At 71.7% G+C, this 56608-nt stretch carries 52 protein-coding genes (2 of these 52 only partly in view); 40 read left to right on the forward strand and 12 right to left on the reverse strand.

All coding sequences use genetic code 11. The features are described 5' to 3' along the window. From DEJ24_RS04480 to DEJ24_RS04515, 8 genes are all read left to right on the forward strand, one after another. Positions 1-1256: the 3' portion of a lipopolysaccharide biosynthesis protein gene (locus tag DEJ24_RS04480; protein ID WP_181432823.1), read on the forward strand. It extends 61 nt beyond the left edge of the window; the window shows 1256 of its 1317 coding nt (coding positions 62-1317); its start codon lies beyond the left edge, outside the window; the stop codon is at positions 1254-1256. Next, complete coding sequence (locus DEJ24_RS04485) at positions 1238-1687, forward strand: DUF3060 domain-containing protein (protein ID WP_146242555.1); 450 nt, start codon at positions 1238-1240, stop codon at positions 1685-1687. Before DEJ24_RS04480 ends, DEJ24_RS04485 begins: the two co-directional genes overlap by 19 nt. Before the next feature lie 101 nt (positions 1688-1788). Continuing rightward, positions 1789-3201, forward strand: coding sequence for a polysaccharide biosynthesis tyrosine autokinase (locus DEJ24_RS04490; protein WP_111077462.1), 1413 nt, complete (start codon positions 1789-1791; stop codon positions 3199-3201). Next, entirely contained in the window at positions 3198-3854 is a 657-nt protein-coding gene (locus DEJ24_RS04495) for a sugar transferase (protein ID WP_220034457.1), read from the forward strand. The genes DEJ24_RS04490 and DEJ24_RS04495 overlap by 4 nt, the downstream gene beginning before the upstream one ends. After that, a complete protein-coding gene (locus DEJ24_RS04500) occupies positions 3851-5134 on the forward strand; it encodes a glycosyltransferase (RefSeq protein ID WP_111077463.1) in 1284 nt (427 codons plus the stop codon). The genes DEJ24_RS04495 and DEJ24_RS04500 overlap by 4 nt, the downstream gene beginning before the upstream one ends. 5 nt (positions 5135-5139) lie before the next feature. Continuing rightward, positions 5140-6201 carry a non-hydrolyzing UDP-N-acetylglucosamine 2-epimerase gene (gene wecB / locus DEJ24_RS04505; RefSeq protein WP_309147005.1) on the forward strand — a complete coding sequence of 354 codons (1062 nt, stop codon included), beginning with the start codon at positions 5140-5142 and terminating at the stop codon, positions 6199-6201. Next, positions 6198-7310 (forward strand): glycosyltransferase family 4 protein, encoded by a 1113-nt coding sequence (locus DEJ24_RS04510; RefSeq protein WP_111077465.1) that lies wholly within the window; start codon positions 6198-6200, stop codon positions 7308-7310. The genes wecB and DEJ24_RS04510 overlap by 4 nt, the downstream gene beginning before the upstream one ends. Beyond that, complete coding sequence (locus DEJ24_RS04515) at positions 7307-8779, forward strand: hypothetical protein (RefSeq protein ID WP_146242556.1); 1473 nt, start codon at positions 7307-7309, stop codon at positions 8777-8779. The genes DEJ24_RS04510 and DEJ24_RS04515 overlap by 4 nt, the downstream gene beginning before the upstream one ends. 10 nt (positions 8780-8789) lie before the next feature. Here DEJ24_RS04515 and DEJ24_RS16785 read toward each other — a convergent pair whose 3' ends face one another. Both DEJ24_RS16785 and DEJ24_RS04525 read right to left on the reverse strand, forming a co-directional pair. After that, positions 8790-11018: a hypothetical protein gene (locus tag DEJ24_RS16785; protein WP_181432822.1), complete on the reverse strand. Its 2229-nt coding sequence runs from the start codon at positions 11016-11018 to the stop codon at positions 8790-8792. 129 nt (positions 11019-11147) lie between these two features. Next, positions 11148-12647: a hypothetical protein gene (locus DEJ24_RS04525; protein ID WP_146245924.1), complete on the reverse strand. Its 1500-nt coding sequence runs from the start codon at positions 12645-12647 to the stop codon at positions 11148-11150. Here DEJ24_RS04525 and DEJ24_RS16525 point away from each other — a divergent pair. From DEJ24_RS16525 to DEJ24_RS04550, 7 genes are all read left to right on the forward strand, one after another. Beyond that, positions 12610-12873 carry a hypothetical protein gene (locus DEJ24_RS16525; protein ID WP_146245925.1) on the forward strand — a complete coding sequence of 88 codons (264 nt, stop codon included), beginning with the start codon at positions 12610-12612 and terminating at the stop codon, positions 12871-12873. The two genes, DEJ24_RS04525 and DEJ24_RS16525, sit on opposite strands and share 38 nt — an antisense overlap. Before the next feature lie 116 nt (positions 12874-12989). Then, entirely contained in the window at positions 12990-13367 is a 378-nt protein-coding gene (locus tag DEJ24_RS16530; RefSeq protein ID WP_146245926.1) for a hypothetical protein, read from the forward strand. Positions 13368-13568: 201 nt separating this feature from the next. Next, positions 13569-15434, forward strand: a complete 1866-nt coding sequence (dnaK, locus tag DEJ24_RS04530) for a molecular chaperone DnaK (protein WP_110903752.1) — start codon at positions 13569-13571, stop codon at positions 15432-15434. Between the two features lie 3 nt (positions 15435-15437). Then, on the forward strand, positions 15438-16130 hold the full coding sequence (locus tag DEJ24_RS17165) for a nucleotide exchange factor GrpE (RefSeq protein WP_258374538.1): 693 nt from the start codon (positions 15438-15440) through the stop codon (positions 16128-16130). Between the two features lie 30 nt (positions 16131-16160). Then, complete coding sequence (locus DEJ24_RS04540; RefSeq protein WP_111077468.1) at positions 16161-17168, forward strand: DnaJ C-terminal domain-containing protein; 1008 nt, start codon at positions 16161-16163, stop codon at positions 17166-17168. Positions 17169-17278: 110 nt separating this feature from the next. Next, positions 17279-17689: a heat shock protein transcriptional repressor HspR gene (locus DEJ24_RS04545; RefSeq protein ID WP_110903820.1), complete on the forward strand. Its 411-nt coding sequence runs from the start codon at positions 17279-17281 to the stop codon at positions 17687-17689. A gap of 84 nt (positions 17690-17773) precedes the next feature. Next, a complete protein-coding gene (locus DEJ24_RS04550) occupies positions 17774-19666 on the forward strand; it encodes a hypothetical protein (protein ID WP_111077469.1) in 1893 nt (630 codons plus the stop codon). A gap of 263 nt (positions 19667-19929) precedes the next feature. On the opposite strand, the gene DEJ24_RS04555 is transcribed toward DEJ24_RS04550, so the two are convergent. After that, entirely contained in the window at positions 19930-20634 is a 705-nt protein-coding gene (locus tag DEJ24_RS04555; protein WP_111077470.1) for a GntR family transcriptional regulator, read from the reverse strand. A 162-nt stretch (positions 20635-20796) separates the two neighbouring features. On the opposite strand from DEJ24_RS04555, the gene DEJ24_RS04560 reads away from it, so the two are divergent. Then, entirely contained in the window at positions 20797-21948 is a 1152-nt protein-coding gene (locus DEJ24_RS04560; RefSeq protein ID WP_111077471.1) for a class I SAM-dependent methyltransferase, read from the forward strand. 121 nt (positions 21949-22069) lie between these two features. On the opposite strand, the gene DEJ24_RS04565 is transcribed toward DEJ24_RS04560, so the two are convergent. The 3 genes from DEJ24_RS04565 to DEJ24_RS04575 all read right to left on the reverse strand — a co-directional run bounded on the left by DEJ24_RS04565 (position 22070) and on the right by DEJ24_RS04575 (position 25484). After that, positions 22070-24007 carry an Ig-like domain-containing protein gene (locus tag DEJ24_RS04565; RefSeq protein ID WP_111077472.1) on the reverse strand — a complete coding sequence of 646 codons (1938 nt, stop codon included), beginning with the start codon at positions 24005-24007 and terminating at the stop codon, positions 22070-22072. Positions 24008-24161: 154 nt separating this feature from the next. Further along, on the reverse strand, positions 24162-24992 hold the full coding sequence (locus DEJ24_RS04570; protein ID WP_110903746.1) for an aldo/keto reductase: 831 nt from the start codon (positions 24990-24992) through the stop codon (positions 24162-24164). A gap of 69 nt (positions 24993-25061) precedes the next feature. Next, positions 25062-25484 (reverse strand): pilus assembly protein CpaE, encoded by a 423-nt coding sequence (locus DEJ24_RS04575; RefSeq protein ID WP_111077473.1) that lies wholly within the window; start codon positions 25482-25484, stop codon positions 25062-25064. Between the two features lie 296 nt (positions 25485-25780). Here DEJ24_RS04575 and DEJ24_RS04580 point away from each other — a divergent pair, with 296 nt between their 5' ends. The 3 genes from DEJ24_RS04580 to DEJ24_RS04590 all read left to right on the forward strand — a co-directional run bounded on the left by DEJ24_RS04580 (position 25781) and on the right by DEJ24_RS04590 (position 30494). Continuing rightward, the gene (locus DEJ24_RS04580) at positions 25781-28408 is read left to right on the forward strand and encodes a glycoside hydrolase family 2 protein (protein WP_111077474.1); all 2628 of its coding nucleotides are present in this window, start codon (positions 25781-25783) and stop codon (positions 28406-28408) included. A gap of 195 nt (positions 28409-28603) precedes the next feature. Beyond that, the gene (locus tag DEJ24_RS04585; protein WP_111077475.1) at positions 28604-28927 is read left to right on the forward strand and encodes a twin-arginine translocase TatA/TatE family subunit; all 324 of its coding nucleotides are present in this window, start codon (positions 28604-28606) and stop codon (positions 28925-28927) included. A 139-nt stretch (positions 28928-29066) separates the two neighbouring features. Further along, positions 29067-30494: an MFS transporter gene (locus tag DEJ24_RS04590; RefSeq protein WP_111077476.1), complete on the forward strand. Its 1428-nt coding sequence runs from the start codon at positions 29067-29069 to the stop codon at positions 30492-30494. On the opposite strand, the gene DEJ24_RS04595 is transcribed toward DEJ24_RS04590, so the two are convergent. Continuing rightward, positions 30439-31737 carry a heparan-alpha-glucosaminide N-acetyltransferase domain-containing protein gene (locus DEJ24_RS04595; RefSeq protein ID WP_181436520.1) on the reverse strand — a complete coding sequence of 433 codons (1299 nt, stop codon included), beginning with the start codon at positions 31735-31737 and terminating at the stop codon, positions 30439-30441. The genes DEJ24_RS04590 and DEJ24_RS04595 overlap by 56 nt on opposite strands. 199 nt (positions 31738-31936) lie before the next feature. On the opposite strand from DEJ24_RS04595, the gene DEJ24_RS04600 reads away from it, so the two are divergent. The 11 genes from DEJ24_RS04600 to DEJ24_RS04650 all read left to right on the forward strand — a co-directional run bounded on the left by DEJ24_RS04600 (position 31937) and on the right by DEJ24_RS04650 (position 44675). Beyond that, complete coding sequence (locus DEJ24_RS04600) at positions 31937-34114, forward strand: ATP-dependent Clp protease ATP-binding subunit (protein ID WP_111077478.1); 2178 nt, start codon at positions 31937-31939, stop codon at positions 34112-34114. Positions 34115-34173: 59 nt separating this feature from the next. Beyond that, complete coding sequence (locus tag DEJ24_RS04605) at positions 34174-34749, forward strand: DUF2231 domain-containing protein (protein WP_111077479.1); 576 nt, start codon at positions 34174-34176, stop codon at positions 34747-34749. A 55-nt stretch (positions 34750-34804) separates the two neighbouring features. Continuing rightward, positions 34805-35458: a response regulator transcription factor gene (locus DEJ24_RS04610; RefSeq protein WP_111077480.1), complete on the forward strand. Its 654-nt coding sequence runs from the start codon at positions 34805-34807 to the stop codon at positions 35456-35458. Further along, positions 35455-36702, forward strand: coding sequence for a HAMP domain-containing sensor histidine kinase (locus tag DEJ24_RS04615; RefSeq protein ID WP_111077481.1), 1248 nt, complete (start codon positions 35455-35457; stop codon positions 36700-36702). Before DEJ24_RS04610 ends, DEJ24_RS04615 begins: the two co-directional genes overlap by 4 nt. Positions 36703-36731: 29 nt before the next feature. Next, the gene (locus tag DEJ24_RS04620) at positions 36732-37241 is read left to right on the forward strand and encodes a hypothetical protein (RefSeq protein WP_111077482.1); all 510 of its coding nucleotides are present in this window, start codon (positions 36732-36734) and stop codon (positions 37239-37241) included. Beyond that, entirely contained in the window at positions 37238-38296 is a 1059-nt protein-coding gene (locus DEJ24_RS04625) for a peptidoglycan-binding protein (protein ID WP_111077483.1), read from the forward strand. Before DEJ24_RS04620 ends, DEJ24_RS04625 begins: the two co-directional genes overlap by 4 nt. 8 nt (positions 38297-38304) lie before the next feature. Beyond that, positions 38305-39150: an ABC transporter ATP-binding protein gene (locus tag DEJ24_RS04630; protein WP_309147004.1), complete on the forward strand. Its 846-nt coding sequence runs from the start codon at positions 38305-38307 to the stop codon at positions 39148-39150. Next, a complete protein-coding gene (locus tag DEJ24_RS04635; protein WP_111077484.1) occupies positions 39147-40352 on the forward strand; it encodes an ABC transporter permease in 1206 nt (401 codons plus the stop codon). The genes DEJ24_RS04630 and DEJ24_RS04635 overlap by 4 nt, the downstream gene beginning before the upstream one ends. Before the next feature lie 181 nt (positions 40353-40533). Then, positions 40534-41322 (forward strand): DeoR/GlpR family DNA-binding transcription regulator, encoded by a 789-nt coding sequence (locus DEJ24_RS04640; protein ID WP_111077485.1) that lies wholly within the window; start codon positions 40534-40536, stop codon positions 41320-41322. Then, entirely contained in the window at positions 41319-42344 is a 1026-nt protein-coding gene (locus DEJ24_RS04645; RefSeq protein WP_111077486.1) for a 1-phosphofructokinase family hexose kinase, read from the forward strand. The genes DEJ24_RS04640 and DEJ24_RS04645 overlap by 4 nt, the downstream gene beginning before the upstream one ends. A gap of 129 nt (positions 42345-42473) precedes the next feature. Then, complete coding sequence (locus DEJ24_RS04650) at positions 42474-44675, forward strand: fructose-specific PTS transporter subunit EIIC (RefSeq protein ID WP_111077487.1); 2202 nt, start codon at positions 42474-42476, stop codon at positions 44673-44675. Between the two features lie 217 nt (positions 44676-44892). Here DEJ24_RS04650 and DEJ24_RS04655 read toward each other — a convergent pair whose 3' ends face one another. Then, complete coding sequence (locus DEJ24_RS04655; protein ID WP_111077488.1) at positions 44893-46578, reverse strand: beta-N-acetylhexosaminidase; 1686 nt, start codon at positions 46576-46578, stop codon at positions 44893-44895. 62 nt (positions 46579-46640) lie between these two features. Between DEJ24_RS04655 and DEJ24_RS04660 the strand changes: the two genes are divergently transcribed. Continuing rightward, positions 46641-47852 carry an ROK family protein gene (locus DEJ24_RS04660; RefSeq protein WP_181432819.1) on the forward strand — a complete coding sequence of 404 codons (1212 nt, stop codon included), beginning with the start codon at positions 46641-46643 and terminating at the stop codon, positions 47850-47852. A 157-nt stretch (positions 47853-48009) separates the two neighbouring features. Then, positions 48010-48723, forward strand: a complete 714-nt coding sequence (locus DEJ24_RS04665; RefSeq protein ID WP_111077490.1) for a DedA family protein — start codon at positions 48010-48012, stop codon at positions 48721-48723. A 19-nt stretch (positions 48724-48742) separates the two neighbouring features. Here DEJ24_RS04665 and DEJ24_RS04670 read toward each other — a convergent pair whose 3' ends face one another. Further along, positions 48743-48940: a DUF2945 domain-containing protein gene (locus DEJ24_RS04670; protein WP_111077491.1), complete on the reverse strand. Its 198-nt coding sequence runs from the start codon at positions 48938-48940 to the stop codon at positions 48743-48745. Positions 48941-49160: 220 nt separating this feature from the next. On the opposite strand from DEJ24_RS04670, the gene DEJ24_RS04675 reads away from it, so the two are divergent. Further along, positions 49161-50216, forward strand: coding sequence for a serine/threonine-protein kinase (locus DEJ24_RS04675; RefSeq protein ID WP_111077492.1), 1056 nt, complete (start codon positions 49161-49163; stop codon positions 50214-50216). 61 nt (positions 50217-50277) lie between these two features. Then, positions 50278-50901 (forward strand): phosphoribosylanthranilate isomerase, encoded by a 624-nt coding sequence (locus tag DEJ24_RS04680; protein WP_111077493.1) that lies wholly within the window; start codon positions 50278-50280, stop codon positions 50899-50901. Positions 50902-50975: 74 nt separating this feature from the next. On the opposite strand, the gene DEJ24_RS04685 is transcribed toward DEJ24_RS04680, so the two are convergent. Both DEJ24_RS04685 and DEJ24_RS04690 read right to left on the reverse strand, forming a co-directional pair. After that, positions 50976-51737, reverse strand: coding sequence for an HAD-IIB family hydrolase (locus tag DEJ24_RS04685; protein ID WP_111077575.1), 762 nt, complete (start codon positions 51735-51737; stop codon positions 50976-50978). A gap of 21 nt (positions 51738-51758) precedes the next feature. Further along, on the reverse strand, positions 51759-52349 hold the full coding sequence (locus tag DEJ24_RS04690) for a nitroreductase family protein (RefSeq protein WP_111077494.1): 591 nt from the start codon (positions 52347-52349) through the stop codon (positions 51759-51761). A gap of 61 nt (positions 52350-52410) precedes the next feature. On the opposite strand from DEJ24_RS04690, the gene DEJ24_RS04695 reads away from it, so the two are divergent. Next, positions 52411-53334, forward strand: a complete 924-nt coding sequence (locus DEJ24_RS04695; RefSeq protein ID WP_111077495.1) for an AEC family transporter — start codon at positions 52411-52413, stop codon at positions 53332-53334. A gap of 188 nt (positions 53335-53522) precedes the next feature. On the opposite strand, the gene DEJ24_RS04700 is transcribed toward DEJ24_RS04695, so the two are convergent. Beyond that, the gene (locus DEJ24_RS04700) at positions 53523-54359 is read right to left on the reverse strand and encodes an exodeoxyribonuclease III (protein WP_110903723.1); all 837 of its coding nucleotides are present in this window, start codon (positions 54357-54359) and stop codon (positions 53523-53525) included. Positions 54360-54477: 118 nt separating this feature from the next. Here DEJ24_RS04700 and DEJ24_RS04705 point away from each other — a divergent pair, with 118 nt between their 5' ends. The 5 genes in view from DEJ24_RS04705 to DEJ24_RS04725 are tightly spaced (each overlapping or abutting the next) and all read left to right on the forward strand, a layout consistent with a single transcriptional unit that may run on beyond the window. After that, a complete protein-coding gene (locus DEJ24_RS04705; RefSeq protein WP_111077496.1) occupies positions 54478-54927 on the forward strand; it encodes an Asp23/Gls24 family envelope stress response protein in 450 nt (149 codons plus the stop codon). Then, a complete protein-coding gene (locus DEJ24_RS04710) occupies positions 54924-55115 on the forward strand; it encodes a DUF2273 domain-containing protein (protein WP_111077497.1) in 192 nt (63 codons plus the stop codon). The genes DEJ24_RS04705 and DEJ24_RS04710 overlap by 4 nt, the downstream gene beginning before the upstream one ends. Then, positions 55112-55453, forward strand: coding sequence for a hypothetical protein (locus DEJ24_RS04715; RefSeq protein WP_111077498.1), 342 nt, complete (start codon positions 55112-55114; stop codon positions 55451-55453). The genes DEJ24_RS04710 and DEJ24_RS04715 overlap by 4 nt, the downstream gene beginning before the upstream one ends. Continuing rightward, positions 55450-56064 (forward strand): hypothetical protein, encoded by a 615-nt coding sequence (locus DEJ24_RS04720; RefSeq protein ID WP_111077499.1) that lies wholly within the window; start codon positions 55450-55452, stop codon positions 56062-56064. Before DEJ24_RS04715 ends, DEJ24_RS04720 begins: the two co-directional genes overlap by 4 nt. Next, a protein-coding gene (locus DEJ24_RS04725; protein ID WP_111077500.1) for a hypothetical protein crosses the window boundary here: on the forward strand, positions 56061-56608 show its 5' portion. It continues 34 nt past the right edge of the window; only the first 548 of its 582 coding nucleotides appear in the window; its start codon is at positions 56061-56063; its stop codon lies off the right edge, out of view. The genes DEJ24_RS04720 and DEJ24_RS04725 overlap by 4 nt, the downstream gene beginning before the upstream one ends.

Raw genomic sequence — 56608 nt, forward strand, 5'->3', positions numbered from 1 at the left:
TCTCCGGCAGTGTCATCGGGCAGGGCGCGGTGCTCGCTGTCTCGCCGCTCCTGACGCGGCTCTACCAGCCGGCCGCCTTCGGTCTGCTCGCAGTGGTGACGGGCGTCAGCGCCGTCGTCGGCGCAGTGGCCACGCTCGGACTCGAGCGCGCGGTCCCGCTCCCGCGCAGTGGGACCGCGGCCCGGGTGCTGGTGACCTCGGCATGCATCGCCGTCGCTGTGTCAGGTGTGGTGACGACGCTCCTCACGTTCGGGTACCGGCGCGAACTGGGGACCGCCCTCTCGGCCCCGGCGCTGGTCGGCCTCTGGTGGATGATCCCCGTCGCGGTCGTCGCGATCGCGCTCCAGCGCATCGTCGCGGCGGTCCTGACCCGACGACGAGACCACGGTGCACTCGGCGCGCGCAACGCCCTGCAGGGCGTCGTGCAGGTCGTGGCGAGTGTCGCTCTGGCACCGGCGGGCGTCATCGGCTTGGTCATCGCACCGTCGGCCGGCCGGATCGCCGCGAGCATCGGTGGCCTCGGGTGGATGAGGCGTCCAACGTTCCGGCTCGTGTCGTGCCGCGTCGGACGACTCGTGCTCGGGCGCTTCCGCCGCTTCATCTGGGCGGCCCCGCTGTCCGCGCTCCTCAACGTGTCCGGTCAGCAGCTCCCCACACTGATGATCGCGTCCAGCGAGGGCGTGGTGGTGGCCGGGTTCGTCGGCCTCGCCGTCCGGGTCCTGGCCGCACCGGTCGGGGTCCTGACCGACGCGGTGGGCCAGTGGTTCACCGGCTCGTTCAGCGCCGTGCTCCGGACGGGGCGCGGAGACGTCCTGGCACTCGTCCTCCGGACCTCGGCCCGGACGGCGGTGCCGGCCGTGTGCGCTGCCGTCGTGATCGCGGTCGTCGCACCCACGGCCTTCGTCGTCGTGTTCGGCGACGAGTGGCTCCGTGCCGGCGAGATCGCGCGACTCCTCGTCGTCCTCTTCGCAGTACAGCTCTCGGTCTCACCGGTCTCACAGGCGCTGCCGCTCCTCGAACGTCAAGTAGCGCAGCTCGCCTGGGACGGCGGCCGATTCGTCCTCGTCGTCGGGGGCGTCGCCCTCGCGATCGCCCTCGACCTCGGGACCCTCGCACTCATCACCACGTACGTGGCGCTCTCGGTCACCGCGTACGCGGTGCTGTGGGTGCTCGTCGCAACGGCGGCGCGTCGCCACGACGCAGTCGCCACTCATCCACGACCCCGGAAGGAACTTCCATGCTCCCTCGAACGATGACCCCCCGCACCGCCGCCATCCTCGGTGTCACCTGCGGCGCACTGCTCCTCACCTCCTGCTCGACCGGCGGCGGCGAGCACCGGAGCGAGGGCACCGCGAAACCGTCCGCATCCGCATCCGCATCCGCGACGGCGCAGGCCACGACGTACAACGAATGCGTCGACGGAGCCGCTCAGGTGTCCGTCGAGAAGTCGTCCGGTCCCGTCACGGTCAGCGATTGCGACGGCATCAACATCATCACGTCCGGGCAGGCGTACCTGCTCGGTTCGGTGAAGGTGCTCACGGTGGAGGCGAGCAACGCGACCGTCGAGATCGGCCAGGCCGGTGTCCAGGAGATCGCCGTGCTCGGCTCCGGGAACACGATCACCTACACCGGTGACGCCCCGGAGATCACCGACGAGGGCGACGACAACACGGTGGACGCAGCCTGACCGAGGAAGCCCCGGCGTGTGCGCGCCGGGGCTTCCTTCCCAAGCACGTGTTATGCTGACATCTAAAGTATCAACTGCTCGACCAACCCGGAAGGTTCGTGGTGACCCCCCTCACTCGTGCGCTCGTCTTGCGCTGGTACTTCGCCGTCGGCGGAGCCCTCCTCGGATTCGTGGTGGCGATCGCGCTCTCATCCACGGTGACGCCCCAGTTCCGGGCGACGTCGAAGATCTGGATCTCGATCAGCGGTGATGCCGAGTCCTCGGCCCTCGACCTCGCGCAGGGCACGAACGCAGCGCAACAGCGGATCCACTCCTACCTGGACCTCGTCCCACAGCCCATCGTGTTGCAGCCGGTTATCGACGAGCTCCACCTCGACGTGAAGGCCTCGGAACTGGCCCGGTCCGTCTCTGCCACGTCGCCGACGGGGAGCGTCGTCATGCAGATCGCGGTGACCTCTCCGGACCGCCAGCGGGTGGCAGAGATCACCGACAGCATCGTGCGGAGCTTCTCGTCCGTCGTCCAGGACCGGCTCGACGCGAACGCGTCGGGTGTCGGTGTGACGGTCACCCAGACCTCGCCGGCGGCCCGTCCGACGACGCCCGTCGCACCGAGGACCCGTGCGAACGCTGCTCTCGGGGGAGCAGCCGGTGCCGGACTCGGTGTCCTCGCTGCCTTCCTGCGCTGGGCCCTCGACACCAAGGTCCGCGGGCGTGACGAGGTCCAGGAGCTCTGGGACCTCCCCGTCCTCGGCGACATCGGGTTCGACCCCGAGGCGTCGAAGCAGCCCCTCGTCCTCCGCGACGCGCGTGCCAGCGCGCGTGCAGAGGCGTTCCGGAGCCTCCGGACCAACGTGCAGTTCCTCGCGTCGCGGCCAGAGGGTGCGCGCACGCTCGCCATCACGAGTTCCCGGCCGTCCGAGGGCAAGACCACCACCGCCGCCAACCTGGCGGTCGCGTTGGCCGAGAGCGGCCTCCGTACCGTGGTCATCGATGCCGATCTCCGTCGGCCGAACCTGGCGAACGTCTTCGGCATCGAAGGGTCGGCAGGTCTCTCCGACATCCTGGTCGGGCGGGTCGAACTCGCCGACGTCCTGCAGCCCTGGGGTCGCGCCGGACTGAGCGTGATCCCCTCCGGGACGGTGCCGCCGAACCCGAGTGAACTCGTCGGGTCTCCAGCGTTCACCGCGCTGATCGAGGACGTCGCGGCGCTGTTCGACGTCGTCATCGTCGACACCCCACCGCTCGGGTCGGTGACGGACGCGGCACTCGTGTCGCGGGCCGTGCAGAACATGCTCCTGGTCGTGGCCTCCGGGCGAGTCCGACGAGCGGAGGTGTCCTCGTCGATCGAGTCACTCGCGACCGTGGGAGCTTCCGTCCAGGGCGTCGTGGTCACGATGGCGCGGAGTCGCGGCGCGCGAGACGCGTACGCCGTCTATGGGGCAGACGTGCCCCCGGAGACGCAGCGATCGCACCGCTCCGCTGTGCCGGGAAGCACGTCCGAGGTGACGCCGTGACCCGCCGCGCGGAACGACGACGCTGGTCCGCGACCGGCGGACGCGTCTTCGACATCGTGATCGCGACCGTGATCCTGATCGTCACCGCCTTCCCCCTGGCGGTCGCAACATTGGTGGTCGCCACCTGTCTCGGGCGGCCGGTGCTCTTCCGGCAGGAACGCATCGGGCTCCACGGGGCGCCGTTCACCATCGTCAAGCTCCGAACGATGCGACCGTTCGACCCCGCTCGCGGCCTCAGCACCGACGCGAGTCGACTGACGAGGTTCGGAGTGTTCCTGCGGGCTACCAGCATCGACGAGCTGCCGAGCCTCGTGAACGTCCTCCGCGGAGAGATGAGCATCGTCGGGCCGCGGCCGCTGCCGGTCACGTACGGTCCTCGCTTCACCGGGTCCGAGAAGCGGCGACACGAGGTCCGCCCCGGGCTGACCGGACTCGCGCAGGTGCACGGTCGCAACGCCTTGTCCTGGGAGGACCGCTTCCGACTCGACGTCGAGTACGTCGACCGCTGCTCGGTCCTCCTCGACTTCCGCATCCTGCTCCGGACGGCGGGTGTCGTCCTCCGTGCGCGCGGCATCACCGCGGCGGGCTGCGCCACGATGCACGAGCTCCGTCCCGAGCACGGCCCCGTCCCGGGCCCGGCGGTCCGCACGTGACGCGCCGCGTGGTGTGGATCCTCAACCACTACGTCGCGGAAGCGGCACGGGACGGCCGGACGTCCCGGCACGAGCAGTTCGCGCGGACCCTCGGCCAGCACGGTTGGCACTGCGTGCTGATCGGTGCCAGCACGGTCCACCCGTCGGGAGGGCAGACCTTCCCCCGGCTGCGGTTCCGCGAACACCGGCGGGAGGGGACGCACGAGGTCCTGCGGCTGCGGGGTGTGCGGTACCGGGGCCCGATCCGGCGCGTCCTCGACATGCTGCTCGTCACCCTCATCGCGCTCGCCCCGGGGACGACTCGCGGTCTCCCGCAGCCGGACGTCGTCGTCGGGAGCTCGTTCCACCCGCTCGCCGCCTGGGCCGCCGCACGGCTGGCCCGTCGGCGGGGTGCTCGGTTCGTCTTCGAGCCGCGCGACCTGTGGCCGGAGACGCTCGTCGCGTTCACCGACCTGTCCCAGCGGTCGCTCGTGGTGCGTGCCCTGCGGGCGATCGAAGCCGACGTGGTGCGACGGGCGGATGCGCTGGTGTCACCGCTCGCCCGGGCCGGGGACTACTACGCGGCCAGAGGACGACACCTGCCGTTCTCCTGGGTGTCCAACGGCACCGAGCCCTGGGACGAAGCCGAGCCCTGGGACGAAGCCGAACCCGTCCACCGCGAGCAGTTCGTCGTCACCTACCTCGGGAGCGTCGGCCGCGCCAACGCGCTCGATGCGGTCGTCGACGCCCTGGCGCACCCGACCGTCGCGACCCTCCCCACCCGGGTCGTGCTGCGGATCGTCGGTGACGGACCCGCCGTCGAGGGCCTCCGTCGACGGGCAGCCGACGGTCCGGCCTCCGAGCGCATCGAGTTCCTGGGCCGGCGGTCGCAACCAGCGGCGCGGGCGATCGGCCGCTCGTCCGACTGTCTGATCGCCAACATGGCGGACCTGCCGCTCTACCAGTGGGGCGTGTCCTTCAACAAGCTCTTCGAGTACGCCCGCATCGGCCGTCCCGTCGTCCTGGGCGCAGCCGGCCCGGTGCCCGTCTTCGACGACGGAAACGCCGTGCTCACCACCGCCGACGATGCGACCGCGCTCGCCGCAGGCATCGCCCGCACCGTCGAGATGGGGCCGACCAGGCGAGCCACCCTCGCCCGTCTCGCATCCGAACGGGCACGCGAGGCGTTCACGTACCCGGCCCTCACGGCGCGGTTCGCGGCTGCGCTCGATCGAGCGTGCTCGGTACGACCCGATGCCCTGCTCTCACATCCTCCGACAAGCAAGGAGAACGCACCGTGAAGGTCATGAGCGTCGTCGGCGCCCGCCCCCAGTTCGTCAAGCTCGCCGCCGTGGCCGATGCACTCGCAGGTCGCTGCGAGCACGTGATCGTCCACACCGGACAGCACTACGACGCCTCGATGTCGGACGTGTTCTTCGAGGACCTGGCGATCCCGGCCCCCGACCACCACCTCGCAGTCGGATCTGCTGCGCACGGCGCGCAGACCGGACGAATGCTCGAACACATCGAACAGGTGTGCCGCAGCGAACGACCGGACGCCGTCCTGGTCTACGGCGACACCAACTCGACGCTGGCGGGCGTGCTCGCCGCCGTGAAACTGCGCATCCCCACGGTGCACCTCGAGGCGGGGCTCCGCTCGTTCGCGCGGGACATGCCGGAGGAGATCAACCGGATCGCCACCGACCACACGGCCGACCTGTGCCTCGCACCGACCGCCACCGCGATGCGCCACCTCGAACGTGAGGGCCTCGCGGCGAGGAGCCGAATCGTCGGCGACGTGATGACGGACGTGCTCTTCGCGGTCCGCGACGCCGTCGCAGGGACCGCGCCGCGCCTCCCGGCCGGGATGGCATCGGACCCGTACGTCGTGGCGACCCTCCATCGCCCGTCGAACACGGACGACCCCGACCGACTCCGGAGCGTGCTCGACGGCCTCACCGACGTGGGGCGGCCCGTCCTGCTCCTGGCACACCCACGCCTGCGTGCCAGCGCAGAGCGATTCCGCGTCCGGCTCGACCGGCCGGGGATCATCGTCTCCGACCCGGTGAGTTACCCGGAGTTGGTCCGCACCGTGCGTGACAGCAGCGGAGTGGTGACGGACTCGGGTGGCTTGCAGAAGGAAGCCTTCCTGCTGCAGCGTCCGACGGTGACCGTTCGCGAGGAGACCGAATGGGTCGAGACGGTCGAGCTCGGATGGAACGCGCTCGTCGGGCACGATCCGTCGGCCATCGGCGCAGCCCTCGCCGGGCTCCCGGCACCGGAGGTCGACGCCGAACCCTACGGTGACGGCCGGAGCGCCGAGCGCGTCGCCGACGCGGTGCTCGAGCTCGCGGGGGGCGTCCGGTGACCCGCTTCGACATCGCGCACGTCTCGAGCGCGCATCCGTGGACGGACAACCGTGTCCACCTGCGGGAGGCGGCCGGGCTGGTCGCAGCGGGGTGGCGGGTGCTCCTCGTGGCCGTCGAGAGCGATCTCGAGGTCCCGGACACCGGAGTCGTCGTCCACACGATCCGCCGCCGTCGACGGTCGACCCGCGTGCTCCTCGGATCGGTCGAGGCGGTGTGGACCGGCTACCGGAGTGGTGCCGCGGTGCTGCACTTCCACGACCCGGAGCTCGTGTGGGCCGTACCATTGCTGCGGGCACTCGGGCGCCGCGTCGTCTTCGACGCCCACGAGGACCTGCCGAACCAGGTACTGAACAAGTCGTACCTCAGTCGTTCGGGCCGCCTGGTGGCGAAGGTGGCGGCGCACGCCGTCGTCCGGTGCGCTCGCTCCGCCGACCGCATCGTGGCCGCGACGGAGACCATCGCCAACCGCTTCCCGACACGGAAGACGGTCCTGGTGCGGAACTTCCCACGCCTCCGGGCGGAGGACGACCTGGTCACGGTTCGGGACCCGGCCGTCGCCTTCGTCGGCGCACTCGACGTCGACCGCGGGGCGCGGACGCTGGCCCGGGCCGTGCTCGACCCCGCCTTCCCGGACGGCTGGTTCCTCCGCCTCGCCGGTCCGGTGCGCCCGGCGGCCCTGCTCGAGGGGTTCCGCGAGGGCGTCGACAGTGGTCGGGTCGAACTGCACGGGCACGTGTCGCCCGGTCGCGCCCGCGACCTGTTGGCTCGATCCAGCATCGGCGTCGTGACCCTCCTGCCCACGCCGGCGCACCTCGACTGTCTCCCGACCAAGCTGTTCGAGAACATGGCCGCGGGCCTGGCCCTGGTCGTCTCGGACTTCCCGCTCTGGAGGCGCCTCCTGCGCGGGTACGACTGCGTCACCTTCGTGGACCCGTCCGACCCGGCTGCGATCGCGCGGGCGATCGCCTCGTACGCCTCGGACCCGGAGCGCTTGTCCGCCCACTCGGCGGTGGCTGCCCGCGCGGCTCGGGAGCAGTTCCACTGGGACGCGGAGGAAGCGGTCCTCGTGGCGATGTACCGGGGGCTGCTCGGGGCCCGGCCGCGGTGAGCGCGCTGTCCGTTCCGGTGGCCTCGCACATCACCGATGACGGTGGTCGCCGTGCAGCCGCCCGGTCGTGCGTGCGCGCGGTGCTGCTCGTCGTGCTGGTGGTCGCCTACTCGCTCGTCCTGCGGGTCGTGTACACGGGCCTCATCTCCGGACCGTTCGCGTACGCCGGGTACACCTCCGTCCCCCAGGCCTGGCAGGACGGAGTGGCCTCAACGATGCTCACCGCGATCGTCGCCCTCCTGCTGCCGCGCCGGATCACGTGCGCGTCGGACGTCGTGCTCTGGATGATGCTGGGGGTCTGCGTCGGGCCCGCCATCCTCATGTCCGGCTACACCGGGTACCTCGACCCGGCCGGTGCCGCCGCGTTCTCGATGCTGCTGGCAGTGGTGTTCTCCGCGGCGGCGCTGGCCGTCCGGTGGCGCCGCGACACCGGGAGTGCGCTGTCGACCGCTCCGGCGACGGCAGCGGACAGCATGCTCGTCGGGTCACGGGTGGTCCGACGGGAGACGCTCGCCTGGGTGCTGTGCGGGCTCTACTCACTCGGGACGTACGGTCTGATGGCGGTGACGACGGGCTTCCAGTTCCGCCTGGTCGCCCTCGACGAGGTGTACGACGTGCGTGCCGCCTACGCCGACGACCTCGCTGCCGGTGGGGGCCTCGGGTACCTCCTCAGCGGCCAGGCGTACGTGGTCAACGCCTACGTGATGATCCGGGCACTCGCGAAGCGGGCCTGGCCGCTGTTCGCCCTCGGGGTCGTCGGGCAGTACCTGCTCTACTCGACGACGGGGTTCAAGACCGTGCTGTTCTCGATCCCGGCGATGGTCGTGATCGCAGTCGTGCTGCGGCGCCGCCGTCCCCGGTCCGGCTTCCCGCTGCTGTTCGGACCCGTCGTGCTCATGGTCGGATCGGCCATCGTCGACGAGGCGCAGGGCGGCATCACCTGGACGTCGCTCTTCTCGCGACGGTTCATCGTCACCCCGGGACTGCTCACCTCGGTCTACGCCGACTACTTCTCGGAACACCCTGTCGCACTGTGGGCGAGGTCGTTCACACGGTTCTGGGTGACGTCGCCGTACGACACCACGCCGACGAAGACCATCGGGCAGTACATGTTGCCGGGGTCGAACGTCAACGCGAATGCGAACCTCTTCGCGGACGGGTACGCGAACCTCGGGGCGGTCGGGGTGGTCGTCATCGCTGCTGTCCTGGCGGCCTGGCTGCGTGTCCTCGACCGATGGAGCCGCGGACTCCCCGTGCCGGTCGTGGGGGTGCTCTTCGTGATGAGCGCGGTGACGCTGTCGAACACGTCGATCCTGACCGCGATGCTCTCCCACGGTCTGCTGGTCGCGACGCTCCTGGTGGCGGTGATGCCCCGCGGCGGTTGGGGTGTCCTGTCGCCGGGCGAGGCAAGTGCGCTGGGGAAGCCGGAACGCGGTCAGGCGCGGCGCTCGTTCCAGCGCCGCGCCTGACCGGCACCGTCTACCGTTCGGCGGCCGGCACCACGAAGAGGTCAGAGAGGAGCGTGACCGCTCCGCGGCGCTGTTCGATCCGGAACCGGAAGTCGTGCGCTCGGTAGTCGACGACGCGACGGAACGACCATCGCCCGTCTCCGTCCACCTGGCGGGTACCGGAGACGAGTTCCGTCCCCCAGTCGTTGACGACCCGGTAGCTGGCGTTCGCGCTCCCGGTGCCTTCGAAGAGGTTCTCCGTGCCGGGGACGACCGACTTCGTGAGCACGGTGACCGGCTCGAGTGACGTCGACCCGGTGACGAAGACCGGAGTCCGGGCTTCCCAACCGTCGGTGGCGAGCTGGAGGCGGAACTCGAACGACGTCGCTCCGTTCGAGACGACGCGATCGAATCGCCACCTGCCGTCGGAGTCGACCGTCGACGTGCCCGAGACGAGATCAGTTCCCCAGCGGTTGACGACGCGGTAGGCCGCTCCGCCCGGACCTGTCCCCTCGAACCGGTTCAGCAGGCCCGGCACCATGGTCGTGGTGCTGGTCGTGACGGACGGCGGGGAGACGACGGGCAATGAGACGGCACCGGAGGCCTCGGTGACGTCACCGGACGTCTGCACGAAGTGGAGCTCGAGTTCGGCGGCGTTGACCGGGACGGGGAGCACGGCCTGCCAGGAGCCGTCGGCGTGGACCACCGCGGCTGCCAGTCGGTTGCCGAAGTGGTCGTCGACCTCGAGTCCAGCGCCGGGGTGCCCCGATCCGCGCAGGATGTTGTCCCACCCCGCCACGAGTCGCTCGTTCCGGAGCGACACGGGGGTGAGCGTGGGGGCCGCCGCGATGGTGGTGGCGGTCGTGGCGGACGCCGCGAAGGTCCCCTGGTCGGTACGGCCGGTGGCGACCGTGGTGAGTGCCTCCGTCCCTGCGGGTGCGTCCGACGGCACCGTGACCGGCACCGCGAAGCGGATGACGGTGCCTGCGGGGAGCTGCCAGCCGGTGTCGGCCCACCGGTAGGTCAGGACGGTGTCGTCCTCTGTGCGCTCTCCGTCGACGAGCTGGTCCGCGGTGAACTGCCGCGTCTGGTCGGAACCTGGCAGCTGGTACTCGCCGCGGATGGCCGCTCCCGAGTCGAAGGTCGTCCCGGCGGGTGCGTCGAACCGCACGACGGAGCCGTCGCGCGGGGAAGTGGTCTCGACCGTGCTCCGGAGTCGTGCCTCCACCGTCGAGGTGTCCCCGCGGACGAGCGACGTGGCGGGACCGTCTACCCCGACCAGGACCTCATCGTTCTCGGGGATCGTGGTGGCGGTCGTCGCGCGCGTGTCAAACGGTCCCTGCAGCGCGTCGCCGTGCAGGTCCGCCGTGAGCGCACCGCGCTTGGCGACCGCATCGGCGGGTGTGTCGACGGTGACCGCCCATCCGAACCGCGTGCCGGGCGGTACCGACCAGGACGGCTGCGTCGTCCAGTGCCATCGGTACCGCGAACCGCCGTCGAGTCGTTCCCCGTCGGTCAGCGTCATGCCGTCCGTGTGCCGGACGCCGTCGTGTTCGTACCAGCCAGTCACCGTGGCCTGCCCGTCGGAGAACTGCGTTCCAGCAGGAGCGTCCACTTCGACCGCTCCGTCGACTGCGCTCACACGGGTCGTCGTCGAGGCCACGAAGGGGACGGACACTGATCCGCCGCGAGCCAGGGTGGTCTCCTCGCCGGCACCGCCCTCGACACCCGCCGCGACGCGCATCGTCGTCGAACCGCCCACACTCCACGGGGCGACACCGCCCGCGCGTGTTCCGGTCGCCAGGTAGGACAGGCGCCCGGTCACCGGTGCAGCGGCCGACACCTCGACGGGGATGGCGAACCGGAGCTGCACGCTCGTGTCAAAGTCCGCCGTGCCGCGGAGCGAGTACGTGGCTTGCGTCCGGTCACCGCTCACCCGGGCATCGGTCAGACGAAGCCGGCTCGTCGACAGCCACCTTGCCCACCCGGGGTTTCGGTACTGACCGAGTGCGTCGTTGTCCGCCGTTGGGAACGTGGTGCCCGCCGGTGCCGACACGGTGACGTCCCCCTCGACGGTGCCCGGGTGCCCACCGAGTTGCTCGAACCCGATGTCGATGGCGCCGGTCTCGCCGCGCTGGAGCACTGCGGTCCCCAGGTCGAGATCGACGGCGCGAGGAGCCGGGTCGGCATGGGTGGGTCCGCCCAGCATCGTAGCGAGCACCGTCGCCACCGCCGCAGCCATGTTGAATAGATATCGCATTCACTTGTTCCTTCCGATCGGATAGGAACACGGTAGCGAATTGACATTTCGCGCACAGGTTGAATATATCAGTGACGGCCCTCCCGGAGTAGGAGGGCCGTCACTGTCAGGGGTGGTGGTGTTCGGGTGTCACTCCGCGGTGGGGTTGACCACGAACGGGCCGGACTTCTTGGTGGCGCCGTTCTTGCTCTGCTCGATGAAGAACGTGAAGTTCTTCGCGTTCCAGGACACGACGCGGTCGAAGGTCCAGTTCCCGTCGCTGTCGACGGTGACCGGGTGGCCGAGCAGGTCGGTGCCGGAGGCGTTGACGATCTTCAGCGTGGCGTCCTTGGTGGCGGTGCCGGTGAAGGTGTTGTTCACGCCGAGGTTGACCGTGGCGGGGTCGGTGACCGTCGGGTCGACCAGGGAGGCGGCCGGGTCCTCGGGGTTGATCACGAAGGCGCCGGACTTCTTGGTGGCGCCGTTCTTGCTCTGCTCGATGAAGAACGTGAAGTTCTTCGCCGAACGGGACACGATGCGGTCGAAGGTCCAGTTGCCGTCGCTGTCGACGGTGACCGGGTGGCCGAGCAGGTCGGTGCCGGAGGCGTTGACGATCTTCAGCGTGGCGTCCTTGGTGGCGGTGCCGGTGAAGGTGTTGTTCACGCCGAGGTTGACCGTGGCGGGGTCGGTGACCGTCGGGTCGACCAGGGAGGCGGCCGGGTCCTCGGGGTTGATCACGAAGGCGCCGGACTTCTTGGTGGCGCCGTTCTTGCTCTGCTCGATGAAGAACGTGAAGTTCTTCGCGTTCCAGGACACGACGCGGTCGAAGGACCAGTGGCCGGTGCTGTCGACCGTGACCGGCGTGCCGAGCAGGTCGGTGCCCCAGGCGTTCACGATCTTGAGGGTCGCGTCCTTCGTCGCGGTTCCCTCGATCGTGTTCGTCGTGCCGGCGACGACGGAAGTGGATGTCACGGCAGCCGGGGTGAGCTCCGAGGTCTTGCCCGGGTTGATCGTGATCTCGGCATGGGTGCGGTTGTACCCCTTCGTGATGCCTTCCGCGACGAGCGTGTACTCGCGGTCCTCGAGGCCGGTGATCGGAATCAGGTAGGAGTTGGTGCCGGCCTTGCCGCTGTTGAGGACCTCGCTCTTGCCCTTCTCGTGGACGTTGATCTCGGTACCCGTCGGTGCAGACCCACGGACAGCGAGGGTGTCGCCTTCGCCCAGCTCGAAGCCGTCGCCCGGCGAGTTGATGGTGACACCGGGGCCGTAGTCGACATCGAGTTCGATGCGGCCGTTGTCCTGGCCGCGGATCTCCTGCCCGACGGTGAGGTTGTAGGCGCCGGGCATGTTCGGCGCATTGATCGGTGCCGTCCATTCGCCGGTGTCGCCGGTCGGGACCGTGACCAGGTCCGTCTCGCCGTGCTTGATCGTGACTCTCGTGTTCGGCTGCGCCGTTCCCGAGACCTGGACGACGGTGTCGACGCTCGCGTCGAAGGCGTACGTGGCGGTGACCGGTGCCACTTCGAGCTTGACGTCGACACTTGTGGTGCCGATCTCATCGCCGCCGTCGAACGCCGTGACGGAAACCGGAGTCGTGCCGAGCTTCAGCCCGGTGACGATCGCGGAGTACTTCCCGTCAACGACCGACACGTACCTCTGCTTCTCCGCGCCCTCCTCGTTCGTCCACTCGACCAGCACGTTCGTCGCGTCCTTCGGAGCCGATCCTGACACTGTCGCTGTCCCGGCATTGACATCAACATTCGACGACGAAGCCGTAACGCCCTCGAGGCTCGATGGGATGTTGACGAATTTGGAGGACGACGGCTTGGAGCTAGAGACGGGGAAGTACCAGACTTTCCCGGCATCCGAGCTTTGACGGGGTGCGGCGATATATCGTCCAGCTTTAGACAGCAGAAAGCCGTCATCGAGCGTCCACTTGGAATTATTCTTTCCGCAGGCCGCACCTGTCAAGAACCCAGCCCAAGGAGTGGGATGATTCTCGTGATGCTCGTAGAGGCATCGCTCGCCATCGTCTGCCTGGATATTCAACTCGAACCACTTCTTGCCGGACTCGTCCTGTTCGACGAAGACGGGTTCGATGAGCTTTGCAGCTGCCTCGGCTTCGGCGAGGGTGCTGTACCTGGTCAAATAGGTCTCGTTGGTGGTTTGGAAGTCTTTTTCAGAATTCTTCCAGATGAGTTTGAATCCAAACCCTGCATGAGTGCTGCTTGCGCTGGTTGCACTAGCCGAAGCGGCGCTTCCGAAACTCAGCCCGGTCAATACAGTGGCAGCAGCGAGCCCAGCGGCCCCGGCTGCGCGAAGTGTCTTCTTCATGTGAGAGGAGATGTCTTTCGGATGAGTGCCGTGTGATACGGCTACAACATGGACATATGAAATATTGCATGTGTCCGCTGAAAGCATCCCGAGTGTAAGGCCTACGCTTGACGTTGACTTGAGCCACCCCGGCGCAACTTCGCCTTCCCCCACTTGACCTCCCAGCCTCCGTGAGTAAAGTTGAGCGCAGCAGACGCAAGTCGGCGCAGACTTTGATCCACCACGAAAGGGAGCCCCATGGGACGTGCAGTAGGAATCGACCTCGGAACCACCAACTCGGTCGTCAGCGTGCTCGAGGGTGGCGAGCCCACCGTCATCGCGAACGCCGAGGGCCTCCGCACGACGCCGTCGATCGTGGCATTCACGAAGGACGGCGAGGTGCTCGTCGGCGAGACCGCGAAGCGCCAGGCCGTCACGAACGTCGACCGCACCATCGCGAGCGTCAAGCGCCACATCGGTACCGACTGGAAGGTCGACATCGACGGCAAGAGCTACACGCCGCAGGAGATCTCGGCCCGTACCCTCGGCAAGCTCAAGCGCGACGCCGAGCAGTACCTCGGTGAGGACGTCACCGACGCGGTCATCACGGTCCCGGCGTACTTCAACGACGCCGAGCGCCAGGCCACGAAGGACGCCGGTGAGATCGCCGGCCTCAACGTCCTCCGCATCATCAACGAGCCGACCGCGGCCGCGCTGGCGTACGGCCTCGACAAGGGCAAGGAAGACGAGCTCATCCTGGTCTTCGACCTCGGCGGCGGCACGTTCGACGTCTCCCTGCTCGAGGTGGGCAAGGACGACGACTTCTCCACGATCCAGGTCCGCTCGACCTCGGGCGACAACCGCCTGGGCGGCGACGACTGGGACCAGCGGATCGTCGACCACCTGGTCAAGAAGTTCAAGGACGAGCACGGCGTCGACCTGTCCACGGACAAGATCGCCAAGCAGCGCCTGAAGGAAGCCGCCGAGCAGGCGAAGAAGGAACTGTCGAGTCAGCTGAGCGCCAACATCCAGCTGCCGTACCTCACCCTCACGGCGAACGGCCCGCTGAACCTCGACGAGACCATCTCGCGCGCCCAGTTCGAGCAGATGACCTCCGACCTGCTCGACCGCACGAAGAAGCCCTTCAACGACGTCATCAAGGAGGCGGGCGTGTCGGTGAACGACATCGCGCACGTCGTCCTCGTCGGCGGCTCGACCCGCATGCCCGCCGTGGCCGAGGTCGTCAAGTCGCTGACCGGTGGCAAGTCGCCGAACCAGGGCGTCAACCCGGACGAGGTCGTCGCCGTCGGCGCCGCGCTGCAGGCTGGTGTCCTCAAGGGTGAGCGCAAGGACGTCCTGCTCATCGACGTCACCCCGCTCTCGCTCGGCATCGAGACCAAGGGCGGCCTGATGACGAAGCTCATCGACCGCAACACCGCGATCCCGACCAAGCGCAGCGAGACCTTCACGACCGCTGACTCGAACCAGCCGTCGGTCGCCATCCAGGTCTTCCAGGGCGAGCGCGACTTCACTCGCGACAACAAGGCGCTCGGCACCTTCGAGCTGACCGGCATCGCCCCGGCGCCCGCGGGCATCCCGCAGATCGAGGTCACGTTCGACATCGACGCCAACGGCATCGTGCACGTGTCCGCGAAGGACAAGGGCACCGGCAAGGAGCAGTCGATGGTCATCTCCGGCGGCTCGTCGCTGCCGAAGGAGGACATCGAGCGCATGGTCCGCGAGGCCGAGGAGCACGCCGCCGAGGACAAGGCCCGCCGCGAAGCCAGCGAGCGTCGCAACCAGGCCGAGCAGCTCGCGTACTCGATCGAGAAGCTCATCAAGGAGAACGACGAGAAGCTCCCCGCGGACGTCAAGTCCGAGGTGCAGGCCGACGTCGATGCGCTGAAGTCGGCCCTCGCGGGAGACGACGACGACGCGGTGAAGACCGCCTTCGACAAGCTGAACGAGTCGCAGGGCAAGATCGGCCAGGCCATCTACGCCCAGGACCAGTCGGCTGCCGCCGCCGGTCCGGAAGCGGGCGCGGAGGGCCAGACCGCCGGTGACGACGAGGACATCGTCGACGCCGAGGTCGTGGACGACGAGGACGACAAGGACAAGAAGTAACCGATGGCTGACTCCAACAACGCTGACGGCAACGTGCACGACGACAACGTCGACGACGCCCGGGAGCCGCAGGTCGAGGGCGACGCCACCAACGCGACGGCACCCGAGGACCTGATCGAGGCCGAGGGCCCCGACGTCGAGGTCCCGACGGACGCGCCCGCTGCGGCGGACGGGGGTCCGACGGGCGGGAGCCCGGCGGACGACCTCAGCCCGGAGGACGAGGCCCTGCTCGCCGACGCCGCGTCCGGCATCGCCGAAGACCGCCTGTCCCCGTCCGACCGCGACCTGGTCGCCGAGATGCGCGCGGACATGCTCCGTGCGCAGGCCGAGCTGGTGAACTTCCGGAAGCGCGTCGAGCGCGACCGCGAGGCCAACCGCGAGGTGGCGATCGCCGAGGTGGTGCGTGCACTCCTCCCCGCGCTCGACGACCTGACCCGCGCCGAGGCGCACGGGGACCTGCCCGAGGGCCCCATGCAGGTCATCGGCCAGAAGATCCGCGCCGGGTTCGACAGGTTCAAGCTCGTGCAGATCGGTGAGAAGGGCGAGACTTTCGACCCGAACATCCACGAGGCGATCGTCCAGCTCCCGACACCGGGTGCCACCGGTCAGACGGTCGCGGACGTCGTCGAACCGGGCTACAAGCTCGGCGAGCGTGTGCTCCGTGCGGCCAAGGTCGCCGTGGCGGTCCCGGCCTGAGGGCCGGCATCGGAAGAGGGGAGGTGAGCCGTGGCCAGTCAGGACTGGTTCGACAAGGACTTCTACGCGGTCCTCGGGGTGTCCAAGGACGCCTCTGAGGCCGACCTGAAGAAGACCTACCGGAAGCTCGCGCGGCAGTACCACCCGGACTCCAACCCGGGTGACGCTGCTGCCGAGTCGAAGTTCAAGGAGATCAGCGAGGCGTACTCCGTGCTCTCCGACAAGGAGCAGCGCAAGGAGTACGACCAGGTCCGCGCGATGGGCTCCGGCGCCCGCTTCACGGCGGGCGGACCGGGCGGCCAGGGCGGCTTCGAGGACGTCTTCGGCGGCATGTTCGGCGGCGGCGGCCAGGGCGGGGGCGGACAGCGCGTCCGCTTCGGTCAGGGCGGCGGCGGTGCCGGCGGCTTCGAGGACATCCTCGGCGGCATGTTCGGCGGTGGCGGCTTCGGCCAGAACACCGGCGGCTTCCGTGGCTTCGGCGGCCCGACGAAGGGGCGCGACGTCACCGCGACGACGACGCTCGACCTCGCCACCGCCGTCGCCGGTGACACGGTCAAGCTCGCGCAGGGCAACGGCCGGCCGGTGAACGTCCGCATCCCCGCGGGCGTCGCCGACGGCCAGAAGATCCGGCTGCGCGGTCGTGGTGAGCAGAGCCGCGACGGCGGTGAGGCCGGTGACCTCGTGGTCACCGTCACGGTGCGGAAGCACCCGGTGTTCGAGCGAGACGGCCTCAACCTGCGGGTCGACGTGCCGGTCACCTTCGTGGAGGCCGCGCTCGGCGCGACGATCGAGGTCCCGACCCTCGGTGGCGCGCCGGTCAAGCTCCGCGTCGCGCCCGGCACGCCGTCCGGACGGGTCCTCCGCGTCAAGGGCCGCGGCGTCACGACCAAGAACGGCACGGGCGACCTGCTCGCCACCGTCCAGGTCGCGGTGCCGTCCCACCTGTCGGACAAGGCGCGCGAGGCGCTCGACGCCCTCGCCGCAGCCCTGCCCGACGAGGACCCGCGCGAGGACCTGCTCGCCAAGGCGCGCGGCTAGCGTCACGCACCACATCACCACCAGACCCGGCCGGGAGGCTCGGTGCGGCTCCGTCAGGAACCCGCACCGAGCCTCCCGTCAGTCCCGCTAGGAGCGCTCAGATGGCCGACATGGACGAGACCTCGCCCGTCTTCGCGATCGCGGTCGCCGCCGAGTTGGCGGAGATGCACCCGCAGACACTGCGGCAGTACGACCGGCTCGGCCTGGTCGTCCCCGGACGGACCCGCGGCGGGTCCCGTCGGTACTCGATGCGGGACGTCGCGCAGCTGCGGGAGATCGCGCGGCTGGGATCCGAGGGGGTGTCGCTGGAGGGGATCCGGCGTGTCCTGGACCTGGAGAACGAGAACCGCGCGCTCCGGACTCGGGTCCGGGAGCTCGAGCGCGCCCTCGCCGACCAGTTGATCAGCCGTCCGGGCGCTCGGGTGTTCGCCGCGACGACGACCGGGGCGGCGGTGCCGCTCCGTGCCGGGATGCGGCCGCAGCGCAACACGGCGGTCGTGCTCTACCGGCCCCAGCGCTGAGTGATATACCGAATTTGTAGCGCATTCTGATCCTCCCTACGGTGTGCCCTGGCTCGGACCGAGTCATGACACGAGGAGGAGTCCATGCGCATCACGACCACCGCGATGGCCGCCACGGCGGTCGTCGTCTCCGCACTGGTGGCCGGAGGGCCGGCGTCGGCGACGACGACATCGGCCCCGCCGGGATCGACCAGGACGGTCGCGAACACGCCGACGGGCGTCAGCCTGACGCCGATCGACGACCGGACCTACCGCGTCACCGGGAACCCACGCTGCGGGTTGTTCGAGACGACCTGTCAGATCCACGTCGGGAACGTCGGCGGTGACTACCACTGGGACGGCGGCACGTCGACCGCGACCTTCGCCGGGTGGCGGTACGGCGAGACCCGGACCCCCCGGTTCTGGACCTACGCCTGCCTGATCGGGTGCAAGAACTCGGCGACGGTGAGCAGCTCGCCGGTCACGCGGCCGTACCCGCAGCGGGCGATCACCGCGCAGGTCGCGTCGAAGGACGACTCGGGACGGATCGCTCGGATCACCGGAACGGCGATGGGGAAGGCGAGCATCCGGTTGAACGGACGTCAGGTCGCCACCGCGAGCGACGCCGGGACGGGGACGTGGGAGACGATCGTCACAGGGCTGCAGGTCGGGCAGAACACGCTGGTCTTCCAGCAGTACGTCGACGGGCAGTACCGGGACCAGACGTCGGTGACGGTGACGATCACCGACCCGGCGAAGCCGGGGCGGATCACCGGCAACGTCGGCACGGCGGACCTGCCGCGCGGTGCCACGACGACGGTGTACGCGGGCTACACCGCGCAGTCCGCCTTCACGACGCCCACCGGCACCCTGGTCTTCACGGCGCCCGAGGGCACCACGTTCGCGCCGGGCCAGGACCGGCAGACCGGTCAGTACCGGGACGGGACCACCTGGAAGGACTTCGGCGGCGACTCGCTCGTCAGCGGATCCCGCTCGGCCGACGGCAGGACGTACTCGTTCTCCCTCGGCAGCCGGAACTGGGCGATCGCCGCGGGTCAGCAGTTCCGGTTCGCGATGCGGATCGAGACGCCGATCGGCATCACGACGACGACGAGCTCGCTGCGGGGCACGCTCGCCGGTTCCGTCGCCGCGGGCACCTTCGACACGACCGCGACCGTGACGACCACGGTCACCGGCGCGGGCCTGCAGGCGACCGTGGAGGACGTCGACGTGGTGGACGGCACCGCGACCCTCGTCGGTACCGCACCGGCGGGCACGACGTCGGTGGAGGTCACCTGGAAGCGCGACGGCACCGAGGTCACCCGGTCGGTCACGCCCTCGTCGACCGGCTCCTGGAACTTCGGTCTCACCGGTCTGGCAGACGGGACGAACCCCGTCCACCTGGTCGCTCGGAAGGGCAGCGAAGAGGTCGCGAGCGTCGACGTCGACGTCCGGCTGGTCATCGCCGCGCTGACCGCTTCGGCCCAGTTCCCGGCGGACGTCTCGGAGCGTGCGACGGTGGCGGGACGAGGGCAGCCGGGCGCCCGGGTCGAGGTCCGGGACGGTGCCCGCGTCGTCGTCGGCACCACGGTCGGCGAGGACGGCAACTGGACGGTCTCGGTGCCGGCTCCGGGTCGCGGGGGCGTGTTCGCGCTCCAGGTCGTCCAGCGGGTCCGCAGCCAGGACACCGACACCGTGCCGGTGCGCCTGGACTACGGCGCGGCCGTGCGCATCACGTCCCCCGGCGACGGGTTCCTCGTGTCGCCCGTCTGGCCGGAGGTGCGGATCGCCGGGGTGGCCGCGCCGGGAGCTGCGATCGACCTCGGCGAACAGGGCGGGGTCGTCGACGGTCTCGGGCACACCGTCGCCGACGGCGACGGTCGTTGGGTCATCCGGACGCCGGCGCTCGAGGCCCGCGACCACGTGGTCGTGGCGACGGCGACGTCGAAGGGCGCGAACACGACGACCTCGAGCGTGCGGTTGGTCGCCGAGCGCTGACCGTCCTGACGCCCCGGCCGCGGTCGTCGACCTCGAGCGACGACCGCGGCCGGGGCTTCTGTCGCTCAGGTGTCCGGCGTCAGGCGCCAGTCGTCAGGCGTCGGGCGGAGGGTCGAGCAGGGCGCGGAGTGCGCTGGGGGACGACGAGCACGGCGGGACGCCGGTCGGCGCCTCGTCCGACGGGGCGCAACGCGTTCGCCGTGCCCCCGGACGACGCGCACGGACGGCATCGATCACCGCTCGCATGCACTCACCGCACACGGTCAGCGGTCCGTCCGGTCTGCTCCGGTGCGCTGCCCGTCGTCGACCTGCGGGCTGCTGCGGTCCGGGTCCGGCAGCATGTGGACAGCCCAGGTGGCGCGCTCGGCGAGTCGACCGTCCCTGCTGTCCACCGCGATCCGGAGCGCGACGACGCCGTTCCGGATGTGTTCCCACGGCAGCGACTCGTGCAGACGGTCGCTGCGCAGCCGGAAGGTCAGGCCGTCGAGTGACGCGCGGAGCGCCGCCGACAGCATCGGGTTCCGGCATTCGCTGATGAACGTCCGGTAGACCGGGGTCGCCGCGTCCGCCGTCGCCCGCCAGCCCGGTGTCTGCATGCAGTCGAGCAGGACCCCGAGTCGTCGGAACAGCGCGGCGCGGTTCTGGTCGCTGAGCGTCGGGACGGAGACGCGCACCAGTCCGCCGAACAGCAGCCCGAGGGCCTGCAGCGCCGGCAGGACGTCCTCGTCCCGCGGGACGGCGACCCGCGTGTACCGGTTCGCGCAGAACTCGACCAGCCCCAGGCGGTCGAGGTCGGCGAGGGCCTCGCGGACCGGCGTCCGGGAGCACCCGAGCCGCTCGGCCAGTTCGTCGTCGTCCAACCGGTCGCCCGGGCGCAGCCGCCCGCTCATGATCTCGCTGCGGAGCCGGTCACGGGCGACGTCGCGGAGCAGCTTCCTCGTCCCGGCCCTGGGTCGCGGTGCGAACATCTACCCCTCCCGCTGCGTCCTGGAGCCGGTGGACCCGACCTCCCCTGAGCGTAGGAGTCCTGCTCACACTTGTCGCGTGTGATATACCGGACGCCGTTGCGACCTGCGCACGCGACGGCCCGGCCGGGGGAGGGCCGGGGTGGCGTCGGTACGCTCGGGGACATGTCCGCTTCCGACTTCGTCGACCACTTCCGGCGCCACCCCCGGGAACAGGGACCGGACCTCATCGCCATCGACGGCACCGATCGGTTCCTGCTCGACGAGGCTCCGCACGTGCACGGCGACGCGCTCCGCCATCCTGGTGCCGTCACGGTCGTCGACGACCGGTACGGAGTCCTCACGCTCGGGGTGCTCGCGCTGCACGGCGCGAGCGACGTCCGGGTGGTGCAGGACTCGCTCGTCGGGGAACGCGCGCTGGAAGCGAGCGCCGGGACCTTCGGACGTCGCGGGTTCCACCACCCGGAGGGGTTCGAGGAGTCGTTCCGGGACGCCCGGCTCGTCCTGCTCCGGCTCACCAAGTCGCACGACCGGCTCGACGAGGTCGCCCGCGCGGTCGCCCGGTACGCGGCACCGGACGTGGTGCTGCTGTGCGGTGGCCGGACCAAGTACATGTCGCTGTCGCAGAACGACGTCCTCCGCCGGTCCTTCGGTGAGGTCGTGGCGAGTCGAGGGCGCGGGAAGTCACGCCTGCTCATCGCCTCCGACCCGTTGCGCGCGGCTGCTGCCCGTGCCGACGTCACCGATCCCTGGCCGCGCCGCGTGCACCAGGACGAGCTCGGGATCACGGTCGCCGCTCACGGTGGCGTGTTCGCCGGTGCGACGCTCGACCTGGGGACCCGGGTGCTCCTCGACGCGCTCGACGACGCCGTCCCGGAGGCCCGCCAGGTCGTCGACCTCGGCTGCGGCAACGGGGTGATCGCCACCGTGGTGGCTCGACGACGCCCGCGGGTGCACGTCGTCGCGACGGACGTGTCGGCCGCGGCCGTCGCCTCCACACGGATGACCGCGGACCTGAACGGCGTCGGGGACCGGGTGCGCACCGTCCGGAGCGACGCCGGCGACGAACTCGACGAGGACAGCGCCGACCTGGTGCTCTGCAACCCGCCCTTCCACGCGGACACGACGGTGTCGACCGACGCGGCGGAGGCGATGTTCCGGAACGCGGCGTCGGTGCTGCGCGCCGGTGGCGAGCTCTGGACGGTGTGGAACTCGCACCTGCGGTACCGACCGGTGCTCGAGCGGGTCGTCGGACCGACCCGGCAGGTCGTGCGCACCGCGAGGTTCACCGTGACTGCGTCGGTCGCGCAGCCCTGATCGGGCGGACCCCGAGGAGCCAGCACGCCAGACGTGGTGAGTCACCGGCACGGGAGGCCCGGATGACGGACGACGGCCCCGTCCTGCGTCGGCAGGACGGGGCCGTTGCAACCGGTCAGCGTCAGATGGTGACGGTGACCTGGGTCGAGAGCCCGCCCGAGACGATCGTGAGGACGTGCTCGCCCGCGGTCAGGCCGGTCACCGTCAGGTGCCCGGAGCCGTCCGCGCCGATGGTGCCGTAGGCGAGGAGGTTGCCGTCGGCGTCCTCCGCCTGCAGCCCGCCGATGCCGGAGGCCGGGCCCCAGGCGTCGATCTCGGCGCTGCCGGTCAGCGCGCTGGAGCTGACGACCGCGGCCGTCACCTGGTCGGACGGGTGCGCTCCGTCACCGATCACGACGTCCTGCTCCGCCGAACGGTCGCCGTTCGTCGAGGTGACGTGCGCCGTCGTGGTCGTCGCCGCCGGTGCCGGCACGACGACGCTCGCCAGGCCCTGGTCCCCGATCGTGGCGCGCTCGGTCACGCCGTTCGCGACGACGGTGACCTCCGTGCCCTCGGCGCCGGAGAGGCCGAGTACCACGTCGGCGTCATCGAGGCGCGTCGTGCTGACCTGGACCTCGGCCGGGGCCGGGGCCTCGTCGCCGTCGCCGGGCTGTTCGCCCTCGCCGGAGCCCGGCTCCTCGCCGGCATCCGTGTCGTAGTGCAGCGTGTACGGGGAGGACGCCCAGTTGCCGCCCTGCTCCTGGTACTGCACCGAGAGCGTGTTCACGCCCGCACGGAGGTCCTCGTCGAAGGTGAGCCGGAAGTCGCCCTCGGCGTCGGAGGACCCGGACGCGTACGTCGTGCCGTTCTCGTCCTGCACCGAGATGCGGCGGTACGAGCCGACCGTGGCACCCTCGATCGTCGGCCGCGGGTCGGTGACCGTCGAACCATCGGCCGGCGTCGTGATCCGGAAGGCATCGGTCCGTGCGACGCGGGTGACCTCCTGGGTGACACGCTTCGTCCAGCTGCCGTCGGGGTTCTCGAACGAGACGGCGATGTCGTTGCCGCCGAGCTGGAGCGTGCCCTCGAGGGTGACCTCCCAGCTTCCGTCGGCGTCGGCGGTCGCGACCCCGAGCGTCTCGCCGCTCGCGGTCTGGACGGCGACGCGACCGTCGGGGCGGCCGTGGCCGGTGAAGGTCGGCTGCGCCGTCCGGACCGTCGCACCGGCGGCGGGGCTCGTGACGTCGTAGACCGGCGCCTGGGCCTCGCCGGAGCCGTCGCCGGGTGCGGGGGTCTCTTCGCCCGAGCCGTCGCCGGGTGCGGGGGTCTCTTCGCCCGAGCCGGCTTCGGAGTCAGTGGACGCCAGGGCCCAGTTGCTCGTTGCGAACTCGTCGTGGTCGTGGGTGTCCGCCGGGATCGCGTCGTTCACCGTGCGGACGAAGGCCTGCTCGGCGGTGGCGCCGCCCGGGATCCGGATCCGGAAGCTGCCGTCGGTGTCCGTGTCCGTCTCGGTGAGCACGGAGGTGCGGTCGATCGAGGACTCGACCCGGGCCTCCCGGTTGGTGTGCCCGGCCACGACAAGGTCGTCGCCGTCCCGGGTCACCGACTCGATGGTCGGTGTCGCGGCGTACGCGTCGAGTTCCGCCTGGGTGGGCGTGCTGTAGGTGCCGTTCGCCTTCACGACGGCTGCCGTGATCGTCTGCGGACCGGAGACGAGCGGTTCGAGCTCGCAGCTGTAGAGGTTCGGTCGGTCCGCCGCCGCCGAGCCGATGCAGAGCACGTTCCCGGACGCATCGACGATCTTCAGCGTGCCGTTCGCGACGGTGCTCGTGACCTGGGCCTCCGGGATGGCCTGGCTGGTGACGAACAGGCGGTTGCCGTTCCGCTCGTCCTGGGCGGCCACCCCCTGGATCTTCGCGATGCTGGTGCGGCTGTCCGTGATCGGGCGCTCGGCGGTCGCACCCGGGATCGCGGGGGCGTCCGACGATGCGGTCGCGGCGGAGGCGACGGCCGGGACGAAGCCGGCGGCGAGCACGATGCCGAAGGCTGCTCCGGCGGTGGCTCGGTTGATCTTGCGCATGGTTTCCTTCCTGTCCACGCGGAGCGCATGGACAGGCTGTATGTTGCATGCAATATGCTGGTGATATCTCGAATGCAATGCGCATCCGCGCACGTCGCCGGAACGCACGAAAGCCCCGACCATCGGGCCGGGGCTCTCCTCGTTCCGCGATGGATCAGGCCGGGACGAAGTCGAACGTGTCGGGGTCGGGGCCCGTGCGGTGCCCCTTGTCGAGCGTCGAGATGTCGGTCATGTCCTCGTCCGAGAGCTCGAAGTCGAAGATCGCGAAGTTCTCCTCGACGCGCGAACGGGTGACCGACTTCGGGAACACGATGTCGCCGCGCTGGATGTGCCAGCGGAGGACCACCTGTGCCGGCGTCTTGCCCGTGGCACCGGCGATGCGGGTGATGGTCTCGTCGTCGAGCACGAGGCCCTGCGCGATCGGTGACCAGGCCTCGGTCGCGATGCCGAGCTCGGTGTCCACCGCGCGCAGCTCGTCCTGCGTCAGGTACGGGTGCACCTCGATCTGGTTCACGGCGGGCGTCACGGTCGTCTCGGCGATGAGTCGGCGCAGGTGGTGCGCCTGGAAGTTCGAGACGCCGATCGAGCGAGCGGTGCCGGCGGCGTAGAGCTCCTCGAGCGCCTTCCACGTCGGGACGAAGTCCGAGACGGTCGGCAGCGGCCAGTGGATGAGGAACAGGTCGGTGTAGCCACCGAGCAGCTCGGCCGACTTCCTGCCGTTCTCCAGGGCTGCTTCGGGAGCGTGGAAGCCGTTGTTCAGCTTCGAGGTGACGAAGATCTCCGAGCGGTCGATGCCGGATTCGGCGATGGCCTCGCCGACCTCCTTCTCGTTGCCGTACATCTCGGCGGTGTCGATGTGGCGGTAGCCGACCTCGAGCGCGGCGAGGGTCGCTGCCTTCGTCTCGGAGGGGTCGATCTGGAAGACGCCGAAGCCGAGCTGCGGGATCGTGCGTCCGTCGTTGAGCGTGATGTTCGGAACGGTCATGCCTCCAGACAACACCCGTGGCCCCACGAGTCGTCCCCGGGTTCCCAGGCGGGCTGGTCCGTCCCGGTGCTACTCGAGCGCGGCGGTGATGTAGGCGGCCAACGCCTGCGCGTAGGAGATCGCCGGGTCGACGGCCGCGAAGGAGCGGTCTTCGCCGGCGATCACGGCCGTCACCGTCCACACCGTCCGGTCGTCCGTCCCGGACCCACGGGTGAGCCCCACGAACGACGGACCGAGGAGTTCCCGGAGCTGGTCCTCCCGGGGCAGCCACAGCGACTCGGCGGCCGAGACCGAGTCGAGCGCCCACTCCGTCGTCCCGTTGAAGCCCAGGAACGTCCCGGTCGGGTGGTCGTGCCGCTCGACGGTCATCTCCGACACCGTGTAGACGTCGTCGTCGACCCCCGGCTTGTCGATCACGAAGCGGTCGCCGGTCTCCGGGTGCCACCGGAGACCGGCGTCACGCAGGGAGCGGGCGAGTTCGACACTGATCATGCGCCCCAGCCTGGCACTCGACCGTCGGAGTCGACCGGGAGGCGCGGGGCCGGGATCGCGCTCTCCTCGCGCACTCGGGACGACGTGGACCGGTTCCGGACCTGGATGACGGACAGCCGTACTAGCATCACCGAGCATCCCGCGTGCGGTCGCCCGTCGATCCACGTGCGTGACGCGACGACCGCCGGGGGACCGGTGCCGAGCCTCCCGGCCGTGGCCGACGGGGGTGGCGGACCGGGGGACGACGTCCCGGACCGCGGTCGACGCGGACCGACCCCCAGCAGAGAAGGACCCGCATGACCCTCGAACGCGAGGAACTCCGCGACGACTGGACCGTGTCCGCGGCTGAGGAAGGGGGACGCGGGAGCGTCCCCGACGTCGTCCGTGGCCGGGCGCTCACGGCGACGGTCCCGGGCCAGGTGCACACCGACCTCGAGCGCGAGGGGCTGCTGCCGGACCCGACTTCCGACCGCAACGAGGCGACGACGGCGTGGGTCGGGCAGACCGACTGGCTGTACCGCCGGACCGTCGACGTGGACCCGCGCGGGTTCGAGCGGGTCGACCTGGTCTGCGACGGCCTGGACACCGTCGCCACCCTGACCCTCGACGGCGTGCAGGTCGGCACGACGCGCAACATGCACCGGCGCTACCGGTTCGACCTGCTCGACATGACCGACGGCACGAACGCCAGCACCGACCGCGAACTCGAGATCCTGTTCGAGTCGCCGTACCGCGAGGCCGAGCGGGTCGCAGCGCGTGCGGGCACGATGCCGGGGCCGTACGACGAACCGTTCCCGTACGTGCGCAAGATGGCCTCGAACTTCGGCTGGGACTGGGGCCTGACCGCCGTCACGAGCGGGCCGTGGCGCCCGGTCGCCATCGAGCGCTGGTCCACCGCTCGGCTGCGTGACGTCCGGCCCCTCGTGGACGTCGAGGCCGGCGAGGGTGTCCTCGACGCGCACGTCGCGTTCGAGCGCTCCGGCATGAACGACCTGGACCAGGACGGCGAGGACGACGACCTGGTGCTCGTCGTCACGGTGTCGGGCCACGGGACGAAGCAGCGCTCGCGCGTCACCGTGACGCCGAAGGAGGACGAGGCCGTCGTGACGGTCCGGATCCCGGACGCCGAACTGTGGTGGCCCCGCGGGTACGGCCCGCAGCCGCTGTACGACGTCGAGGTGCACCTGCAGACCGTCGACGGCGACGTGCTCGATCGCTCGTCGTTCCGGACGGGCTTCCGCTCGGTGGTCGTCGACACGGCCGAGGACTCCGTCGGACGGCCGTTCGCGATCCGTGTGAACAGCACCGTCATCGACGTCCGCGGGGTGAACTGGATCCCGGACGACGTGATCGTCTCGCGGGTCACGAAGGAGCGGTACGCCGAGCGCCTCGACGCCGCCGTGGCCCTGAACGCGAACCTCGTCCGGGTCTGGGGCGGTGGTGTGTACGAGTCGCACGACTTCTACCAGCGCTGCGACGAGCTGGGGTTGCTCGTGTGGCAGGACTTCCTGTTCGCGTGCGCCTCGTACCCCGAGATCGAGCCGATCCGCAGCGAGGTCGTCGCCGAGGCACGGGACAACGTCGCTCGCCTGTCGCGGCACCCGTCGCTGGTGGTCTGGAACGGCAACAACGAGAACATCTGGCTGCACGACGCCGACGGCTGGGGCGAGGAACTCGGCGACCGCGGTTGGGGACTCGACTACTACCTGGACCTGCTGCCGACGATCGTGGACGCGGTGGACCCCTCCCGCTTCTACACGGTGGCCTCGCCCTGGTCGGGCTCCGAGTCGCTCGAACCGAACGACGTGGACCACGAGACGCACCACTCGTGGGACGTCTGGAACCGGGTGTCCGACGAGCACTACCGGGACTCGGTCCCGCGCTTCGTGGCGGAGTTCGGCTGGCAGGCGCCGCCCGCGTGGCGGACCCTGCGCGAGGCCGTGACCGACGAACCGATGACCCCGACGTCGCCGGGTGTGGTGCACCACCAGAAGGCCGACGACGGCATGGGCAAGTTGGCCCGTGGCCTCGAGCCGCGCTTCGGCGAGGGTTGGGAGTCGGACTTCGACCGGTGGCACTGGCTGACGCAGCTGCAGCAGTCCCGCGCCATCGCGACCGGCGTCGAGCACTGGCGGACGCACTGGCCGCGCAACACCGGCGTCATCGTGTGGCAGCTCAACGACCTGTGGTCGGTCTCGTCGTGGTCCGCCATCGACTCCGCGGGCCGCCGCAAGCCGCTCGCGCACGAACTGCGTCGCCTGTACGACGACGTGCTGGTGACGATCCGGCCGGTCTCGACCGTGGTCACCGCGGTGACGCCGCTCGCCCCGGGTACGGAGCGGGTCGACCGGTCGGGAGGCGCGCACCCGCCGACCGCGCAGCTGCCGGTCTCCGACACGGCCGGCTCCCCGATCGAGGTCGCGGTGCGCTCGTCGCGGAACGGCATCGACTCCGTCGTCCGGGTGCGGCGCATCGACCTCGCCGGGCAGATCCTGGCCGAGGAGTACCTGCCGGTGGTCCTCGACGGCCCCGGGGTCGCCGTGGTGCGCCTGCCGGCCTCCGTCGGCGTGGTCGCGGATGCGCGTGGTGAGCTCGTCGTGGCGGACATGGACTGGCGTCGTGCCGTCTGGACGCCCGCCCCGGACCGGGACATGCGCTGGCAGCCCGCGCACTACCGTGTGACGGTCTCGGACGAGCCGGACCGCTCCGGCGTGCGGATGGTCGTGGAGGCGGACTCGCTCGTTCGGGACCTGCTCGTCCAGCCGGACCGGGTGTCGCCGACGGGCACCGTCGACCGTGGGTTCATGACGCTCCTGCCCGGTGAGCGGGTGGAGTACCGCGTCGGCGGGGTGACGGGCGCGGACGCTGCGGCCCTGACCTCGGCGCCGGTGCTCTGGACGCTCGACCGGGTGCTGGCCGACTGACCCGGTTCCCGTGCGGGGTCCGCGCCACGAGCCTGGATGAACAGTGTCCGTTGCCGCACGCGTCTGGGCTTCCCGGGCAGCGGGAGTTAGCATGGACGGACAGCGGGACACCGCCGGGCCGGTCGACGATGACCGGGCAACGCGACCAGGCACACTGGTCGGACGGCGACCAGTTCCAGTACCGAAGGAGTCATCATGTTGCAAGGCCTCACCGGAGTCCACCTGGTGATCATCCTGGGCATCGTGCTGCTGCTGTTCGGTGCGACGAAGCTCCCGGCGCTCGCCAAGGGCCTCGGCCAGTCGATCAACGTCTTCAAGAAGGAGATGGACACCGACGACCGCAAGAAGACCGGAGCCGCCGCGCAGGACGCCACCGCGTACGACGCGAACGCGCCGGTGCACACCGCCGCCCCCGTCCAGCAGCCGACGGCGCAGTACCCGAGCTCCAACGGCGTGCAGCAGCCGGTCGTGAACCCCGGCCCCTCGACGCCGCCGAACGGCGACTCCCGCTCCCTCTAGACCGCCGTTCCCATCGGCATCCCGGCCCCGGGACCGACGACAGCCCCCGTGCGACGAGCACGGGGGCTGTCGTCGTGATCGGGCGACGCCCGGTTGCGCGGGGGAGCGGACGGACCACCGATGGGCGCATGATGGCTCCATGACGTCCGCCGCCGCCGCAGACCGCCCGGCGACAACAGCACCACTGCACGACGACCGCCGCCTGGTGCTCCTGGTGGCGATCCTGGCCTCGTTCGTCGTCGGACTGGACTCGAGCGTCGTGAACGTCGCCCTCCCCGCCATCCGGACGGAGCTCGGCGGCGGGCTGGTCGTCCAGCAGTGGACGGTGGACGCGTACCTCGTGACCCTGGGGTCGCTGATCCTGGTCGCCGGTTCGCTCTCGGACCTGTTCGGCCGGGTGCGCATCATCACGTGGGGCCTCGTCGTCTTCGGGATCGCATCGGTCATCTGCGCGATCGCGCCGTCCGGCGAGGTGCTCATCGTCGCCCGGGCGTTCCAGGGCGTCGGTGGTGCCCTGGTGACCCCGAGCGCGTTGGCGTTGATCGTCGCGGCCTTCCGCGGCGGCGCGCAGGCGAAGGCGATCGGGGCGTGGACGGCCTGGTCGAGTGCGGCGATGATCCTGGGCCCGGTCGTCGGCGGCGTCGTGGTGGACGGCATCGGGTGGCGGTGGATCTTCGTGCTGACCGCGATCCCCATCGCGGTGACGATCCCCCTCGTCCGGCGCATCACCGCCGAGGTCCGGGTCGGTGCGCACGCCCGGGTCGACCTCGTCGGGGCGGTGCTCGCCGTGGTCGGCGTCGGCGGGGTCGTGCTCGGGCTGATCGAGCAGGAGCGACTGGGGTGGGGTTCGCCGGTGGTCGTCGGCGCGCTCGTGCTCGGCGGGGCCGCCCTGGTGGCGTTCGTGCCGTGGGAGCTCCGGGTGAGCCGTGCCTCGGGGTCGCCGCTCGTGCCGCTCGGGCTCTTCCGCGCGCGGAACTTCACCGTCGGCAACCTCGCGACGCTCTCCATCTACGGGGCGCTCGGGATGGTGTTCTTCGTCGTGACCCTGTTCCTGCAGGAGGTCTGGGGCTTCCCGGCGTGGGTCGCCGGGCTGGCGACCCTGCCCCCGACCCTGATGCTCCTGGCGCTGTCGACCACCGTCGGGTCGCTCTCCGGCCGGTTCGGGCCACGCTGGTTCATGGCGGCAGGGCCGGCGATCGCAGCGGTCGGGGCGCTGCTCATGCTCCTCGCCGATGACGACCCAGCCGGGTACTGGTGGTCGGTCCTGCCGGGGCTCGTCCTGGTCGGCGCGGGCATCGCGACGATGGTCACGCCGCTGACGAGTGCCGTCCTCGGATCCGTCCCGCAGGACGAGGCCGGTGCGGGCTCGGCGGTCAACAACGCCATCGCGCGGATCGCGGGCCTCGTGACGGTCGCGCTCGCCGGAGTGTTCCTCGGCGGCGAGGTCAGTGTCGACGGACTGCACCGGGCGATGGTCGTGATGGCCGTGCTGCTGCTCGCCGGCGCCGTCGTCAGTGCGGTCGGGATCGTGGACCCGGACCGTCGAGGCTCCGACTCGTCCGCCTGACCAACCGTTCGAGGGGTCCGGCGCCGAGCCACCGACGCCACGGTGTCGCCAGCAGACCGGCGCCGACGATGACCAGGAGGGCCGCCGTCCACCCCGTGTGCCACCTTTCACCGGCAGCAGCGTCGAGCGCGGCGTGGACGACGATGTGCGCGGCGTAGACGGTCAGGGCGAGTGCCCCGACGGCACGGACCGGAGCGAGGAGGGCACCGGCGGGACGCGCAACGACGAGGCTGAGCGCGAGGACCGCCACCGCTACCCCGAGCGCCCCGAGCACCTCGGGTGTGGACCCGGCGTGCGGCTGCACGGAGGTGAGCCCGGCCCAGTCGATGCCAGGGTGCTCGAGTGTCCCACCGCCCTTCGGGACGAGGTGCGGTCCGGCATCCGGGAGGCCGCCGACCGCCCCGGCGCCGGACGTCGTACCGGATGCCGGCTCGCTCCCGCCGGCCGACCCGGCGGACGCCGACCCGCTCGGGCTCGCGGTGCCGGGCGGGAGTCCCAGGGCTGCCCGGGCGAGGACCCCGCCGCCGTAGCCGACGACCGCGGCGGTGATGCCGCCCGCGAGGAGGACCAGGTGCAGCCGGGTTCGTCGCAGGGGGAGTCTGCCGACCAGGAGTCCGACCAGCACCACGCCCCACCAGGGGATGCCCGGGTAGGCGCCGAGCAGGACACCGTGCACGATCGGGTCGTCGGCGTCGTGCAGCAGTGACCGGCCGATCGCGGTGCAGACCGGTCCGATGACCAGTGCTGTCGCCGCGATTGCCGCGACCGTCCGGGTGCGAGCGCGGAGGAGCGGGATCGTCGCCACGAAGCACCCCGCGTACGTGGGCAGGATCACCTGGACCGGGGTGTTGAGTGCGATGAGGAGCGACCCGAGGACGAACAGCGCGACCGCCCGGACCAGGACCCGCCGACGATGGACGACCAGGTCCGCGGCACCGGGGGCGCCCTCCGGGCGGGAACGGGTCATCAGGGTCAGGGAGACGCCGGCGCAGAGGGCGAAGAGGACCGCCGACCGTCCGTCGACGACCGCCGACCAGCTCTCGGGTCGCGTCCAGTCGAAGCCAGGGTGCGGCGGTCCGAGGTGCGCGACGACCATGCCGAGCACCGCCAGGCCACGGGCGAGGTCGAGCCCGTCCAGGCGGGTCGCGCGGTTGGCGGAAGCCCGGGCATGTGACGGCCCGTCGGGGGAGCGGTCAGGGGAACGGAGTGGACTCGGGGTCGAGCGGGCTCTCGGTGCGGTCATCTCCCCAGCACAGCGGGAGGGGTGTTTCGTCGGGGTTGCTCGTGACTGGCGGGAATGCGGTCGTTCCCCGTAAAGTTGAGTCATGTGGACTCAGGAAGCTCGTGGGGCGGTGCCTCCGTGAGCCGGACGGTCCGAGGACTCCGGTCCGGCTGGTGTGCGCCGGCCGACCCAACGACAACGCAACGGAAGGACGGAACGCATGGCGAACCTCCAGGGCGCTCCTGACTCGCAGGAGAAGCAGAAGACCGCCCTCGAACAGTACGGTGTCGACCTCACGGCGATCGCGCGGAGCGGCAAGCTCGACCCGGTGATCGGCCGCGACGCCGAGATCCGCCGGGTCTCACAGGTGCTGACCCGTCGGACGAAGAACAACCCCGTGCTCATCGGCGAGCCGGGCGTCGGCAAGACCGCCGTCGTCGAGGGGCTGGCGCAGCGGATCGTCGCCGGGGACGTGGCCGACTCCCTCAAGGACAAGCGGCTCGTCTCGCTCGACATCTCGGCGCTCATCGCCGGCGCGAAGTACCGCGGTGAGTTCGAGGAGCGGCTGAAGGCCGTCCTCAAGGAGATCAACGACGCCGACGGCCAGGTCATCACCTTCATCGACGAGCTGCACACCCTGATGGGCGCGGGCGGTGGCGAGGGCTCGGTCGCCGCGTCGAACATGCTCAAGCCGATGCTCGCGCGCGGCGAACTCCGACTCATCGGCGCGACGACGCTCGACGAGTACCGCGAGTACATCGAGAAGGACGCTGCTCTCGAACGGCGGTTCCAGCAGGTGTACGTGGGGGAGCCCAGCGTCGAGGACACCATCGCCATCCTCCGCGGGCTCAAGGAGCGCTACGAGGCGCACCACAAGGTGACGATCAACGACCAGGCGCTCGTCGCGGCCGCGGCCCTGTCCAACCGGTACATCGCCGGACGGCAGCTGCCGGACAAGGCGATCGACCTGATCGACGAGGCTGCGTCACGACTCCGGATGGAGATCGACTCGAGCCCCGTCGAGATCGACGAGCTCAAGCGGAGCGTCGACCGGCTGCGGGTGGAGGAGTTCGCCCTGAAGCAGGAGAAGGACGACGCCTCGAAGGCCCGGCTCGCCACCCTCCGCGACGACCTGGCCTCGCGAGGCGAGCGGCTCGCCGCGCTCGAGGCCCGGTGGCAGGCGGAGCGCGCGAACCTCAACCGCATCGGCGAACTCAAGCAGGAGCTCGACGACCTCAACATGCGGTCCCAGCGGGCGCAGCGGGAGGCTGACTACGAGCTGGTCTCGCGGCTCGAGTACGCCGAGAAGCCCCGGATCGAAGCCGAACTCGCGGCCGCCGAACAGGCCGAGCAGGGTGAGCGGATGGTGAACGACAGCGTCACCGACGAGGACATCGCCGCCGTGATCGCTCAGTGGACGGGCATCCCGATGGGACGTCTGCTGCAGGGCGAGACCGAGAAGCTCCTGCACCTGGAGACCGAGCTCGGCCGCCGGATCATCGGGCAGCGCACCGCGGTCGGCACCGTGTCGGAAGCGGTCCGCCGCACCCGTGCCGGCATCTCCGACCCGGACCGGCCGACCGGCTCGTTCCTGTTCCTCGGGCCCACCGGTGTCGGCAAGACCGAGCTGGCCAAGGCGCTCGCTGAGTTCCTGTTCGACGACGAGAAAGCACTCGTCCGCATCGACATGAGCGAGTACGGCGAGAAGCACTCGATCGCACGGCTGATCGGTGCCCCGCCCGGGTACGTCGGGTACGAGGCCGGCGGGCAGCTCACCGAAGCCGTCCGGCGCCGTCCGTACTCGGTGATCCTGCTCGACGAGGTCGAGAAGGCCCACCCCGAGGTCTTCGACGTGCTGCTGCAGGTGCTCGACGACGGACGGCTCACCGACGGGCAGGGGCGGACGGTCGACTTCCGGAACACGATCCTGATCCTCACCTCGAACCTCGGGTCGCAGTTCCTCACCGACAGCACGCTGACGCCCGAGCAGCGCGAGGACTCCGTCCGCGACCTGGTCCGGCAGGCATTCCGGCCGGAGTTCGTCAACCGCCTCGACGACATCGTGGTGTTCCAGGCGCTCACCCAGGACGACCTGGGGCAGATCGTCTCGATCTCGGTCGACCGGCTCGCCCGACGCCTGTCCGACCGACGGTTGGAGCTCGCGGTCACGCCGGCCGCGCGGACCTGGCTCGCCGAACGCGGGCACGACCCGGCGTACGGTGCCCGGCCGCTCCGCCGCCTCATGCAGCGGCAGATCGACGACCAGCTGGCGCGGGCGATCCTGGCCGGCGACGTCCGGGACGGCGACACCGTGCGTGTGGACGTCGCGGACGACGGCGAGGGCCTGCTGGTCGAGCCGTTCGCGGTCGGCGAGGTGGACGGGGTCGTCGCGGAGTAGCGACCGGGCCCGGCCGGTCCCTGAGACTGGCCCGGGCCCGCAGGCCTAGGTTCGGCACCATGCCGGAGATCCGCGCCCTGCGCCGCCTGACCGAATCCATCGAACACGCCAGCGTCCTCGACAAGGCCGTCGACCTCGACCGCAAGGTGGTGCGCGTGTTGGCTCGCCCCCGCGCACTGCGGCAGCTGCTGCACGGTGTCCCGTTCGGGCACCCGATCCACCCGCTCATGGTGCAGGTGCCGCTGGGCGCCTGGATCTCCGCGGCGGTCCTCGACCTGGTCGGCGGCCGCGGCAACGCGAAGGCCGCGAAGACCCTCGTGGGCGTCGGTGTCGTCTCCGCCGGCAGCGCGAGCGTCGCCGGCTACGTGGACTGGTCGGCTCTGGACCGCGAGCAGCTCCGGACCGGCTGGGTGCACCAGGCCGTGAACTGGGTCGGACTGACGCTCTACGGGTTCTCCTGGCTGCAGCGGAAGCGCGGCAACACCGGGGCCGGGAAGCTCCTGGGCTTCGCCGGACTCACGGTCGTCAGCGTCGGCGGGTACCTGGGTGGACACCTGTCCTACCGGCAGCGCGCCGGGGTCAGCCGCGACGGCGAGGTCCCCTACGAGGCCGACGGGGTGCCCGAGTCCGCGTGACCGGTCCTGCTGATCCACCCAGCGAACATGTAGCATTCCACCGTACGGTACCGCGATGCGCGTACTGGTGGTGGACGACGAGATCCCGCTTGCCGACCTGATCGTCCGGGGGTTGCGGCGGCAGGACATGGCCGTCGACGTGGCGTACCGCGGCGACGACGCCGACGAGCTCCTGTCGGTGAACGACTACGACGTCGTCGTGCTCGACCGGGACGTCCCGGGGATGCACGGCGACGAGGTCGCTCGACGGACCGCCGCCCGTGCTTCCCTCACCCGGGTGCTCATGCTCACCGCGGCGTCCACGCTCACCGATCGGGTGAACGGTCTCGAACTCGGTGCGGACGACTACCTGACGAAGCCGTTCGAGTACCCGGAGCTCGTCGCACGCGTCCGGGCACTCGGTCGGCGGAGCGTCGCGCCGGTGGCTCCCGTGCTCGAGCGGGACGGCATCGTGCTCGACTCGAGCCGGCGGATGGTCACCCGCGACGGGCGTCCGCTCGACCTGACGAGCAAGGAGCTCGGCGTGCTCGAGGTCCTGCTGCGAGCAGACGGGCGGATCGTCCCCGCCGAGGAACTGCTCGAGAAGGTGTGGGACGTGAACGTCGACCCGTTCACCGCGGCCGTGCGGGTGACGATGTCGAAGCTCCGGCGGAAGCTCGGTGCACCGGACCCGATCCGCACCGTGCCCGGCTCCGGGTACGCGCTGTGAGCCGTGTCGGGAGCATCCGGACCCGCACCGCGCTCGCGTTCGCCGTCACGTCCATGGCGCTCGCTACGGCCTCGATCACCGTCGTGAACCTCGGGTCGCAGGCATCGCTCGGACAGGTGGTGCTGGAGCGTCAGGCCGAGGGGAGCGGCGACCGACCGCTGCTGATCCCGGACGGCCCGCCCTCCGGCGCCGCGGGGCCGACCGGTCGGCTCGACGAGTCCGGTGCGTTCGACGGACTCGGTGGCATCGCAGCGGTGGCCGTCGTCGCCGACCTGCAGTGGCAGTGGACGGTGCTCGGGGTCGCCGGCGCCGGTGTCCTCGCCGGTGCCACCGGGTGGGTCCTCGCACGCCGGATGCTCGCGCCCGTCGACCGGATCGCCGCGACCGCCAGGCGGCTGTCCGCGTCGACGTTGCACGAGCGCATCGGCCTCACGGGACCGGACGACGAACTCCGACGGCTGTCGCGGACGATCGACGAGCTCCTCGACCGGCTCGAGGCCTCGTTCGCGAGTCAGCGACGGTTCGTGGCGCACGCCGCACACGAGCTCCGTACGCCACTCGCGGTCCAGCGGGCTGCGATCCAGATCGGTCTGCCCGACGACGCCGACCCCGACGACGTGTCGGTCGTCCGGACCGAACTGCTGGAGCAGAACCGCCGCACCGAGCACCTCGTGGACTCGCTCCTCGCGCTGGCCGAGGCCGAGCGCGACCTCGGCGGGCGGACGGTGCCGGTCGACCTGGCCGCGGTGACGGCCGAGGTCGTGGCGGCGCTCGCCGGGGCCGCGGCGGAGGCCGGGGTGACGCTGACCTGGCGGACGGCGGGGGGGCCTCCCGGCCGGCCGGTGCAGGCCGAGCCGGTCCTGCTCCGCCAGCTGCTGCGGAACCTGGTCGACAACGCCGTCGAGTACAACGTGCCAGGCGGGTCCGTCCGTGTGGAACTCGCGGCCGGGGTGCTGACCGTGGCGAACTCCGGGCCGTGGCTCGCGCCGGCGACCGTGGTGGCGCTGACCGAACCGTTCCGCCGGGCACCCGAGGCTGCCGCGTCCGATCATGCCGCGCGTGACGCCGTCGTGCCCGGGAGACGGCACAGCGGCCTCGGTCTGTCGATCGTGGCAGCGGTCGCGCAGGCGCACGGGTGGACGCTCGCGATCCGTCCCGGGGACACCGGCGGGTTGCTCGTCCGGGTCGACACCGGAGCGACGAGCGCCGGTGTTTCGTCGGTGTCTCCCGACGGGGACCGCTGACGAAACGGGCGGTCCGCTGTCCTGATGGCATGCGAACAACGAACCGACCTCCGACACGCGTCCTCACCGCCGCCGTCCTCGCGCTCGGCCTGGCCTCCGGGTTGACCGGGTGCGCCGGCGGTGCGCCCGCCTCCGACAGCACGACCGCTGCGTCTGGTCTCGGCGCACGGTGGGGCGACTGCATGCGGTCGGCGGGCTTCGACATCGAGGACCCCGGCGACGACCAGGTGCGCTCCGGAACGGTGATCTCCCCGCAGGGCGTCGACGAGGACCGCTTCGCCGGTGCTGCCGACTCGTGCGCCACCAAGCTGGGGGTGACCCGGGCCGACTCCGCAGCGAAGGACAGGTGGGCACGCGAGTACGACCAGGTCGCCTCCTGCGTCCGGGACGCCTACCCGGACTTCCCGGAGCAGCAGTCCGGCGCCCTCTCGTTCGACGAGGCGACCTACCCGCCGGCGGCCGAGCCGGAGTTCCAGCAGCTGGTCGACGAGTGCCTGCAGCGGTACTCGCCCGACACGAAGACGCAGGACGCCGGATGAGGCGGCGGACGCGGGTGATCGGCATCGCCAGCGCCTGCCTGGTCGGCGCGCTCGCCGTCGGCACCGCCACCTGGTCGGTCGCCACCGCAGCGGACGGTGCCGCGACGCGGGCGAGTGCTGCGCAGTCGGATGGGGACCGCCACGGCACGACGACGGTGCCGGTGGAGCAGGGCGACCTCGTCGAGACCCGGACCATCGCGGGCGCGCTCGGCTACGGCACGCCCACCTCGGTACCCGGGGCAGCGAGCGGCACGCTCACCTGGTTGCCGCAGCCCGGCCAGGTCGTCCACCGCGACGAACCGCTCTACGCCGTGGACGAGCGACCCGTCCGCGCCCTGTACGGCACGACACCGCTCTGGCGGTCGCTCCACGCCGGTGCCCGGGGCGCCGACGTCCGGCAACTCACCGAGAACCTGGCCGCCCTCGGGTACGACGTCCCCGCCGACGACGTGTTCGGCGCCCGGACCGGGGCCGCCGTCAACCAGTGGCAGCGGGACCGCGGGCTGCCCGTCACCGGGGTCGTGGACGGCGATCAGATCGCCTTCGTCGACGGTGCGGTGCGTGTCGCCTCGGTCGTGGGGCAACTCGGGCAGCCGGTCGGCGGCGACGTCCTGCAGGTGACGAGCACGCACCGTGTCGTCTCGGTGCGGGTCCCCGCGCGGGACGCCGGACAGCTCGGCGTGGGGAGACGCGTCCGGGTGCTCGTCAACGGCGCCGGCGGCGCGATGCCGGGGTCGGTCACCGACGCGACCCCGGCCGAGACCGAGGACGGCCGGGACGAGGTCGACGTCACCGTGGCGTTCGACGCCGGCGACCGACGGCTGCCCGCAGCGGCCTCGGCGCAGGTGGTCGCCGAGGGGCGGACCGAGCGGGACGTGCTCTCCGTGCCCGTCTCGGCACTGGTCGCCCGTGGGAGTTCGGGGTACGCGGTCGAGGTCGTCGATCGGGACGGGTCGGCCGAGCGGGTCCCGGTCGAGGTCGGTCTCGTGGCGGACGGGCGCGCGGCGGTCACGGGAGACCTGGACGAGGGTGCGCGCGTGGTGGTGCCCTCGTGAACGGTGCCGTGCCCGTCCTGCCCGTACCCGTACCCGTACCCGCACCGCCGGTGCCGGCCCGGTCCGGGTCGGACGCCGTGCTGGTGCTCACGGACGTCACCCGCACACACGGCGAGGTCCGGGCGCTCCGCGGCGTCTCGCTCCGGATCGACCGCGGCGAACTCGTCGCCGTGGTCGGACCCTCCGGTTCGGGGAAGTCCACGATGCTCAACGTCATGGGCACGCTCGACCGTCCGACCTCCGGCAGGGTGGAGGTCGCAGGCCGGGACGTCGGCGCGATGACGGACGACGCGCTCTCCGCCCTGCGCGCCGAGCACATCGGTTTCGTCTTCCAGCACTTCCACCTGCAGGCCGGAGCCAGCGCCGCCGAGAACGTCGCGGACGGGCTGCTCTACACGGGCACACACCGGCGGGAGCGGATGCGGCGGGCCGTGACGGCGCTGGAGCGCGTCGGCCTGGGACACCGGACCGACCACCTGCCGAACCAGCTCTCCGGTGGCGAGCGCCAGCGCGTCGCGATCGCGCGGGCGATCGTCGGGGAACCGACCGTGCTGCTGGCGGACGAGCCGACCGGGGCCCTCGACACGGCCTCCGGCACCGCGGTCCTCGGCGTGCTGCGGGAGCTCAACGCCGTCGGCACCACGGTGGTCGTCATCACCCACGACCGGGAACTCGCCGCGGTCCTCCCACGGCAGGTCCGGATGCGTGACGGTGCGGTGGAGGACGACTCCGGTGCGCACGACACCGGCCCACGTGACGCCGGCCCACGCGACACCGGCTCAGGTGACGCCGGCCCACGCGACGCCCCGGCGGGTCCCGTCGAGCTCGCCCCCGCGATCGGGGCCGACCGATGACCGCCGGCCCCGCGACGGCCACGCGACGCACCCTGGGCTCCGGCGACCTGCTCCGCCTCGGGGTGTTCGGGCTCCGGACCCGTCCGACCCGGGTGGTCCTGTCCGCCCTGGGCATCGCCATCGGCATCGCGGCGATGATCGCGGTCGTCGGCATCTCCTCGTCGAGCAAGGCCGCGCTCGACCGGGTCCTCGACGCGCTCGGCACGAACGTGCTCACCGTGACGAAGGCCGAGTCGTTCGGCGAGACACCTCCGCTCCCGGTCACCGCAGTCGACTCGGTCCGTCGGCAGGAGGACGTGCTCGCCGCAGCGGGGGTCGGCCGGGCCGACGACGGCCGGGTGTACCGGAACCCGTTCATCCCGCCCGCCGAGACGAAGGGCATCGGCGTGCTGGGGACCTGGGGAGACGTGCCCGAGGTCCTCGGCGGGTCGCTGGCGTCCGGGCGCTGGCTCGACACGGCTCCGGACGCACCGCCGCAGGTCGTGCTCGGAGCGTCCGCGGCACACGCGCTCGGGATCGACCAGGTGACGACGGACAGTCGCGTCTGGACCGGTGGCCGATGGCTGCAGGTCGTCGGGGTGCTCCGGCCGCTGGAACTCGCGACCGACCTCGACAACCAGGCTTTCGTGCCGCGGGACCTCGCGGCGGAGCTGGGCTTCGACGGGCACCCCACCGCCGTGTACACCCGCGTCGACCCGGATCGGGTGGCCCCGGCGCGCGACCTGCTCGCCCGGGTGGTCAGTCCGGCAGCCCCCCAGGACGTCGCGGTCACCCGACCCTCGGACGCGCTCGCCGCGAAGAACGCCACCGACGACTCCTTCACGGGCCTGCTGGTCGGGATCGGTGGGGTCGCGCTCCTGGTCGGCGGGATCGGCGTCGCGAACACGATGGTGATCACCGTGCTGGAGCGTCGGGCCGAGGTCGGCGTCCGCCGTGCGCTCGGAGCGAGACGGCGGGACATCCGGAACCAGTTCCTCGTCGAGTCGCTGCTGCTGTCGTTCCTCGGCGGTGTCGCCGGGGTGGTGATCGGGCTCGGCGCCACCGTCGTCTTCGCTCTGGCGCAGGGCTGGCCGATCGCGGTGCCGCTCTGGGCGGTCGCCGGCGGACTCGGCGCGACGGTGCTGATCGGCGGGGTCTCCGGGCTCTACCCGGCCGCGCAGGCCGCGCGGATCCCACCGACGAGCGCGCTCGCAGCAGCCTGACCGGACGACCGCGACCCGACTGCCGGACGCGACGGTCTGGAGGCCCGGTGCCGGTTCGGCGGACCGGCACCGGGCCTCCTTCCCGTGTTGGGATCATGTTGGTTTCAGTACAGAACAGTTGCGTTCGAGTGGGTTTGCTGCGTATAGTGCTCGAAACCCACGGGAACGAAGGAGTTCGGGCATGTACGCAACCGAGCGGCACGACGCCATCGCCGCCGCACTGCAGACCGCCGGCCGCGTGTCCGTCACCGACCTCGCCGCGCACTTCGACGTCACCACCGAGACCGTCCGCCGTGACCTGGACGCCCTCGAGCAGGCCGGGGTCCTGCGCCGCGTGCACGGCGGCGCGGTCTCGGTCGAACGGTCCAGCCTCGTCGAGCTGAGCGTCGCCGAACGCGAGGGGCAGCACGGCCGGGAGAAGACCGCGATCGCCCGCGCCGCGATGCGCCTGGTGCCGCCCACCTTCACCGGGTCGATCGCGCTCGACGCCGGCACCACCAGCGGTGCCGTCGCCGCGGAACTCGCCCGGTGGCAGCCCGAGCGGGCCGGAGCGACGATCACCGTGATCACGAACTCGGTCCCGATCGCCAGCACCCTGCAGCACAGCGACCACGTCGAGCTGCACCTGCTCGGCGGTCGGGTCCGTGGCGTCACGAGTGCCGCCGTCGGGACCGCCACCGTCGACCAGATCGGGGCACTCCGACCCGACGTCGCGTTCATCGGGACGAACGGGTTGTCCGCGGGCTTCGGCCTGAGCACACCCGACGAGTACGAGGCCGCGGTGAAGGCCGCGTACGTCCTCGCCGCCCGACGCAGCGTGGTGCTCGCCGACGCCGCCAAGCACGGGGTGGAAGCCCTGATGCGCTTCGCCCGCCTCGACGAGATCGACACCGTCGTCACCGACCAGGCGCCGCCCGCCGACCTCGCCGGAGCACTCGCCGACGCCGACGTCGAGGTCGTCGTCGCATGACCGGCCGCATCGTCACCGTCACGCCGAACCCCTCGCTCGACCGGACGATCGAACTGGCCGGGGAACTCCAGCGTGGTGCCGTGCAGCGGGCCACCCGTTCCACGGCGGAGCCCGGCGGCAAGGGCGTCAACGTCTCCCGGGTCGTCGTCGCCAGCGGCGGGGACACCGTCGCGGTCCTGCCGGGCGACGAGCTCGACCCGGTGCTCGTCGGCCTGGCCGCCAGGGGCATCCCGACCGCCGCGCTGCCGATCGGTGCCGCGCTCCGCTCGAACGTCACCGTGACCGAACCGACCGGGACCACCACGAAGCTCAACGAGCCGGGTCCTTCGCTCGCCGGGCGCCTGGACGACCTGGCGGAACTCGTCGCCACCACCGCGGGGCCGACGCCGACCGGTCCGGCCGCCCGGTGGGTCGTGTTCGCCGGGTCCCTGCCGCCCGGGCTGCCCGACGACGCCCTCGCGGTGCTCGTCCGCGCCGTCCGCGCCCGGCACGGCGACGACGTCCGGATCGCGGTCGACTCCTCCGGCGTGCCGTTCACCGCGCTGCTGCAGTCCGGGGAACGGGTCGACCTGGTCAAGCCGAACGCCGAGGAGCTCGCCGAGGTCGTCGGCGGCGACCCGGAGCAGTACGAGCAGGACCCGGAGCGCGCCGCAGCTGCAGCCGCACGCCTCCGGGAGCGCGGCGTCGACACGGTCCTGCTCACGCTCGGCAGCGCGGGCGCCGTCCTCGTCGACGGCACCGGTTCCTGGAGCGCCGCCGCCCCGCGCATCACGGCACGCTCCACGGTCGGTGCGGGGGACTCGGCGCTCGCCGGGTACCTGCTCGCCGAGGTCGCCGGAGCCCCGCCCGAGCGTCGACTCGCCCAGGCCGTCGCCACCGGTGCCGCCGCCGCCGGACTGCCCGGCAGCGACGTCCCGGCACTCGACGCCACCGACCCGGACGCGATCGTCGTCCACCGCCTCGGCACACCGCCGACACCGGCCGGGCACCGCCCGTCCGTCCCCGTCCCGGACGGCGCCTGACCACACGGTCCGTCGTCCCGTCGGTCCGGCCACGACCTCGGTCCCCGGGCCGGGCCGGTCCGGTCAGGTCCGATCACTCATCCCACCAGCACAGCCCGGCGCACCGCGCCACCTGCGAAGGAGCAACCCATGTCCGCTGCGCACAGCACCGGCACCAGCACAGGCGACAGCGCCGGCGACGGCGCCGACCTGATCGGTGTCGACCTCGTCGGCCTCGACGAGGACCTCGGCGCCACCTCGTCCGACGTCATCCGCGTCCTCGCCGACCGCATCGCCGCGACCGGTCGAGCCGCCTCCGGTGACACCCTCGCCGCCGACGCGATCGCCCGCGAGGCGAGCGTCGGCACCGGCGTCCCCGGCGGCATCGCCATCCCGCACGCCCGGTCGACCTCGGTCACCGCTCCCACGCTGGCGTTCACCCGCCTGGCGCGGACGGTGCCGTTCGGTGCACCGGACGGCGACGCCGACGTCGTCTTCATGATCGCGGTGCCGGACGGCGCCGACAAGGACCACCTCACCGTCCTCTCCACCCTCGCCCGGGCGCTGATCCGCGACGACTTCACGGCCGCCCTCCGCGCCGCGACGACACCGCAGGACATCGTCGACCTGGTCGACCGCGAGGTGAGCGGCGAGGTCGCCGCAGCCGGCGTCGGCACCGCTGGACGAGCCTCCGGTACCCCGGCCGGCACCGCCACCGCCACCGGCCAGGAGGCCCGCCCCACGGCCGGCGCGGACACCCACGTCGTCGACAGCGACACCTCCGGCACCGGCGGGCGCCGCAAGGTCATCGTCGGGGTCACCGCGTGCCCGACCGGCATCGCGCACACCTACATGGCCGCCGACGCCCTGGTCGCCGCCGCCCAGCGCGCGGGCGCCGAGATGCACGTCGAGACGCAGGGGTCGTCCCAGGTGGAGCCGCTCGACCCGGCCCTCATCGCCCGCGCCGACGCCGTCGTCTTCGCGGTCGACGTGGACGTCCGCGACCGCAGCCGCTTCGCCGGCAAGCCGCTCGTGTCCGGCCCCGTCAAGCGCGGCGTGGACGAGCCGGACGCGATGATCGCCGAGGCCCTCCGCGCCGCCGACGACCCCAAGGCCGCCCGGGTCTCCGGCTCCGCCGCCGAGGCCGGTACCAGCACCGCGAAGGACGAGCACTTCGGGCAGTCGCTGAAGCGCTGGCTGCTCACCGGCGTCTCGTACATGATCCCGTTCGTCGCGGGCGGCGGGCTCCTCATCGCGCTCGGCTTCCTGCTGTCCGGCTACGGCATCGCACTGACGCACGGCGACGACGGTGTCAACAACGCCGTGTGGACGCTGCAGCACTCCACGCTGCTCGACCTGCCGGCGCAGGGCCTCGGGTACTACCTCGGCGCTGCGGCGTTCCAGATCGGCTCGGTGTCGCTCGGGTTCCTCGTGGCCGCCCTCGCCGGGTACATCGCGTACGCGATCGCCGACCGGCCGGGCATCGCGCCGGGCTTCGTCGCCGGGTCCATCGCCGTCTTCATGAACGCAGGGTTCCTCGGCGGCCTGGTCGGTGGCCTCATCGCCGGTGCCGCCGCCTACTGGATCGGTCGCATCCCGACGTGGCGCTGGCTGCGTGGGCTGATGCCGGTCGTGATCATCCCGCTGTTCGCGTCGATCATCGCCTCCGGCCTCATGCTCCTGGTGCTCGGCGGGCCGATCGCCTGGCTGATGACCCAGCTGACCGAGTTCCTCAACTCGCTCTCCGGAGCCTCGGCGGTGCTGCTCGGGATCATCCTCGGCCTGATGATGGCCTTCGACCTCGGTGGCCCGGTCAACAAGGTCGCCTACGCGTTCGCCGTCGCCGGACTCGGTGCCGGTTCCGCCAGCAACGTCGTGCCGTTCGAGATCATGGCCGCCGTGATGGCCGCCGGCATGGTCCCGCCGCTCGCCCTGGCGCTCGCCTCGACCGTGCTGTACCGCAACGGCTTCACCAAGCCCGAGCGCGAGAACGGCAAGGCCGCGTGGCTGCTCGGCGCCTCGTTCATCTCCGAGGGTGCGATCCCGTTCGCCGCCGCCGACCCACTGCGGGTCATCCCGGCGTCGATGGTCGGCGCTGCCGTCACCGGAGCGATCTCGATGGCCGCCGGTGTCACCTCGCGGGCGCCCCACGGTGGGATCTTCGTCTTCTTCGCGATCGGTGGCATCGGGATGTTCATCGTGGCGGTCCTGGCCGGGACGGTCGTCTCCGCGCTGGTCCTCGTGGCGCTGAAGAAGTGGGTGCGCCGGGCGCCGGCGGTGACGGATGCTGCCGCCGCCCAGGCGGCCTCGGCCGGCGAGACGGTCGGGCAGCGCGCACCGGTCGCGGTGTAGCCGCACCACCTGACGGACGGGAGGCCCGGTGCCAGCTGGCACCGGGCCTCCCGTCCGTCACGTGCTGGTGGGGACACGAGCGGCGGGACACTCCCGGAGGCTGACGCCGAGTGGTCGCGAAGCGTCGTTCTGGAGGCTCGAGAACGACAGTTCATGACCACTCGGCGGAGGTGAGCGGGGTGTCGCCACCGGTGGGCGCGCCCCGCAGGCAGCCGGACTACATCGCGATGTTCGCCGTGACCGCGTCGATGTAGGCGGCGCGCTCCTCGCGGGAGTGCGGGCGGCCCGGGACGCCCGGGCGCTCCTCCCACGGCAGCGGCCCGGACTCGTGGCGGTACTCCACCCCGAGGGCGTCGAGGCGGGTCAGGTGCTCGGTCAGGCGCTCCCGGAAGTCCGCGACGTCCCGCGGCCCGGCGACGTCCGCCGACCAGAGTGCCTCGGACAGCGCGACCACGCGGGGGAACAGCTGGTAGTCGAGCCGTCGGACGGTGTCGACGTGCTCGGTCCACATGTTCGCCTGGCCGCCGATCACGTGCGCCCGCTCGGCCTCGGTCAACGACGACGGCACCGGGTCGAACGCGTAGACGTCGTCGACGGTGAGCACGATCGACACCGGGATCGGCTCGTTCGGCAGGTCGCTCTGCCGGTAGTCCAGGTACACCTGGTCGTCCGGGGTGGAGATGACGTCGTGCCCGCGACGGGCCGCGGTGACCGCTCCGCGCATGCCGCGCCAGGACACCACGGTCGCCGACTGGGAGAGCGTGCCGCCCTCGAGGATCTCGTCCCAGCCGAACGCCCGTCGCCCGTGCGACTCGATGTGTGCCGCGAGCTGTCCGACGATCCAGGCCTGCAGCTGCTCCTCGTCCTCGAGCCCGAGCTGCCGGATGCGCTCCTGCGTCCGCGGGTCGTCCTCCCACTGGTCCTTCGGGCACTCGTCGCCGCCGAGTCCGATGTAGGCGGACGGGAACAGCGCGACGACCTCGTCGAACACGTCCTCGAAGAACTGCACCGTGCTGTCGTCGGCGTTGAGGACGTCGTGCGCCACGCCCCACTCCGTCCAGACCTCGACCCGACGTTCCGGATGGACGCCGAGCTCCGGGTACGCGGCGAGGGCGGCGCGGACGTGCCCGGGCGTCTCGATCTCGGGCACGACGGTCACGAAGCGGTCCTCGGCGTAGGCGACGATCTCGCGGATGTCGTCCTGCGTGTAGAAGCCGCCGTGCGGACGGCCGTCGTACCCGGCGACCTGCAGCACCCCGTCGGCGTCGGGGACGTGCGCGCCGACCTGGGACTCCCGGCGCCAGGAGCCGACCTCGGTGAGCCGCGGGTACTTCTTGATCTCGATGCGCCAGCCCTGGTCCTCGGTGAGGTGGAAGTGCATGCGGTTGATCCGGTGCGCGGCGAGCTGGTCGATGACGCGCAGCACCTCGGCCTTGGTGCGGAAGTGCCGGGCCACGTCGAGCATGACGCCGCGCCAGGCGAACGCGGGAGCGTCCTCGACGACGGTCGCCGGCAGCGTCCACGCCGCGGTGCGGACCTGTCCTCGGCGGTACACGTCGGCGGGCAGCAGTTGCAGCAGCGCCTGGACGCCGTAGAACACCCCGGCAGCGCCGCCGCCCTCGACGGTGACGGCGTCCGGCGTGACGGTCAGGCGGAACGACTCCTCGCGGTCCTCGCCCGGTCCGGCGGGCAGGTCCTCCGGCGTCGCGGTGATCCGCAGGGCGATCACCGGCGCGTCGGAGTCGTCGGCGCCGGACAGCGGCAGCCGCGTGGAGGCTCGGAGCACCTGCTGCAGGTACTGTGCGGTCGACTCGGTGGCGGGCTCGGCGCTGATGCGCGTGCGCTCGTCGATGGTGAAGGTGCCGGACGAGTCGTTCCGGGATCGCGGTCGGGGGATCAGCATGTCGGTTCCACCATTCCTCAACGGTCTTTCGTAATGTGGAGATTATGGCGACGCACTCGAGCATGTCAACGATCGGCAGCTCCCCGGCCCTGCTCCGCAGGATGAACTCCCGCGCGGTCCTGGCCGAGTTGTTCCGGGCCGGACCCGACGTCGGGGACCCGGGGCGGGCCTCCCGGACGGTCACCGAGCTCGTCGCCGCCGTCGGTCTGACGCGGCCCACCGTCGAGGCGGCCCTGACCGACCTGGTCGCCGAGGGGTGGGTCGAGGAGCTCAAGGCCGTCGCCACCCCCAACCGCGCCGGACGACGAGCTCGACGCTTCCGCATCGACGCGCGATCCGGACTGGTGCTCGGCATCGACCTCGGCCTGCACGCCGTCGTCGGCGTCCTCGCCGACCTGCACGGCGACCCCGTCGCCCGCACCGAGCAGTTCGCCCCCACCCTGGCGCCGATCGAACAGGCCGTGGCCGCGGTCCGCGAGGTCGTCGACCGCCTGGTCGGCACCCTGCCGCCCGGACGGCTGCTCGCGGTGACCGTCTGCGTGCCCGCGATCATCGACCGCACCGGCCGGATCGTGCACACGGTCGCCGCGCCCGAGTGGCAGAGCGAGGGCATCACCGAGCGCATCGCCGCACTGGTCCCCGACGCGGTCACCGTGTTCGAGAACGACGCCAAGGCAGCGGCCCGCGCCGAGGCCGCCTGGGGCCGCCTGCACGGCGTCCGCGACGGCCTGCTCCTGGTGATGGGACGACAGATCGGCGCGGCACTGGTCGTCGGGGGCGCGGTCGCGCAGGGAGCCCACGGAGCCGCGGGCGAGGTCGGCGGACTCGCCGCGACCGGGTGGCCGGGTGCGGCGCGCGCCCTGGAGGCCCGGACCGGTCCCGGCACGGGCCCGACGTCCCCGGGTGGTCGCGGTGGCAGCGCCCTGGCGGGCGGGTCCGGCGCCGCACTGGGCGTGGAGGACGGGCGGGCCGCGGTCCGTGCGCTCGCCGCGGACGTGGCACCCGGGGTCGCGCAGCTCGTGGCGGCCGTGGACCCCGAGGTCGTGGTCGTCGGTGGCGAGGTGCTGCCCGACGGTGAGGAGTTCTGTACCGCCCTGGCCGCCGAGCTCGAGCGGTTGCCGGGCCTCGGCGTCCCGGGCGCCCCGGCGGTGGCGGTGGTGCCGTCCGGCCTCGGGCGCGACGCGGTGTCGCGGGGAGCGGTGGCGCGGTCCCTGGCGACCGCGCGGGCCGAGCGGCTGGGGCTCGGCGCGGGGCTGCACGCCGGCGTCGCCTGACCGGGCAGCGCCGCGACGGTCTGGGTGGGCGCGGCGGCCTGGGCGGACGGGGCGGGCGCGGCGGCCTGGGCGGTCGCCGCGGTCGGGGGTGGCGGGAGTGGTCGCGCGGGCGAGCCGTACACCGGAGTCTGTCAGCCCGCTCAGGCAGGGTGACGGGATGACGACTGCCGTGCCCTCGACCGTCGCCCACGCCGGCGTCCCGACCGCGTCCTCCGGGTCAGGCGGTGGCCCGGACCCCGACATCGGCGGGCTGACCGGCCTGGTCCTGCAGGTCATCGACTCGATGGGGGAGTGGGGCGTCGCCCTCATGCTCTTCATCGAGACGGTGTTCCCGCCGATCCCGTCCGAGGTGATCCTGCCGCTCGCCGGGTTCCTCGGGGGTGCCGGCCGGATGGACCTGACGCTCGTGCTGGTCCTGGCGACCGCCGGCTCGTACGTCGGGGCCCTCGTGCTCTACTGGCTCGGCGCGGTGATCGGTTTCGACCGGACCGTCCGCTGGTTCGGCAAGCTGCCGCTCGTCGACGAGGACGACTTCCGGAAAGCCGCGTCCTGGTTCCACCGGCACGGCAAGAGCGCGGTGTTCTTCGGGCGTCTGGTGCCGGTCGTGCGGAGCCTGATCTCGCTGCCGGCGGGCGCCGACCGGATGCACCTCGGCACCTTCAGCCTGTTCACCGTGCTCGGCAGCGGGCTCTGGAACTCGATCCTGGTGCTCGGCGGCGCGGCCCTCGGCACCCAGTACGAGCGCGTCGAGGCGTACACCGAGTGGATCGACCGGGCCGTGTACCTGGCGGTGGTCGTGATCGTGGTGGCGTTCGTCGTCCGTCGGGTCCGACGCGGCCGGGCCGCAGCGCGCTCGACCGCGTCGGAGTAGCCGACGGGGGTGGTGGCCCCTACGCCTTCGTGAGCGCCGACTCCTTGTGGGCCGCCTTCTTGCCGGACTTCTCGGACTCGATGATCCAGTACGGGTCGTCGTCGGTCGGCTTGAAGGCCTGCCCGTCGAACTCGAAGTCCGCGGTCTTCTTCTCGACGAGCTTGCCCGTCGTCGTGCCCTGGGACGTGTTCCAGTGCACTTCGTCGCCCTTGCGCATGTCGGCCTCCCGCCTCGTCCGGACCGGCTGTCCGGGACCCGGACGGTACCCGGGCCGCTCCACAGGACGCTGGCACCATCCCTGATGCGCAGTTGTGCCCCGAGGACGGGTCACATTCGGGTAACCGGGCCTCGGATCGACGCGCCCGCGCGTACCGTTGCCGAGGAGTCACACCGCGAGGACCGACGCGGATCCGGACTCCTGAAGGATCGACGAACGCATGAGCTTGGCCACCGACACCGCGCGAGCGGACACCGTCCTGGCAGGACGGTACCGCCTCGTGAAACTGATCGGCACGGGCGGCATGGGCTCGGTGTACGAGGCACGTGACGAGCACACCTACCGTGCCGTCGCCGTGAAGATGTTCGCGACGCCGGAGCGCATGACCACCGCCGACCGCGTCCGCCAGGAGCGCGAGATCCGCCTGCTCAGCATGCTCTCGCACCCGGGTCTGATCCCGCTCTACGACGCCGGCACCCACGACTTCGAGGACGGCCCGCACCGGTTCATCGTGATGGAGCTCATCGCGGACGCCACCCTGCTGCGCCGCCTGGCCGAGGGCCCGCTGCACAACTACGAGGTCGCGGACCTCGGGGCGCAGCTCGCCGATGCCCTGGCCTACGTGCACTCCCGCGGGATCGTGCACCGGGACGTCAAGCCCGCGAACATCCTGCTGAGCGACGAGGGTGCGTCCGGGTTCGTCCGGACCGTCAAGCTCACCGACTTCGGCGTCGCGCACTTCGTCGACGGCTCGCGGCTGACCAACGACGGCACGATCATCGGCACCGCCGCGTACCTGTCGCCGGAGCAGGTCGCCGGCGAGCCCATCAGCTACGCCACCGACGTCTACTCGCTCGGCCTGGTGCTGCTCGAGTCGCTGACGGGCGTGCAGGAGTACTCCGGCACCGTCATCGAGGCAGCCCTCGCCCGGCTCCGCCGCGACCCGCAGGTCCCCGACACCGTCGCCTCCGAGTGGCGGGAACTGCTCACCCTGATGACCGCGCGGGACCCGGCACGCCGGCCCACGGCGGTCGCGGTCGCCCGCGCCCTGCGCGGCGGATCGACGCAGGTCACCGGTCCGGTGCCGCTGGGGCCCGACCGGGAGGTCCGCCGCAAGGAGCACCGCATGCACCGGGCAGCCCACCGGCACGCCCGGCGCGGCACGTTCGACGTGGTCCGGCGCTGGCGTCGACGGAACGTGCTGGCCGCGTCGGCCACCGCGCTGGCGGTCGCGGCGGCCTGCATCGGCAGTTACGTCGTCGGCGTGCTGCACTGAGCGGGAGCACGAGCCGCCCCCCACTGGCTGCTCGCTGCGGCCGATCAGGCAGGATGGGTGCATGAGCGACCAGCGATGGATCAAGATCTGCGGCCTCTCCACCCCGGAGGCGGTCGACGCCGCCGTCGAGGCCGGGGCGGACGCCGTCGGGTTCGTCTTCGCCGCCGGAAGCCCCCGCACCGTCACCGCCGACACCGCGAAGGAGCTCGCCGAGCGCCTGCCGGACGGCGTCGACGCCGTCGGGGTGTTCCGTGACCAGCCGATCGACGAGGTGGTCGGCATCGCCTCGGCCGTCGGGCTCACCACCCTGCAGCTGCACGGCCGCGAGTCCGCGTCGGACTTCGCCCGCGCCCGCGACGCCGGCTTCTTCACGATCCGCGCCCTCGCTGCCGCCGACTACCTGGCCGAGACCGCGGAACAGCGCACCGCGTTCGACCACGACCTGCTGCTGCTCGACGCGGCCGTCCCCGGCAGTGGGCACCTGGTCGACCCGGCGACGCTGACCGGCACCGTCGACGAGGCGTGGATCCTGGCCGGCGGCCTCACGCCGGAGAACGTCGCGGGTCTCGTGCAGCGCCTCGACCCCGACGGCGTCGACGTGTCGAGCGGTGTCGAGTCCGGACGCGGCGTCAAGGACGTGCGTGCGATCCGGGCGTTCGTCGAGGCGGTCCGCAGCATCCCCTGACGGTCCGCAGGTCCGACGGTCCGACGGTCCGATGACCTGACGACGTCGGGCGGGCCTCCCGGCCGGGAGGCGTGTCAGGCGGTCCGGAGGGTCGGGATCAGTTCGCGGAGGAACGCGTCGGTGTCCTCCCAGCCCTCCACCGCGTGGCAGGGGACACCGAGGGCCTTGACGGGGTAGTCGTTGCCCTCGGGGTCGAGCCGGTCGCCGACGAAGAGCATGTCGTCGAGCGCGATGCCGGTGATCTCGGCCAGGCGCTGCATGCCGTACGCCTTGTCGATGCCCTTCCGGGTGATGTCGACGCTGGTGGAGCCGCCGGAGCGGACCTCGAGGTCGGGGAGCTCGGCCTGCACACGGCGGCGGAGGTCGTCCTTCTTCGCTCCGGTCGGGTCCCACTGCTTCTTGACGTCCACCGGGGCGGCCTGGCCGAGCGCCGAGAACGTCACCTGCGACCCGCGGTCCTCGAGGATCGCGCCCCACGTCTCGGACTCCCAGTAGCCGGCGTCCTTCGCCTGCGCCTCGACGGCGGCGAGGGCACGGGCCTTCTCATCGTCGGTGAGGTCCTCGGCGTACTGCAGCACCCAGTCCTGTTCCCACGCGTAGTACCGGGTGCCGCACGTCGGCAGGAGGTGCAGGTCGTCGAGACGCAGCCCCGGACGCTTCCGGAGCGGCGTGACGAGCTGCTGTTCGAACTGCTGGAAGTTCCCGCCGCTGATGACGGCGACGGGAACGACGTCGAGCAGCGCGGCGAACGTCTCGAGCATCTGCGGATCGAGCGGGGACTTCGACGGCGCGAGCGTGTCGTCGAGGTCGAAGGCGACGAGGCGAGGTGCGGACATGCCCTCGATCATGCCAGGCGACTACTCCTTGACGAGCACGACCTCGTCGAGGGGGATCCGGGTGCGCGGGGCGACCTCGCGCTCTGCTGCCTTCTCGTCGAGCTGCGCGGCGTCGGCGACGTGACCGATCGCGGTGACCGTCACCGGGACGAGGTGTTCCGGCAGGTCGAAGGCGGCGCGGACCGCGTCGACCTCGAAGCCGCCCATCTGGTGCAGGTGCAGACCCTCGGCGTGTGCCTGGACGGCGAGTGCGGCGACGGACTGGCCGAGGTCGTACTCCGCCCAGCGTCGCGCCTCGCCGTCGGCCGTCACCGGCTCGGCGATCGCGACCAGGAGTGCGCCGGCGCGGTGCGCCCAGGCACCGTTGAAGCCCATCAGCGTGGCGTGGATCGCGTCGAAGGTGCGCGAGCCGCGACGACCGACGATGAACCGCCGGGGCTGCGTGTTGGCAGCCGACGGCGCCCAGCGAGCGGCCTCGAGGAGGGCATCGAGCTGCGCGTCCGAGATCGTCGCGGTCTCGTCGTAGGAGCGCGGGCTCCACCGTTCCTCGAGCAGGGGCACGAGGGGCTGGCTGGAGTCCGTGGAGCGGGAGAGCGTCGTCTGCGTGGTCATGGTTGCCCGAACAACCGTGGGATCACCGGTATTTCCCGACGCGCCTGCGAAGATGGGCAGGATGAGTGGCGTCCTGATCGGCTTCGCGATCATCGCCGCCGTCATCGTGACCGGCTACGGCGTCGGTCGCGCCGGACTGCTCGGACCGCACGCGCAGTTCGTGCTGAGTCGGCTGGCGTTCTTCGTCCTCATGCCGTGCCTGCTGTTCCACACGATCGCCACGGCCGACGTCCGGACGCTGTTCTCGCCGATGCTCGCCGTGTCGGCGATCACCGCGCTGTCCGTCGCCGCCGGCACCGCCCTGGTCTTCGCGCTCGTGCTCCGGCGGCCGCTCACCACCACGACCGTCGGGGCACTCGCCGCCTCGTACTCGAACGCCAACAACATCGGGCTGCCCGTCGCCGTCTACGTCCTCGGTCAGGCGACCGCCGTGGTGCCGGTGATCATGCTCCAGCTCGTCGTGATGGCCCCGATCGCGCTGACCGTGCTCGACGCGGCCACGGCCTCCGGTGGCGGCTGGCGACGTCGGGTGCTCGGGCCGGTGTCGAACCCGCTCATCATCGCGTCGCTGCTCGGCCTGCTCTGCTCCGTCACCGGCGTCACGCTGCCGGACCCGGTGCTCGAGCCGTTCGCCCTGGTCGGCGGCGCCGCGGTCCCGGTCGTGCTGCTCTCGTTCGGGATGAACCTGCACGGCGCGGCACCGCTCCGGGACGCGGCCACCCGGGTCGACGTGCTGCTGGCGAGCGGCGTGAAGCTCCTGGTGATGCCGGCGGTCGCGTTCCTGCTCGCCCGGTACGCCTTCGGGCTCGACGACCAGCGCGTGTTCGTGCTCACCGTCCTCGGCGGGTTGCCGGCGGCCCAGAACGTCTTCAACTACGCCCAGCGGTACGGAGCCGCGGTGCCGGTCGCACGGGACGTGGTGCTGCTCACGACCGTCGGGTCGGTGCCGGTCCTGGTCGGGATCGCGGCGCTGCTGCACCCGTAGGGCGTGCGGCCGCGCCGTCGGACCGCGCCAGCCCGGGCCGGCAGTCTTCCGCCGAGGGGTCACGGAGTGTCGGCTGGGGGCGGCTTGAGCGACAGGGTGTGACCGTTCGGCGGAGGTGAGCGGCGCGGCGGGGCCGGCGGGGCCGGTCGGGAGGCGCGGGGCGGGGCCGGGACGCGCCTCCCGGCCGGTCAGAAGATCATCGGGCGGTCGTCGTCCAGGACCGTGTCGAGGTCCAGGTCGACCGACACCGGAACGTGGTCGCTCGGGGCGTCGCCCTTGCGCTCGTCGCGGTGGATGGTGGCGCCCACCGTCACGTCAGCGAACGCCTGCGAGCCCATCACGAAGTCGATGCGCATGCCCTCGTTGCGGGGGAAGCGGAGCTGCTTGTAGTCCCAGTACGTGTACCCGGTCGGCACGAGCGGCCGGACGACGTCCTGCAGGCCACGCTCCTCGAACGTGCGGAACGCCGCACGCTCCGGCTCGCTGACGTGCGTGGAGCCCTCGAAGACACGCATGTCCCAGACGTCCTCGTCGAGCGGTGCCACGTTCCAGTCGCCCATCAGCGCGAGGGGCAGGTCGGGCTCGGCCTGCAGCCACTCGGCGGTGCGGTCGGCCAGCTGCGCCAGCCAGTCGAGCTTGTACGTGTAGTGCGGGTCGCCGAGCTCACGGCCGTTCGGGACGTACAGGCTCCACAGACGGACGCCCTCGACCGTGACACCGATGGCACGAGCCTCCACGGGCAGGTCCGGGCCCTCCTGCCCCTTGAGGAATCCCGGCTGGCCGGGGAAGTCGCGGGTGACGTCCTCCATCGGCAGCCGGCTGGCGAACGCGACGCCGTTCCACTGGTTCAGGCCGTGCGCCTCGACCGTGTAGCCGGCGGCCTCGAACGCCTCGACCGGGAACTGCTCCGGCTTGCACTTGATCTCCTGCATGCCGAGGACGTCGACGTCCTCCCGCACCAGCCAGTCGACGACCCGACCGACTCGGGTGCGGACGGAGTTGACGTTCCAGGTCGCGACGCGCATGGGATCGAACCTACCGGGAGCAACCGACCGGCCGCCCGGGGCGGCCCTGTCGGCGGACACGCCCCGGTGGCAGGGTGTTGCCTGGACCCACATCAGACCAGCACCGCAGGAGGCACTCATGGCAACGACGGCGGACTCCGACCGCGTGGACGGCACGACCACCGGCAGCACCACCACCCAGGTCACCGCGAAGGGCCGCACGATCATCGACGACGCGGTCGTCGCGAAGGTCGCCGGCATCGCCGCCCGCGACGTGGCCGGCGTGGTCGCCCTGGGCGGCAACACCGCGCGGGCGTTCGGCGCGATCCGTGACGCCATCGGCTCGAGCGACCTCGGCCAGGGCGTCCGCGTCGAGGTCGGCGAGACCCAGGCCGCCGTCGACCTGACCCTCGTCGTCGCCTACCCGATGCCGATGCAGCAGGTCGCCTCCGCGGTCCGCCAGGCCGTGACCGACGCCGTCACCGACCTGGTCGGACTGCAGGTCACCGAGGTCAACATCGCGATCGTCGACGTCGACATCCCCGCGCTCGACGCCCCCGCCACTGCGCCCGAGACGCGCGTCCGGTGAACACCACCGTCGTCGGCATGGCCGTCGGGGCGGTCCTGGCGATCGTCGCCCTGACACTCGGCTTCTGGGCGTTCGTCGTGGTCGCCGTCGCCATCGCGCTCGGCGGCCTGGTCGGCCGCATCGTCAGCGGCGACGTCGACGTCCGCCGCCTGCTCGACGTGCTCCGCGGTCGCCGGAGTTCCTCGTGAGCGCAGCCGCGCTGCCCGGCACCGACCGGATCGCGTCCCCGGCACTGGTGCACACCGCCCAGGCCGTCGCCGCCGAGGCGCTCCGTGCCCCGCTCCGGGAGGTCCGTGCCCGGGTCGTCGACGACGGTCGCGGTGCGCTGGCGGTCGAGGTCACCAGCCCGCTCGTGCTGCCGGCACTCGGCTCGCACACCGTCCCCGACGAGCCGGTCCTCGCCACGGCGCACCGCGCCCGCGCCACCATCGCCGACCGCCTGCGGACGATCACGGGGCGGAAGGTCGAGCGTGTCTCGGTGACCTTCTCGTCCGCCGTCCTGGACGTCCCGCGGAGGGTCCGGTGAGCCCGGAGCCCGGCAAGGACACCCCGCCCGCGGACGACGACCGCTTCGTGCGTCGCATGGTCCGGCGCGAGACGTCGGCGTCGAGGACACCCTCCGTCGTCGCCGCGATGGTCCTGCTCCTGGTGCTCGCCGCGGCCGTGGGGACCGCCGCGGTCGTCGTCCTGCTCGACGAGCGCATCGTCGGCATCGACCCGCGCACCGTCGTGGACACCGCCGTCCGGGCCCCGGCCGGCCTGGTCGACGCCGTGGTCGTCGCCGTCGGTGCCGTCATCGCCCTGGTCGGCCTCTGGTTCCTGCTGCACGGGCTCCTGCCGTCCCGACGACCCCGGCACGCCGTCCGCTCGGCCCGACTCGGTGTGGTCGTCGACGACGAGGTCCTGGCCTCCGCCGCAGCCCGCGCCGCCCGCGCCGCGACCCGTCTCGCGCCGGATGCCGCCGTCGGCTCCGTCGGTCGCCGGACGCTCGACGTCGTGCTGCTGCCGGCCTCCGGGGTGGACGTCGCCGCGCTCGCCGCCACCGAGGCCGTGGAACGCGAACTCGCCGCCGTCGACGCCGTCCCCCCGCTCACCGCACACGTCCGCGTGCGCTCCACCGGCCGGATCGACGGATGAACGGCACGAACCGCGCACTGAACCGGGTCGTCCTGGTCCTGGTCGGCCTGGTGTTCCTGGCGCTCGGGGCCGCCGTCGTCCTGGTGCAGACGCTGCCCGCCGCGGCGGACCTCTGGCACACGGCCGCGGACCGGACGCTCGGCGGCGTCCGGTCCGGCGCTGCCGACTCGTCCGCGTGGTGGTGGGCGCTCGGCGGCGCCGTCGTCCTCGGCGTCCTGGCGCTGCTCGTGCTCAGCGCGATCGGGGGTGGCCGCACCGGCACGGTCCTGCAGGACGACGGGCCCGACGGTTCACTGCCCGGTCAGGTCCGGATCGAGGCCGCGGCGGTCGAACACGCGCTCTCCGCCGCCATCAGCCCGCTGCCGCAGGTCGCGTCCCTGGTGGTCGACGTCCGGCGCGTCCGCCGCCGCACCGCGATCCGGATCGTCGTCCGCACCCGGCGCGGAGCACCACCACGGGAGGTCGTCGACCGCGTCGAGGACGTCGTCCGCGACCTGGACGCACTGCTCGGACAGCGGTTGCCGGTGCTGCTCCGGATCGTCCG

Origin of the sequence: Curtobacterium sp. MCPF17_001, from assembly GCF_003234615.1 — a bacterium.
Lineage (GTDB): Bacteria > Actinomycetota > Actinomycetes > Actinomycetales > Microbacteriaceae > Curtobacterium.

What these genes read in the sequence shown, in the direction of transcription:
- DEJ24_RS04485 (WP_146242555.1), top strand. Translation starts at nt 1,238, where the DNA reads ATGCTCCCTCGAACGATGACCCCCCGCACCGCCGCCATCCTCGGTGTC.
- DEJ24_RS04545 (WP_110903820.1), top strand. Translation starts at nt 17,279, where the DNA reads ATGGACGAGACCTCGCCCGTCTTCGCGATCGCGGTCGCCGCCGAGTTG.
- DEJ24_RS04665 (WP_111077490.1), top strand. Translation starts at nt 48,010, where the DNA reads ATGACGACTGCCGTGCCCTCGACCGTCGCCCACGCCGGCGTCCCGACC.
- DEJ24_RS04565 (WP_111077472.1), bottom strand. Translation starts at nt 24,007, where the DNA reads ATGCGCAAGATCAACCGAGCCACCGCCGGAGCAGCCTTCGGCATCGTG.
- DEJ24_RS04680 (WP_111077493.1), top strand. Translation starts at nt 50,278, where the DNA reads ATGAGCGACCAGCGATGGATCAAGATCTGCGGCCTCTCCACCCCGGAG.
- DEJ24_RS04560 (WP_111077471.1), top strand. Translation starts at nt 20,797, where the DNA reads ATGTCCGCTTCCGACTTCGTCGACCACTTCCGGCGCCACCCCCGGGAA.
- DEJ24_RS04700 (WP_110903723.1), bottom strand. Translation starts at nt 54,359, where the DNA reads ATGCGCGTCGCGACCTGGAACGTCAACTCCGTCCGCACCCGAGTCGGT.
- DEJ24_RS04570 (WP_110903746.1), bottom strand. Translation starts at nt 24,992, where the DNA reads ATGACCGTTCCGAACATCACGCTCAACGACGGACGCACGATCCCGCAG.
- DEJ24_RS04685 (WP_111077575.1), bottom strand. Translation starts at nt 51,737, where the DNA reads ATGTCCGCACCTCGCCTCGTCGCCTTCGACCTCGACGACACGCTCGCG.
- DEJ24_RS16785 (WP_181432822.1), bottom strand. Translation starts at nt 11,018, where the DNA reads ATGCGATATCTATTCAACATGGCTGCGGCGGTGGCGACGGTGCTCGCT.
- DEJ24_RS04635 (WP_111077484.1), top strand. Translation starts at nt 39,147, where the DNA reads ATGACCGCCGGCCCCGCGACGGCCACGCGACGCACCCTGGGCTCCGGC.
- DEJ24_RS04705 (WP_111077496.1), top strand. Translation starts at nt 54,478, where the DNA reads ATGGCAACGACGGCGGACTCCGACCGCGTGGACGGCACGACCACCGGC.
- dnaK (WP_110903752.1), top strand. Translation starts at nt 13,569, where the DNA reads ATGGGACGTGCAGTAGGAATCGACCTCGGAACCACCAACTCGGTCGTC.
- DEJ24_RS04595 (WP_181436520.1), bottom strand. Translation starts at nt 31,737, where the DNA reads ATGACCGCACCGAGAGCCCGCTCGACCCCGAGTCCACTCCGTTCCCCT.
- DEJ24_RS04555 (WP_111077470.1), bottom strand. Translation starts at nt 20,634, where the DNA reads ATGTTCGCACCGCGACCCAGGGCCGGGACGAGGAAGCTGCTCCGCGAC.
- DEJ24_RS04650 (WP_111077487.1), top strand. Translation starts at nt 42,474, where the DNA reads ATGTCCGCTGCGCACAGCACCGGCACCAGCACAGGCGACAGCGCCGGC.
- DEJ24_RS04640 (WP_111077485.1), top strand. Translation starts at nt 40,534, where the DNA reads ATGTACGCAACCGAGCGGCACGACGCCATCGCCGCCGCACTGCAGACC.
- DEJ24_RS04575 (WP_111077473.1), bottom strand. Translation starts at nt 25,484, where the DNA reads ATGATCAGTGTCGAACTCGCCCGCTCCCTGCGTGACGCCGGTCTCCGG.
- DEJ24_RS04620 (WP_111077482.1), top strand. Translation starts at nt 36,732, where the DNA reads ATGCGAACAACGAACCGACCTCCGACACGCGTCCTCACCGCCGCCGTC.
- DEJ24_RS04690 (WP_111077494.1), bottom strand. Translation starts at nt 52,349, where the DNA reads ATGACCACGCAGACGACGCTCTCCCGCTCCACGGACTCCAGCCAGCCC.
- DEJ24_RS04605 (WP_111077479.1), top strand. Translation starts at nt 34,174, where the DNA reads ATGCCGGAGATCCGCGCCCTGCGCCGCCTGACCGAATCCATCGAACAC.
- DEJ24_RS04675 (WP_111077492.1), top strand. Translation starts at nt 49,161, where the DNA reads ATGAGCTTGGCCACCGACACCGCGCGAGCGGACACCGTCCTGGCAGGA.
- DEJ24_RS04670 (WP_111077491.1), bottom strand. Translation starts at nt 48,940, where the DNA reads ATGCGCAAGGGCGACGAAGTGCACTGGAACACGTCCCAGGGCACGACG.
- DEJ24_RS04625 (WP_111077483.1), top strand. Translation starts at nt 37,238, where the DNA reads ATGAGGCGGCGGACGCGGGTGATCGGCATCGCCAGCGCCTGCCTGGTC.
- DEJ24_RS04645 (WP_111077486.1), top strand. Translation starts at nt 41,319, where the DNA reads ATGACCGGCCGCATCGTCACCGTCACGCCGAACCCCTCGCTCGACCGG.
- DEJ24_RS04660 (WP_181432819.1), top strand. Translation starts at nt 46,641, where the DNA reads ATGTCAACGATCGGCAGCTCCCCGGCCCTGCTCCGCAGGATGAACTCC.
- DEJ24_RS04600 (WP_111077478.1), top strand. Translation starts at nt 31,937, where the DNA reads ATGGCGAACCTCCAGGGCGCTCCTGACTCGCAGGAGAAGCAGAAGACC.
- DEJ24_RS16530 (WP_146245926.1), top strand. Translation starts at nt 12,990, where the DNA reads ATGATTCTCGTGATGCTCGTAGAGGCATCGCTCGCCATCGTCTGCCTG.
- DEJ24_RS04610 (WP_111077480.1), top strand. Translation starts at nt 34,805, where the DNA reads ATGCGCGTACTGGTGGTGGACGACGAGATCCCGCTTGCCGACCTGATC.
- wecB (WP_309147005.1), top strand. Translation starts at nt 5,140, where the DNA reads ATGAGCGTCGTCGGCGCCCGCCCCCAGTTCGTCAAGCTCGCCGCCGTG.
- DEJ24_RS04585 (WP_111077475.1), top strand. Translation starts at nt 28,604, where the DNA reads ATGTTGCAAGGCCTCACCGGAGTCCACCTGGTGATCATCCTGGGCATC.
- DEJ24_RS04655 (WP_111077488.1), bottom strand. Translation starts at nt 46,578, where the DNA reads ATGCTGATCCCCCGACCGCGATCCCGGAACGACTCGTCCGGCACCTTC.
- DEJ24_RS04550 (WP_111077469.1), top strand. Translation starts at nt 17,774, where the DNA reads ATGCGCATCACGACCACCGCGATGGCCGCCACGGCGGTCGTCGTCTCC.
- DEJ24_RS04590 (WP_111077476.1), top strand. Translation starts at nt 29,067, where the DNA reads ATGACGTCCGCCGCCGCCGCAGACCGCCCGGCGACAACAGCACCACTG.
- DEJ24_RS17165 (WP_258374538.1), top strand. Translation starts at nt 15,438, where the DNA reads ATGGCTGACTCCAACAACGCTGACGGCAACGTGCACGACGACAACGTC.
- DEJ24_RS04695 (WP_111077495.1), top strand. Translation starts at nt 52,411, where the DNA reads ATGAGTGGCGTCCTGATCGGCTTCGCGATCATCGCCGCCGTCATCGTG.
- DEJ24_RS04580 (WP_111077474.1), top strand. Translation starts at nt 25,781, where the DNA reads ATGACCCTCGAACGCGAGGAACTCCGCGACGACTGGACCGTGTCCGCG.